At 66.5% G+C, this 57,671-nt stretch carries 54 protein-coding genes and 3 tRNA genes (2 of these 57 running past the window's edge); 41 read left to right on the plus strand and 16 right to left on the minus strand.

The genetic code is table 11. The annotated features are described in order from the left end of the window. Nucleotides 1-820, minus strand: partial view of a DUF8453 domain-containing protein gene (locus tag TL10_RS02620; protein ID WP_043984413.1) — the 5' portion only. 17 nt of this gene lie to the left of the window's left edge; the window shows 820 of its 837 coding nt (coding positions 1-820); its start codon is at nt 818-820; the stop codon falls past the left edge of the window. 121 nt (nt 821-941) lie between these two features. Next, nucleotides 942-1,655, minus strand: coding sequence for an MBL fold metallo-hydrolase (locus TL10_RS02625; RefSeq protein ID WP_043984414.1), 714 nt, complete (start codon nt 1,653-1,655; stop codon nt 942-944). Between the two features lie 203 nt (nt 1,656-1,858). Between TL10_RS02625 and TL10_RS02630 the strand changes: the two genes are divergently transcribed. From TL10_RS02630 to TL10_RS02690, 13 genes are all read left to right on the plus strand, one after another. Next, complete coding sequence (locus TL10_RS02630) at nt 1,859-2,698, plus strand: type IV toxin-antitoxin system AbiEi family antitoxin (RefSeq protein WP_043984415.1); 840 nt, start codon at nt 1,859-1,861, stop codon at nt 2,696-2,698. Nucleotides 2,699-3,004: 306 nt separating this feature from the next. Then, a tRNA-Thr gene (locus TL10_RS02635) sits at nt 3,005-3,077 on the plus strand. A gap of 67 nt (nt 3,078-3,144) precedes the next feature. Further along, nucleotides 3,145-3,221 (plus strand) — tRNA-Met (locus TL10_RS02640). A 37-nt stretch (nt 3,222-3,258) separates the two neighbouring features. Further along, the gene (rpmG, locus tag TL10_RS02645) at nt 3,259-3,426 is read left to right on the plus strand and encodes a 50S ribosomal protein L33 (RefSeq protein ID WP_003881823.1); all 168 of its coding nucleotides are present in this window, start codon (nt 3,259-3,261) and stop codon (nt 3,424-3,426) included. Between the two features lie 9 nt (nt 3,427-3,435). Then, the gene (gene hadA / locus TL10_RS02650) at nt 3,436-3,915 is read left to right on the plus strand and encodes a (3R)-hydroxyacyl-ACP dehydratase subunit HadA (protein ID WP_043401587.1); all 480 of its coding nucleotides are present in this window, start codon (nt 3,436-3,438) and stop codon (nt 3,913-3,915) included. Then, a complete protein-coding gene (gene hadB, locus TL10_RS02655; RefSeq protein WP_043401590.1) occupies nt 3,902-4,330 on the plus strand; it encodes a (3R)-hydroxyacyl-ACP dehydratase subunit HadB in 429 nt (142 codons plus the stop codon). Before hadA ends, hadB begins: the two co-directional genes overlap by 14 nt. A gap of 3 nt (nt 4,331-4,333) precedes the next feature. After that, nucleotides 4,334-4,846 (plus strand): (3R)-hydroxyacyl-ACP dehydratase subunit HadC, encoded by a 513-nt coding sequence (gene hadC / locus TL10_RS02660; RefSeq protein WP_043984416.1) that lies wholly within the window; start codon nt 4,334-4,336, stop codon nt 4,844-4,846. A 144-nt stretch (nt 4,847-4,990) separates the two neighbouring features. Continuing rightward, a tRNA-Trp gene (locus TL10_RS02665) sits at nt 4,991-5,063 on the plus strand. A 63-nt stretch (nt 5,064-5,126) separates the two neighbouring features. Next, entirely contained in the window at nt 5,127-5,588 is a 462-nt protein-coding gene (gene secE / locus TL10_RS02670; protein WP_043401597.1) for a preprotein translocase subunit SecE, read from the plus strand. A 52-nt stretch (nt 5,589-5,640) separates the two neighbouring features. After that, entirely contained in the window at nt 5,641-6,462 is an 822-nt protein-coding gene (gene nusG, locus TL10_RS02675; protein ID WP_043401601.1) for a transcription termination/antitermination protein NusG, read from the plus strand. Nucleotides 6,463-6,533: 71 nt separating this feature from the next. After that, complete coding sequence (gene rplK / locus TL10_RS02680; RefSeq protein WP_043401604.1) at nt 6,534-6,965, plus strand: 50S ribosomal protein L11; 432 nt, start codon at nt 6,534-6,536, stop codon at nt 6,963-6,965. A gap of 85 nt (nt 6,966-7,050) precedes the next feature. Next, the gene (gene rplA, locus TL10_RS02685; protein ID WP_043401608.1) at nt 7,051-7,761 is read left to right on the plus strand and encodes a 50S ribosomal protein L1; all 711 of its coding nucleotides are present in this window, start codon (nt 7,051-7,053) and stop codon (nt 7,759-7,761) included. A gap of 358 nt (nt 7,762-8,119) precedes the next feature. Further along, the gene (locus TL10_RS02690; RefSeq protein WP_377042031.1) at nt 8,120-8,782 is read left to right on the plus strand and encodes a M15 family metallopeptidase; all 663 of its coding nucleotides are present in this window, start codon (nt 8,120-8,122) and stop codon (nt 8,780-8,782) included. Between the two features lies 1 nt (nt 8,783). Here TL10_RS02690 and TL10_RS02695 read toward each other — a convergent pair whose 3' ends face one another. After that, complete coding sequence (locus TL10_RS02695; protein ID WP_043984417.1) at nt 8,784-9,728, minus strand: endonuclease/exonuclease/phosphatase family protein; 945 nt, start codon at nt 9,726-9,728, stop codon at nt 8,784-8,786. 339 nt (nt 9,729-10,067) lie between these two features. Here TL10_RS02695 and TL10_RS02700 point away from each other — a divergent pair, with 339 nt between their 5' ends. Next, entirely contained in the window at nt 10,068-11,798 is a 1,731-nt protein-coding gene (locus TL10_RS02700; protein ID WP_043984418.1) for a cellulase family glycosylhydrolase, read from the plus strand. A 67-nt stretch (nt 11,799-11,865) separates the two neighbouring features. Here the strand turns inward: TL10_RS02700 and TL10_RS02705 are convergent, their stop codons facing one another. The 4 genes from TL10_RS02705 to TL10_RS02720 form a co-directional block, all read right to left on the minus strand. After that, nucleotides 11,866-12,762: a cyclopropane mycolic acid synthase family methyltransferase gene (locus TL10_RS02705; RefSeq protein ID WP_043401616.1), complete on the minus strand. Its 897-nt coding sequence runs from the start codon at nt 12,760-12,762 to the stop codon at nt 11,866-11,868. Nucleotides 12,763-12,973: 211 nt separating this feature from the next. Further along, nucleotides 12,974-13,900 carry an alpha/beta fold hydrolase gene (locus TL10_RS02710; protein ID WP_043984419.1) on the minus strand — a complete coding sequence of 309 codons (927 nt, stop codon included), beginning with the start codon at nt 13,898-13,900 and terminating at the stop codon, nt 12,974-12,976. Nucleotides 13,901-13,987: 87 nt separating this feature from the next. Then, nucleotides 13,988-15,352 (minus strand): ABC1 kinase family protein, encoded by a 1,365-nt coding sequence (locus tag TL10_RS02715; protein WP_043401621.1) that lies wholly within the window; start codon nt 15,350-15,352, stop codon nt 13,988-13,990. Between the two features lie 73 nt (nt 15,353-15,425). Further along, nucleotides 15,426-16,424 (minus strand): oxygenase MpaB family protein, encoded by a 999-nt coding sequence (locus tag TL10_RS02720; RefSeq protein ID WP_043401623.1) that lies wholly within the window; start codon nt 16,422-16,424, stop codon nt 15,426-15,428. A gap of 74 nt (nt 16,425-16,498) precedes the next feature. Between TL10_RS02720 and TL10_RS02725 the strand changes: the two genes are divergently transcribed. Continuing rightward, nucleotides 16,499-17,101 (plus strand): TetR/AcrR family transcriptional regulator, encoded by a 603-nt coding sequence (locus TL10_RS02725; RefSeq protein WP_043401625.1) that lies wholly within the window; start codon nt 16,499-16,501, stop codon nt 17,099-17,101. Nucleotides 17,102-17,127: 26 nt separating this feature from the next. Here TL10_RS02725 and TL10_RS02730 read toward each other — a convergent pair whose 3' ends face one another. Both TL10_RS02730 and TL10_RS02735 read right to left on the minus strand, forming a co-directional pair. Then, nucleotides 17,128-17,727 carry a DinB family protein gene (locus TL10_RS02730; RefSeq protein WP_043984420.1) on the minus strand — a complete coding sequence of 200 codons (600 nt, stop codon included), beginning with the start codon at nt 17,725-17,727 and terminating at the stop codon, nt 17,128-17,130. A gap of 2 nt (nt 17,728-17,729) precedes the next feature. Then, on the minus strand, nt 17,730-18,257 hold the full coding sequence (locus TL10_RS02735; RefSeq protein ID WP_043984421.1) for a DinB family protein: 528 nt from the start codon (nt 18,255-18,257) through the stop codon (nt 17,730-17,732). Nucleotides 18,258-18,318: 61 nt separating this feature from the next. On the opposite strand from TL10_RS02735, the gene TL10_RS02740 reads away from it, so the two are divergent. From TL10_RS02740 to TL10_RS02755, 4 genes are read left to right on the plus strand one after another with little or no spacing between them, the layout of a single operon-like run. After that, entirely contained in the window at nt 18,319-19,278 is a 960-nt protein-coding gene (locus TL10_RS02740) for a helix-turn-helix transcriptional regulator (RefSeq protein WP_043984422.1), read from the plus strand. A 43-nt stretch (nt 19,279-19,321) separates the two neighbouring features. After that, entirely contained in the window at nt 19,322-23,518 is a 4,197-nt protein-coding gene (locus TL10_RS02745) for a glycoside hydrolase family 38 N-terminal domain-containing protein (RefSeq protein WP_043984500.1), read from the plus strand. After that, nucleotides 23,515-24,126, plus strand: a complete 612-nt coding sequence (locus TL10_RS02750) for a DUF7158 domain-containing protein (protein ID WP_043984502.1) — start codon at nt 23,515-23,517, stop codon at nt 24,124-24,126. Before TL10_RS02745 ends, TL10_RS02750 begins: the two co-directional genes overlap by 4 nt. Before the next feature lie 7 nt (nt 24,127-24,133). Further along, the gene (locus TL10_RS02755) at nt 24,134-25,042 is read left to right on the plus strand and encodes an ROK family protein (protein WP_043984503.1); all 909 of its coding nucleotides are present in this window, start codon (nt 24,134-24,136) and stop codon (nt 25,040-25,042) included. Here TL10_RS02755 and TL10_RS29950 read toward each other — a convergent pair. Further along, nucleotides 24,943-25,371: a winged helix-turn-helix transcriptional regulator gene (locus TL10_RS29950; RefSeq protein WP_082067814.1), complete on the minus strand. Its 429-nt coding sequence runs from the start codon at nt 25,369-25,371 to the stop codon at nt 24,943-24,945. The genes TL10_RS02755 and TL10_RS29950 overlap by 100 nt on opposite strands. Nucleotides 25,372-25,449: 78 nt before the next feature. On the opposite strand from TL10_RS29950, the gene TL10_RS02765 reads away from it, so the two are divergent. The 10 genes from TL10_RS02765 (at nt 25,450) to TL10_RS02815 (ending at nt 40,155) form a co-directional block, all read left to right on the plus strand. Further along, nucleotides 25,450-25,887, plus strand: a complete 438-nt coding sequence (locus TL10_RS02765) for an anthrone oxygenase family protein (RefSeq protein ID WP_043984504.1) — start codon at nt 25,450-25,452, stop codon at nt 25,885-25,887. 130 nt (nt 25,888-26,017) lie between these two features. Beyond that, a complete protein-coding gene (locus tag TL10_RS02770; protein WP_043984424.1) occupies nt 26,018-26,956 on the plus strand; it encodes a methionyl-tRNA formyltransferase in 939 nt (312 codons plus the stop codon). Between the two features lie 4 nt (nt 26,957-26,960). Next, nucleotides 26,961-27,872, plus strand: a complete 912-nt coding sequence (locus TL10_RS02775; protein ID WP_043984425.1) for an ATP-grasp fold amidoligase family protein — start codon at nt 26,961-26,963, stop codon at nt 27,870-27,872. Nucleotides 27,873-28,152: 280 nt separating this feature from the next. Then, the gene (gene rplJ / locus TL10_RS02780) at nt 28,153-28,680 is read left to right on the plus strand and encodes a 50S ribosomal protein L10 (protein ID WP_043401643.1); all 528 of its coding nucleotides are present in this window, start codon (nt 28,153-28,155) and stop codon (nt 28,678-28,680) included. A gap of 48 nt (nt 28,681-28,728) precedes the next feature. After that, on the plus strand, nt 28,729-29,115 hold the full coding sequence (gene rplL, locus TL10_RS02785; RefSeq protein ID WP_043401646.1) for a 50S ribosomal protein L7/L12: 387 nt from the start codon (nt 28,729-28,731) through the stop codon (nt 29,113-29,115). Nucleotides 29,116-29,374: 259 nt separating this feature from the next. Further along, the gene (locus TL10_RS02790) at nt 29,375-30,397 is read left to right on the plus strand and encodes an ABC transporter ATP-binding protein (RefSeq protein ID WP_043984426.1); all 1,023 of its coding nucleotides are present in this window, start codon (nt 29,375-29,377) and stop codon (nt 30,395-30,397) included. Nucleotides 30,398-31,004: 607 nt separating this feature from the next. Continuing rightward, nucleotides 31,005-34,508 carry a DNA-directed RNA polymerase subunit beta gene (gene rpoB / locus TL10_RS02795; protein WP_043401648.1) on the plus strand — a complete coding sequence of 1,168 codons (3,504 nt, stop codon included), beginning with the start codon at nt 31,005-31,007 and terminating at the stop codon, nt 34,506-34,508. A 59-nt stretch (nt 34,509-34,567) separates the two neighbouring features. Continuing rightward, on the plus strand, nt 34,568-38,518 hold the full coding sequence (locus TL10_RS02800; protein WP_043401650.1) for a DNA-directed RNA polymerase subunit beta': 3,951 nt from the start codon (nt 34,568-34,570) through the stop codon (nt 38,516-38,518). 168 nt (nt 38,519-38,686) lie between these two features. Beyond that, on the plus strand, nt 38,687-39,445 hold the full coding sequence (locus TL10_RS02810; protein WP_082067815.1) for a sensor domain-containing protein: 759 nt from the start codon (nt 38,687-38,689) through the stop codon (nt 39,443-39,445). Continuing rightward, complete coding sequence (locus tag TL10_RS02815; RefSeq protein WP_082067816.1) at nt 39,442-40,155, plus strand: sensor domain-containing protein; 714 nt, start codon at nt 39,442-39,444, stop codon at nt 40,153-40,155. Before TL10_RS02810 ends, TL10_RS02815 begins: the two co-directional genes overlap by 4 nt. A gap of 16 nt (nt 40,156-40,171) precedes the next feature. On the opposite strand, the gene TL10_RS02820 is transcribed toward TL10_RS02815, so the two are convergent. From TL10_RS02820 to TL10_RS02830, 3 genes are read right to left on the minus strand one after another with little or no spacing between them, the layout of a single operon-like run. After that, nucleotides 40,172-41,188, minus strand: a complete 1,017-nt coding sequence (locus tag TL10_RS02820) for an NAD(P)/FAD-dependent oxidoreductase (protein WP_043984429.1) — start codon at nt 41,186-41,188, stop codon at nt 40,172-40,174. After that, nucleotides 41,185-41,694 (minus strand): isoprenylcysteine carboxyl methyltransferase family protein, encoded by a 510-nt coding sequence (locus tag TL10_RS02825; RefSeq protein WP_043401660.1) that lies wholly within the window; start codon nt 41,692-41,694, stop codon nt 41,185-41,187. The genes TL10_RS02820 and TL10_RS02825 overlap by 4 nt, the downstream gene beginning before the upstream one ends. A gap of 4 nt (nt 41,695-41,698) precedes the next feature. Further along, nucleotides 41,699-42,757, minus strand: coding sequence for a type III polyketide synthase (locus TL10_RS02830; RefSeq protein ID WP_043984430.1), 1,059 nt, complete (start codon nt 42,755-42,757; stop codon nt 41,699-41,701). Nucleotides 42,758-42,830: 73 nt separating this feature from the next. Here TL10_RS02830 and TL10_RS02835 point away from each other — a divergent pair, with 73 nt between their 5' ends. Together TL10_RS02835 and TL10_RS02840 are read left to right on the plus strand one after the other, a co-directional pair. Further along, entirely contained in the window at nt 42,831-43,580 is a 750-nt protein-coding gene (locus TL10_RS02835; RefSeq protein ID WP_043984431.1) for a deoxyribonuclease IV, read from the plus strand. 31 nt (nt 43,581-43,611) lie between these two features. Beyond that, nucleotides 43,612-45,024, plus strand: a complete 1,413-nt coding sequence (locus tag TL10_RS02840; protein ID WP_043984432.1) for an amino acid permease — start codon at nt 43,612-43,614, stop codon at nt 45,022-45,024. Between the two features lie 27 nt (nt 45,025-45,051). On the opposite strand, the gene TL10_RS02845 is transcribed toward TL10_RS02840, so the two are convergent. Beyond that, nucleotides 45,052-45,846: an MBL fold metallo-hydrolase gene (locus tag TL10_RS02845; RefSeq protein WP_043984433.1), complete on the minus strand. Its 795-nt coding sequence runs from the start codon at nt 45,844-45,846 to the stop codon at nt 45,052-45,054. Nucleotides 45,847-46,007: 161 nt separating this feature from the next. Here TL10_RS02845 and TL10_RS02850 point away from each other — a divergent pair, with 161 nt between their 5' ends. The 4 genes from TL10_RS02850 to TL10_RS02865 all read left to right on the plus strand — a co-directional run bounded on the left by TL10_RS02850 (nt 46,008) and on the right by TL10_RS02865 (nt 50,142). Then, entirely contained in the window at nt 46,008-47,630 is a 1,623-nt protein-coding gene (locus TL10_RS02850; protein WP_043984434.1) for an acyl-CoA dehydrogenase family protein, read from the plus strand. 102 nt (nt 47,631-47,732) lie between these two features. Beyond that, complete coding sequence (locus TL10_RS02855; RefSeq protein ID WP_267884318.1) at nt 47,733-48,650, plus strand: crotonase/enoyl-CoA hydratase family protein; 918 nt, start codon at nt 47,733-47,735, stop codon at nt 48,648-48,650. A 14-nt stretch (nt 48,651-48,664) separates the two neighbouring features. After that, a complete protein-coding gene (locus TL10_RS02860) occupies nt 48,665-49,381 on the plus strand; it encodes a PaaX family transcriptional regulator C-terminal domain-containing protein (RefSeq protein WP_110788946.1) in 717 nt (238 codons plus the stop codon). Beyond that, entirely contained in the window at nt 49,378-50,142 is a 765-nt protein-coding gene (locus tag TL10_RS02865; RefSeq protein WP_043984436.1) for a crotonase/enoyl-CoA hydratase family protein, read from the plus strand. The genes TL10_RS02860 and TL10_RS02865 overlap by 4 nt, the downstream gene beginning before the upstream one ends. A 9-nt stretch (nt 50,143-50,151) precedes the next feature. Here the strand turns inward: TL10_RS02865 and TL10_RS02870 are convergent, their stop codons facing one another. Both TL10_RS02870 and TL10_RS02875 read right to left on the minus strand, forming a co-directional pair. Further along, the gene (locus TL10_RS02870; protein ID WP_043984437.1) at nt 50,152-50,586 is read right to left on the minus strand and encodes a DUF3060 domain-containing protein; all 435 of its coding nucleotides are present in this window, start codon (nt 50,584-50,586) and stop codon (nt 50,152-50,154) included. A gap of 48 nt (nt 50,587-50,634) precedes the next feature. Continuing rightward, nucleotides 50,635-51,003 (minus strand): DUF3060 domain-containing protein, encoded by a 369-nt coding sequence (locus tag TL10_RS02875; RefSeq protein ID WP_052506287.1) that lies wholly within the window; start codon nt 51,001-51,003, stop codon nt 50,635-50,637. Between the two features lie 241 nt (nt 51,004-51,244). On the opposite strand from TL10_RS02875, the gene TL10_RS02880 reads away from it, so the two are divergent. The 6 genes from TL10_RS02880 to tuf all read left to right on the plus strand — a co-directional run. Continuing rightward, the gene (locus TL10_RS02880; RefSeq protein ID WP_043984509.1) at nt 51,245-51,886 is read left to right on the plus strand and encodes a TetR/AcrR family transcriptional regulator; all 642 of its coding nucleotides are present in this window, start codon (nt 51,245-51,247) and stop codon (nt 51,884-51,886) included. Between the two features lie 15 nt (nt 51,887-51,901). Then, on the plus strand, nt 51,902-53,077 hold the full coding sequence (locus tag TL10_RS02885) for a SecDF P1 head subdomain-containing protein (RefSeq protein WP_052506288.1): 1,176 nt from the start codon (nt 51,902-51,904) through the stop codon (nt 53,075-53,077). Nucleotides 53,078-53,382: 305 nt separating this feature from the next. Beyond that, complete coding sequence (gene rpsL, locus TL10_RS02890) at nt 53,383-53,757, plus strand: 30S ribosomal protein S12 (protein ID WP_020101371.1); 375 nt, start codon at nt 53,383-53,385, stop codon at nt 53,755-53,757. Next, on the plus strand, nt 53,757-54,227 hold the full coding sequence (rpsG, locus tag TL10_RS02895; protein WP_020101372.1) for a 30S ribosomal protein S7: 471 nt from the start codon (nt 53,757-53,759) through the stop codon (nt 54,225-54,227). Before rpsL ends, rpsG begins: the two co-directional genes overlap by 1 nt. 109 nt (nt 54,228-54,336) lie before the next feature. Continuing rightward, a complete protein-coding gene (gene fusA, locus TL10_RS02900) occupies nt 54,337-56,439 on the plus strand; it encodes an elongation factor G (protein ID WP_043401682.1) in 2,103 nt (700 codons plus the stop codon). A gap of 89 nt (nt 56,440-56,528) precedes the next feature. Further along, nucleotides 56,529-57,671, plus strand: the 5' portion of a protein-coding gene (gene tuf, locus TL10_RS02905) for an elongation factor Tu (protein ID WP_043401684.1). It continues 48 nt past the right edge of the window; only the first 1,143 of its 1,191 coding nucleotides appear in the window; its start codon is at nt 56,529-56,531; its stop codon lies beyond the right edge, outside the window.

Raw genomic sequence — 57,671 nt, forward strand, 5'->3', positions numbered from 1 at the left:
GGTGCCGACCCTTCGGACCCTCGTCGACCCACTGGATTTCCAGTTCGGTGGTCTCGTCGGCCTCGCGGCTGCGCCAGCGGTCCTGGGTTTCTCGGACCGCCCGGTTCATCCGGTCGATCTCCGCGCGGAAGACCTCGGGCTGCGTCTCCTTCGAGGCGTAGTGGAAGTACGTCAGCACGCTGCGGAGCAGCTCGAGCTTCTGCTTCTCCCGCTTGGCGAGGTCGTGCGTCGTCATCAGCTCCAGCCGCTGCACCGGCTGCAGCGCGGCCCAGTCGAGCACCGCCTTCGACTCGTACTCGCGGGGCTTCGGCGCGAATCGGGACTTCTTGCCGGGCGCCGGGGTCGCCAGGTCGTAGTAGGTGAGCGTCCCCTCGAACCGGGACCGGATCGACCCGCCCAGCTCCTCCCGGCTGATCGCCGAGTCCCAGATGGTTCGCCACTCTTGCCCCGGGGCCAGGACCGAGAGTTCGCTGGGCAGCCGCAGCTCAGTGACGTCGAGCTCGCCGTCGTGGTCGGAATCCTCGTAGATCGCGACGGTCGGATGATTGGTGAACTCGAACGAGATGTTGTGCGCCGCGGTCTGCCCGAAATTGCGGACCACCAGCTCGATCAGGTGCCAGTCGGACGCGTGCGGCTCCATGAACATGGTCACCTGCGGCCGAACCTGATCCCGCTTGAGCTGGCGATTCTTGGAGAGCTGGCGATTCACCACGATCAGCACGACGATGCCGAACGCCAGCGCGGCCCAGGCCGCGATGGCCAGCCAGCTGCCCGACCCCAGGCTCGTCAGGTCATTCCAGCGTTGAGATATCCAGTCCACCGCGCCACCCAGTCGTCATTTCACCGATCGGTAATCCGACACCGAGACTAATATTCGCTGGTTGACTTGTACAACGGAGGAAAGTTCGTAGCTGCGCGCTCATGACCAGGCGACTGTGCCGCTAGCCGCCCATGAGCATGCGCCACTGGTCCAGGTTGCTGGCCCGGTAGACGTAGTTGGAGCGACGGACGTCGTCGAGCGGCGCGCTGGGTTCGGCCGAGTACCAGTGCCCGGGGAAGACCGTCGGATCGCCGGGCAGCGCGGCCAGCGCCTGCAGGCTGTGGAACATGTCGTCTACGTTCCCGCCGGGGAAATCGGTGCGGCCGCAGCCCTCCAGGAACAGGGTGTCGCCGGCGACCAACCGGCCGTCGAGCAGGAAGCACTGGCTGCCGGGAGTGTGCCCGGGGGTGTGCAGCAGCTCGATCGGCACGGCCCCGACCTGCACGACGTCGCCGTGCTGGTGCGACGTCAGCTCCGACGGCGCGATGCCGGTGACCCGGGACACCCAGTCGGCCTCGTGGACGTTGACGTGCACCGGCACGCTGACCCGCTCCAGCAGTTCGGCCAGGCCCTTGAGCTCGAAGCCCATCATCGAGCCGCCGACATGGTCGGGGTGGTGGTGGGTGACGAGCACGCCCGACAGGTGCATGCCGTCGGCCTCCAGGGCGTCGACCAGATCGCCCGCGGCGTAAGCCGGGTCGACCACCACGCAGTCGCCGGTCTCCCGGTCGCCGATCAGGTAGGCGAAGTTGCGCATCTGCGCGGCGATCGGATCGGTCGCCGCGAAGTCGCGGCCGGCGAGCAACTGACGGAAATACAGGCGGTCATCAGGCATGCGGACAGCCTAGGAGGGTGGTCGGCCCGCGCTGAAGTGCGTGGCTGCAATCTCTCGGCTCGTATCGCTCCGCGATTGAAGTCAGGTATCCATTTCGAGCTGACGGCGTCCCTGGTTTCAATCGGGAAGGGTGGGCGCGGCTGCTGATTGAAGCCAGGGATTCTCGTGACCGGTTTGTCGGGGGTCCTTGGCAGCATCGCGCCATGGGGGTATTCATCGGCAGCGAGGCATTGGCCGCGGGGAAGGTCACGCGCAATGACCTGCGGCGTCACTACAGGCGCATGTTTCCGGACGTGTACGGACCGCCCGAGCCCACCATCCGCGACCGCGTGCGTGGTGCGTGGTTGTGGTCCGGCCGACGTGGTGTCATCTCGGGAGTGGCGGCATCGGCGCTGCATTGGGCGAAATACGTCGACGACGACGCCCCGATCGAGATGTTGTGGCGGAATGGTCACCCGCCGAACGGCTTGATCGTGCGGAATGAGGCGTATGCCGCCGACGAGGTCACCACGTATGACGGGATTCCGGTCACCACACCGGCGCGGACGATCTTCGACCTGGGCCGACACCTCGACCGCGATGAGGCCGTCGCGCGGATCGACGCACTGCTGTGGGTCGGCCGGGTGGGTATCGGCGACGTTCAGCCGACCATCGGGCGATATCCGTGGGCGCGCGGTCTGGCGCAACTCCGGGTAGCACTGGCGTTGGCTGACGAGGGGGCCGAGTCGCCGAGGGAGACGCGGCTGCGCCTGCTGCTCACCGATGCGGGCATGCGCCCGACCGACACCCAGATCCCGGTCTACGAGGGCAATCGGCTGATCACCAAGTTCGACATGGGTTGGAAGCACCTCCTGGTCGGGGTGCAATACGACGGCGGTCACCATCAGACCGACCGCGCGCAGTACGTGCGCGATCAGAAGGCGCTGCCCAAGCTCGAAGCGCGGAACTGGATCGTCGTCAAGGTGATCAAGGAGGACACCGACGATGACGTCCTGGCCCGGGTAGCGGCTGGCTTGTTCCGCCGTGGCTGGCGGGCGGCGTAGTTGAATCGGTGCCTGGTAGAAGCGGGCAGCGTCCCTGGATTCAATCAGCACGCCTGCCGGGTCGATCGAATTGCACTGAGGGATCGTTCGAACGGCATAGCGGTACCTGGCGTCAATCGGGACGTTTCGAAGCCCGCGATCGTTGAAGCCTGGGACGAGATCGGGCAAACCGGCCACAGGAACCCCCGGGGGAGTCAAAATAGGGCGGTTACGCTGCCGTTTTGGCAGCTGATTCAGCGAGACGGTAACCTCTTTAAGGCCCACGGGGCAGACGGTCGTAACCGACAGTTCGAAACCGAGGGTCAGGCCCCCTTAGCTCAGTCGGTAGAGCGTTTCCATGGTAAGGAAAAGGTCAACGGTTCGATTCCGTTAGGGGGCTCGGTGGACATATGGCGAGCGGAGCGACGGAAGTAAGAATCCGCCGCTGCGCCGCCTGTGTCTGTCGGGGCGGTGTAGCTCAGCTGGTTAGAGCGCACGACTCATAATCGTGAGGTCGGGAGATCGAGCCTCCCCACCGCTACCAGCACAACAGGGATTTACGAAGCGAAAGAGGCAGAGACGTGGCGTCGAGTACCGACGTACGGCCGAAGATCACCTTGGCCTGCGAGGTGTGCAAGCACCGTAACTACATCACCAAGAAGAACCGTCGTAACGACCCGGATCGTCTTGAGATCAAGAAGTTCTGCCCGAACTGCGGTACGCATCAGCCGCACAAAGAGTCGCGTTAGCCACTCGTCGTGGGCCTGTCGGCGGAAATTGTCGGGTATCACTACCGGCATCCTGAGTGCTACGAGGTCGGTCGCGAGAAGATTCGTGAGCACGCGATCGCCGTCCAGAACGATGACGCATGCTTTCACCAGGAGTCGGCTGCAGCTGAACTCGGGCACGACGCGCTGCTGGCGCCTCTGACGTTCATCAGTATCTTCGGCTACCAGGCGCAGTTGGCCATGTTCGAGGACGCTGGTGTCGTCATCTCGGATGCCCAGATCATTCACGTCGATCAGGAGCTGAAGTTCTTCGCGCCGATCAAGGCCGGCGACAAGCTCTTCTACGACGTCTACGTCGACTCGTTTCGGCAGGCGCACGGCACCGACATCATCGTGACCAAGAACATCATCACGAACGATCGTGGTGATGTCGTTCAAGAGGCCTACACGACCCTTGCGGGTCGTTCGGGTGAGGACGGACAGAAGGGATTCTCAGATGGCGCTTCGTGAATTCAGCTCGGTCAAGGTCGGTGACGAGTTGCCCGAGAAGACCATCAAGCTGACCCGGCAGGACCTGGTCAACTACGCCGGTGTTTCCGGCGACCTGAACCCCATCCACTGGGACGACGAGATCGCCAAGCAGGTCGGTCTGGACACCGCCATCGCCCACGGCATGCTGACCATGGGTCTGGGCGGCGGCTTCGTCACCAACTGGGTCGGCGACCCGGCTGCCGTCACCGAATACAACGTCCGTTTCACTTCGGTGGTCCCGGTCCCCAACGACGGCATCGGCGCCGAGCTGATCTTCACCGGCCGCGTCAAGTCGGTCGACGAGGACTCCAAGTCGGTCACCATCGCGCTTTCCGCCACCACCGGCGGCAAGAAGATCTTCGGCCGCGCTGTCGCGACCGCGAAGTTGGCCTAGCCCATGCCGGTGAATCCCGACATCTTGGGGATGGTTCACAAGTACCCCCAGGTGTTCACGGTGGGGCGCGAGCAGGTCCGGCAGTACGCCAAGGCAGTCAAGTCCGACCACCCCGCGTCGATGGATGAAGCCGCCGCGGCCGAATTGGGCCACGACACCCTGATCGCCGGTCCGACCTTCGTGTCGATCGTCGCGCTGCTGGTTCAGCAGGATTTCTTCCGTAGCGTCGATGTCGGCATGGAGACCATGCAGATCATCCAGGTCGACCAGAAATTCGTCTACCACCGCCCGATCAGGGTCGGTGACCGGCTGCACGCGACCGTCGAGATCGCCTCCATCGAGCACCGGTTCGGGGCCGACATCGTGTTGACCCGCAACACCCTCACCGATGATGACGGTGGCGTCATCATGGAGGCCTTCACCACGTTGATGGGCCACGAAGGCGACAATTCGGTGTCGGTGCGCTACGACCGCGAGACCGGGCAGGTGCTCCGCTCGGCCGCCGGAGCGGATTAGTAACTCAGACTGGGGCCGATGTACACTCGGTCCTCGGGGATCCACCCTTTTCAGCGCGCTGTCCGTCGGTTACAGATCGACCGATCGGGGAGCGCGCGAATTGTGTGAGGACCCAGCCGGAAGCGCCGACCTGGTCGGTGCTGAAGGGGCGTAGCTCAATTGGCAGAGCAGCGGTCTCCAAAACCGCAGGTTGCAGGTTCAAGTCCTGTCGCCCCTGCTCAACTGAATACCGATGTGGACACTGGAAATGTGACCACCTGGAACAGACGAAAGGCATGCGGTGAGCGACGAGCGCGATAGTGCCGGCTCCGCAGGCGCCGGTACTGATGCGGGCACCGACGCGGGCGAAGGCGAGTCGCAGGGCCAGACCGCAGTTGTGACGCGCCCGGCGCGTCCGACCGGAAAGCGGGCCCGGCGGGCCGTCGAGGTCGACGAGTCCGAGTCGGACACCGTCGAGGCGGATTCTGACGCCGAGGACAGCGCGGCCGACGCTGACAAGAAATCGAAGAAGCGCGACAAGCCGAAGAAGGCCGCCAAGACCGGCGACTCTCGGAACCCGTTCGTGTACGTCTGGAACTTCCTCAAGCAGGTCGTCGCCGAGCTGCGGAAGGTCATCTGGCCGAACCGCAAGCAGATGATCGGCTACACGACCGTCGTGCTGGTGTTCCTGGTCTTCATGGTGGCGCTGATCGGTGGGGTCGACTTCGGTCTCGCCAAGCTCGTCATGTGGGTGTTCGGCTGACGCCGTCCGCCCGCCGCGACGAGCTCAAGAACGTAAGAGAGGACTGACTACCGTGACTTTCGATGGCGAGACACCTTCGGATGAGTCCGACGTGACCGCCGAGGCAGTCGAGTCGGTGGAGACCTTGGACGACACCGCGGAAACTTCGGAGACCGCGGATGTTGCCGACGCGCCCGAGGCGACCGAAGAGGTTGTCGACGAGACGGTGGAGGCCGTCGCCGAGGAGCCCGAGGAGCCCGAGGACGAGGATCCCGCGGTCGCGCTGAAGAAGCAGCTGCGGCGTCAGGCCGGCGAGTGGTACGTCATCCACTCGTACGCCGGTTACGAGAACAAGGTGAAGGCCAATCTCGAGACCCGCGTCCAGAACCTGGACGTCGGCGACTACATCTTCCAGGTCGAGGTACCGACCGAAGAGGTCACCGAGATCAAGAACGGCCAGCGCAAGCAGGTCAACCGCAAGGTGCTGCCGGGCTACATCCTGGTGCGCATGGATCTGAACGACGAGTCGTGGGGCGCCGTGCGCAACACCCCGGGTGTGACCGGATTCGTCGGTGCGACCTCGAAGCCGTCGGCCCTGTCGCTCGACGACGTCGTCAAGTTCCTGCTGCCGCAGGGTGCCGCGAAGAAGCCCGCCAAGGCGACCTCGGCTTCCGCTGCGTCGGGAGCCGACAGCGAAGCCAGCCTGGCGCGTCCGGAGATTCTGGTCGACTTCGAGGTCGGCGAGTCCGTCACCGTCATGGATGGCCCGTTCGCGACGCTGCCCGCGTCGATCAGCGAGGTCAACGCCGAGCAGCAGAAGCTCAAGGTGCTGGTGTCCATCTTCGGACGTGAGACGCCGGTCGAATTGACCTTCACACAGGTCAGCAAGATTTAATCGCGGACTGCCAACTCGCGATTAGCAGGATGTAGTCGCACCGCGGCTACCTAGAAAGGAACACCACACCAATGGCCCCGAAGAAGAAAAAGGTCGTCGGGCTGATCAAGCTGCAGATCCAGGCCGGCGCGGCCAACCCCGCCCCGCCCGTGGGTCCGGCGCTCGGCCAGCACGGCGTCAACATCATGGAATTCTGCAAGGCGTACAACGCTGCGACAGAAAGCCAGCGCGGAAACGTCATCCCCGTGGAGATCAGCGTCTACGAAGACCGCACCTTCACGTTCGTTCTGAAGACCCCGCCGGCAGCGCGTCTGCTGCTCAAGGCTGCGGGCATCCAGAAGGGTTCGGCCGAGCCGCACAAGACCAAGGTCGCCAAGATCAGCTGGGACCAGGTCCGCGAAATCGCCGAGACCAAGAAGGAAGATCTCAACGCGAACGACATCGACGCCGCTGCCAAGATCATCGCCGGCACTGCCCGGTCGATGGGTATCACGGTCGAGTAATCCCCGGATTCGCGCGGCTGCGTGAATCCACCTGTGGAAGAGCCCGCTTCGGCTCGCTAACCACACCTCTGAACTGGAGATTCAAATGAGCAAGAACAGCAAGGCATACCGCGAAGCTGCCGAGAAGGTGGACCGCGACAACCTGTACACCCCGCTCCAGGCCGTGAAGCTGGCCAAGGAGACGTCCTCGAAGAAGCAGGATGCGACCGTCGAGGTTGCGATCCGGCTGGGTGTTGATCCTCGTAAGGCAGACCAGATGGTGCGTGGCACCGTCAACCTGCCGCACGGCACCGGTAAGACCGCCCGCGTAGTGGTGTTCGCGGTTGGTGAGAAGGCCGAGGCCGCTGTGGCCGCCGGCGCCGATGCCGTCGGTAGCGATGACCTGATCGAGCGTATCCAGGGTGGGTGGACCGACTTCGACGCCGCGATCGCGACGCCGGACCAGATGGCCAAGGTCGGTAAGATCGCCCGCGTCCTCGGCCCGCGTGGTCTGATGCCGAACCCGAAGACCGGCACCGTCACCCCGGACGTGGCCAAGGCCGTGTCCGACATCAAGGGCGGCAAGATCAACTTCCGTGTCGACAAGCAGGCCAACCTGCACCTGATCATCGGCAAGGCGTCGTTCGACGAGGTCAAGCTGGCCGAGAACTACGGTGCCGCGCTGGACGAGGTGCTGCGCGCCAAGCCGTCGTCGTCGAAGGGCCGTTACCTGAAGAAGGTCGTCCTCTCGACGACCACCGGCCCGGGCATCCCGGTCGACCCGTCGGTCACCCGGAACTTCACCGAAGAGGCGTAGGCCCCAGGCCACATCCGCTCTTACTGCGAACCCCCGTACGACTCCGGTCGTGCGGGGGTTCGTTGCATATCTCACAATGACAGCGTTCTCAGATGCGGTTCAGGTTCGTTTAGCGGCTGTCACAGGTGCGTCGCCAACCATCGAATCCATGAGCAACTGTCTGTGCGGCCACGATCGTGCCGCCCACCAGCACTACCGTGCGGGTTCGGACTGCGCGCTCTGCAAGCCAGGGGGTTGCGGGCGCTTTCGCACCGACTCGTCCGTGAGCCAGTGGCAGAGCTGGTTCCGGGCGACCGCACCCCGACCTGCCGATCCGATCCGGTAGTTGTTCGGCGCCAGGATCTGGCAACCTCGACACATGTTCGTGCGAACACTCGCCGTCACCTTGGGCGCTCTGCTGGCCGTCGGAAATTTCGGCTCAGACCTCGGCATGGCCTCGGCGGCACCGCAACCCGCGCCGCCGCCGGTATCGCCGCAGGCCGCGGCGGCCGGACTGATCGACGTCCGGACCGTCGTCCCCGACGCGGTGATCGACCTGCGGTACGCCACTCCCAACAATTTCGTCGGGGTGCCGCTGTACCCGGCCGACGCGCGGTGCCTGATCCACGAATCGATGGCGCCGGGGCTGGCCACCGCCGCCCGGATTCTGCGCGCGCACGGCGAGGTGCTGACGTTCTGGGACTGCTATCGGCCGCATGAGGTGCAGGTCCGGATGTTCCAGGCCGTACCGGACCCGAACTGGGTCGCCAAACCCAGCCAGTTCGCGCGCAGCCACGAGTCCGGTCTGTCGGTGGATGTGACCATCACCGGCGTCGACATGGGAACCGATTTCGATGACTTCAGCCCGCGCGCGACGGCCTACGCGACCACCGGTGTCACCCCTGCGCAGCAGGCCAACCGCGCCCGGCTGCGGGACGCCATGGTCGCCGGTGGCCTGAGCGTGTATCCGGGGGAGTGGTGGCACTTCAACGGCCCTGGGGCGGCAGAGCCGCGCCCGATCCTCGACGTGCCGGTGAACTGAGTCAGCCCGCGACCAATTGGGCCAGCAGCGCCCGGTGATCGGAGCCGGGCACCTGCAGCGTCCGCACCGAGGTGGCCACGTAGCCGCGCGTCAGGATGTGGTCGACGGCGAAGACCGGCGGCGCGACGATGTCGGCCGGATGCGTGCGGACCACCCCGGCACCGGCCTGCGCGCCGGCATCCCGATAGCCCTGCCGCAGCAGCCGCCGGAACTCGCGCATGTCCGGGGTGGCATTCAGGTCGCCGGCCAGCAGCACCGGGCCGGAGCTTGCCTGGGCTGCCTTCAGCAACGTGTCGGCGAGCCGAGCCAGGTCATCGCGCCAGCCCTGCAAGGGGTCCGGCCATGGTGCGGACAGGTGGACGGTCATCACGGTGGTCGCGCTGCCGGCTCCGGGAATCTGGACGGTGACGGCCAGCATGCCGAGCCAGAAGCCGTCGTCGATGCGGATGTCAGTGATCGGGTAGCGGCTCCAGATGCCCACCCCGCCCGGCTCGTCCATCTCACGCAGGGCGCGGTACGGGAACAGGCGGTCCAGGCCGGCGGCCTCCAGTCGTGCCAGCGCGGCAGGTGTAAGTTCTTGCAGCGCAACGATGTCCGCGCTCTCCTCGGCATAGCGGACGACGGGTTCGGCCTCGGCCCGCCCGTAGCGCAGATTGGCCGACAGGAACCTCAGCGCAGTGCCCGACGGTGCCTTCGCGCGCCGGAACAGCGGTATCTGCACGACGGCCGCGGCGACGGTGGTCGCGACGGCGACCGCCGCCAGCGGCCAGTTTCCCACGGTGCCGAACAACACGGCAGCCACCGGAGCGCCGAGAACGAGGTACGGCACGGCGGCCGCCAGCGCCAACAACAACCTGTTGACGATCGGAATCCAGCGCGCTGCGAGACCGACGATGGCTGCGCCCAGCGCGATAGCGCCGGTGTACGTCAGAACTGACTGCCACATCGCGATGATTCGCCCTCCTCAATCTGTGCTGCAGAAAATGTACCGGAAGTATTTATGGTCCCGTCGACGCGATTCCGGCAACGAAAAATCGTATTTGCTGCGCTTACTCTTTTTGTCCGCTAGCCAAAATAGTTGCTAGCGTAAATTGAAGTCATCTGTCAAAATCCTAGAAGTCGGCTGTGAGCCAATTGCCGCATTTAAACAGGTTATTGACCATAGGTATGTTTATTCGGATAACCTTTTTGTAGATTCTTCGAGTCAATTACGGGTAGTGTCTCGGCCATTCGTTGACGCCTATAACAATTCGCCAGGCGGCCGATTTTGAACAAGGGGACACGCATGTACTCGTCGCTGCGCGGATCGCTTCGTGCCTGCACATTTCGCGGCGTTGTCGCGATACTCCCGGTTGCGATGATCTGCGCGTACGCACCGCCGTCGGAACTGCCGTCCAGGCTGGTGACGGCGCAGGTCGAGAACACCGCGGAAATCGTCTCGTCTCCGTCGAGCATCGGGATCGCCGATTCGGGTCTGTACGGGGAAACCCAGGCTCAGATCAATCAGACACTCGACACCCTGCAGTCCATCGGGGTTCAGGATGTCCGGGTCTTCGTCCCATGGATCTACGTCGAACCCGGGAACGGCGTCTACAACTGGTCCAGCATCGACATGGTCATCCAGGCCGCCCAAGCGCGGAACATGGGCGTGATGGCCGAGCTCGCCAGCACTCCGCTGTGGGCCGCGCCGTCCGGCACCATCCCCGGCGCCGGCACCCCCGACCCGGCGACCTTCGCCTCCTTCGCGACTGCGGTGGCCCAGCGATATGGCACGGCCATCTCGGCGTACGAAATCTGGAACGAGCCGAACTACGCGCTGTCCTCGGACCCCATCGATCCCGTCGCCTACGCGGCACTGCTGAAGGCCGCCTATCCGGCGATCAAGGCCGTCGACCCCAGCGCCACCATCGTGGCCGGCGCGCTGGGCAGCGTCATCAGCTTCGGCGGTGTCACGATGGACCCGGTGACGTTCGTCAAGCAGATGCTTGCCGCCGGCGCCGCGAACTATTTCGATGCCTTGTCGTTCCATCCGTACCAGGAGTCGCTGCCCTTCTCGTCGGGCCTCGGTGTCGCGAATTCGCCTCTTTCGCAACTGAACTCGATCTATCAGCTGATGACCCAATACGGCGACGGGCTCAAGAAGATCTGGATCAGTGAGTTCGGCGCCTCGACCAACGACGTCAGTCAGCAGACCCAGGCCGACCTGATCAAGAACCTCATCGACACCTGGCAGACCATCGCCTATGCCGGGCCGGTGTTCATCTACACCGCGCAGGACGGGGTGCCCGGAGCCGACGGCTACGGCATCTACAACGCCGACTGGACGCCGAAGCTCGCGGTCGCCGTCATTCAGCAGGCGATTGCGAAGTACTCGAGCGGACCGCTCGGCGGCGTCGGAACCGTGGTCGGCGGCGTCACCTCGGGCGTCGCCGCGGTGGCGCAGTCGCTTGCCAATCTGCTGCAGTCCATCGGGCAGGCGATTCAGGGTGAATTCCAGCAGCTGGGGAAGGCCATCAACGCCTGGGCCGCCGCGGTCAGTGCCAAGCTGAGCGGAACCCTGCCGACGGCCAGCCCGCTGGCGGCGAAGGTGGCTGCGGTGAAGACCACTGCCGTCACCACCACTGCGGAGGCCTCGACCGGGACCGCGTCCACAGGGGCGTCGACGGGGACGACGCTGAAGGCAACCACGGTGCAGAAGCGCGCGAAGTCGACCAGTGGTGGCAGTGGGTCGACCAGTTCGACGACGCCCGCGAGCACGACGGCGTCGTCCACCGACAAAGTGTCTGATCCGGATGCCGGTGCGGCAGCCGACTCGTCGGGCAAGTCGCGGGACAAGTCCAAGCCTCACAAGGGCGACGGATCGACGTCGCACCTGAAGGGCGCGCACGGCACGGCGGTCACGTCCGGCACGTCGGCCGATGAGACGTCCGGCACGACGCCGGTGGTCGTCGACAAGCGTTCGCACCGTCACAGTGACACGAGTTCGAGCTCGACCTCGTCGGCGTCCGACCACTGACCCGCCGGAAACGCAGTAGCGCCCCCGGCCTCAGGCCGGGGGCGCTACTGACGAAAGCCGATTGGTGTTACGCGGCTTCCTTGGTCTTGGTGTAGGTGACCAGGCTGACGTCGAGGACCTCATCGAGGAAGTAGTACTGGCAACCGGTCAGATACTTCATGTACCGGTCGTAGTTCACCTGACCGGAGATCGCGATGGCCTGTTCCTTGTGGTGCTCCAGGTTGGCAGCCCACACGCCGAGCGTCTTGATGTAGTGGTTGCGCAGCGACACCGGCTCCGGGACGTTGAAGCCGGCCTTCTCGCCATGGTCGATCATCATCTGCGTGCTGGGCAGCCGGCCGCCGGGGAAGATGTCGGTCGCCATGAACTTGATGAACCGGGCCATTTCGAACGTCACCTTTTTACCGCGGGCGGACATGTCGAACGGGTGGTAGCTCACGCTGCTCTGGATGGTCATCCGGCCGTCGGCGGGCATGATCTCGTAGCAGTTCTTGAAGAAGTCGTCGTAGCGCTCGAAACCGAAGTGCTCGAACGCCTCGATGGACACGATGCGGTCCACCGGCTCGTGGAACTCTTCCCAGCCCTTCAGCAGCACCCGGTGCGTGCGCTCCGACTCGGTGCTGCTCAGCAGTTCCGTGCAGAACGCCTGCTGGTTCTTGCTCAGCGTCAGGCCGATGACGTTGACGTCGTACTTCTCCATGGCGCGCTGCATGGTCAGGCCCCAACCGCAGCCGATCTCCAGCAGCGTCATGCCGGGCTTGAGATCGAGCTGTTCGAGGTGCTGATCAACGTTGGCGAGCTGCGCCTGTTCCATCGTGACGGTCGGTCCGGTGAAGTAGGCGCAGCTGTACTTACGGGTGTCGTCTTGGAACAACCCGAAGAAATCGTCAGACAGGTCGTAATGGGCCTGGATGTCCTCGAAATGCGGCCGCATGTCCTTGGCCCCAGTCGAATCCTGAATCATCTCTAACACCTAACTTGACCTTCCTCACTCGCGGGTGATGCCGGTCACTAAATCACAATTGTGACCGCACAATACCTGGCCGCCAACCGGTTCCTTGACGTTGGTGTGACGCGTCGACACGGTCAGCTTCAACAGCAAACGTAGCCGCCGATATGTCGTGTGCCATGTTCATTCCCCCTGCGTGGCGGGGTCTGTGACCGGACCGAGATGTCTAACGCACTTCGGCAAACGTCGTGACCAGTTCGCCGGCGATCTTGTCCCAGAGAGGCGCGGGCAGGTCATGACCCATGCCGTCGAACAACACCAACCGGGCGCGTCGGATGGCCTTGGCTACTGCGCGGCCACCGCTCGGCCTCATCAGTTTATCGGCTCGGCCGTGGATGACGACCGTCGGTGCGGTGATCAACGCGTTGTAGCGCCGCAGGCTGCCGCTGCCCAGGATGGCCCCGAAGTGCCGGGCGACGCCGACGGGGTAGTACGAGCGGTCGTAGCTCTCGGCGGCGTCGGCCTCGGCCTGGTCGAGCGGCGTCGGGTAGCCGGGGCTGCCGATGATGCGGCCGACGTTGACCGCGTTGGCGATGACGCCCGCGCGTGAGGTGTCCTGCGGCCGGGTCGTGATTGCCTTGAGTTGCTTCGGCCCGGGCGGGGGCAGCAGCGGCTGGTTGTTGCTGGAGAAGATGACGCCGAGCGTCTTGGTCCGGTGCTGGTAGCGCGCTGCGAACACCTGCGCGATCATGCCGCCCATCGACCCACCGACGACGTGTGCCTGCTCGATCTTCAGGTGGTCCAGCAGCGCGGCGGCGTCGTCGGCCATGTCCTCCAACGTGTAGACCGCATCGCTACGCAGGCCGGCGTACGACCGGAGCATCCGCGGCAGCAGTCCGGAACCGGAGTGCTTGCCCTCGATCTTGGTGGACAGGCCCACATCGCGGTTGTCGAACCGGATCACCCGGTAGCCCTTCTCGACGAGCTTGTCGCAGAAGCCTTTGCGCCACAACAGCAGCTGCGCCCCGAGGCCCATGATGAGCAGGACGGCCGGATCATCCGGGTTGCCCATGTCCTCGTAGGCGATATCCAGGTCACCGGAGCGGGCGAAGCCGGTCCGGACCTCGGCGGTGGTGTCTCGTTCAGGCTGCATGGCTACTCGTATCTCGGTCGGCGTTCGTGGTCGGAGTCGGCCTGCGGCCTACTCCTCGGATTTGTCTGGTCGGATTCGGCCTGCGGCCTACTCCTCGGATTTCCCGTTGGCGTTCTTGTGGTCGCGGCTGATGTCCACCATGAAGTTGGCGAAGTAACCCTTCAGCTGGGGGTCGCTCATCATCTGCCACTTCGGCGCCAGCAGCTTCATGTACCGCTCCACGTAGAGGAACTGTTTACCGATCAGCACCAGCTCGCGGGGCAGCTTGACGTCATACGCGTCCGCGAGGGTGGAGAGCTGCTTGCCGATCTCGGCGTAGGACAGGTCGCCCAGCGACGTCATGGTGAGCGGCGTGGTGAAGGCCTCCAGGTCCTTGGCCGCCTGGCCCTCCGGTTTGACCGTGCCCACGGCGCCCATCATCACCACGATCCGGCCGGCCGCCGCGTGATCCTTCGAGACCAGCAGCGCATACACCAACTCGCGCAGCAGCCACCGGGTCCGCGGGTCGATGCGGCCCATGATCCCGAAGTCGAAGAAGACGATCTTGCCGTCCTTGTCGACGTGCAGGTTGCCGGCGTGCAGGTCGCCGTGGAACAGGCCGTGCTTGAGGCCACCCTCGAAGACGCTGAACACCAGCGCCTTGACCAGCTCCTCGCCGTCGAACCCGGCCTTGCGGATGGCGGCGGCATCGTCAATGCGGATGCCCTCGACGCGCTCCATGGTCAGCACGCGCTCGCTGGTCAGATCCCAGTAGACCTGGGCCACCCGGATGTTCTGCCCCAGCGGCGAGGAGTGCATGTGTGCCACCCAGGCGTCCATCGACTGCGCCTCGAGCCGGAAGTCGAGTTCCTCGGCGAGGTTGTCGGCGAAGTCAGCGACCACGTCCTGCGCGGACAGCCGCTGGCCCAGCTTGGCCATCTCGGCGACCTGCGCGCCGCGCTTGAGGATCTGCAGGTCGGCGGCCACCCGTCGGCGGATGCCGGGGCGCTGAATCTTGACCACGACCTCTTCGCCGGAGTGCAGCGTCGCGTAGTGCACCTGGGCGATGGAGGCGGAGGCGAAGGGCTCGTCGTCGAAGCTGGCGAAGAGGTCGGCGGGATCGCCACCGAGTTCTTCGCGCAGCAGCTTGTGGACCTGGTCCTTGTCCGCGGGCGGGACCCGGTCCAGCAGGCTGCGGAACTCGCGGCTCAGGGGTTCACCGAAGGCGCCGGGGCTCGACGCGATGATCTGGCCCAGCTTGACGTACGTCGGGCCCAGGTCGGAGAACGTTTTCGGGACTTGTTTGAGCACCTTGTGCTGCAGGCTGCCCTTGGAGAAGGCACCGCCGACGATGCGTACGCCGGTCCGTGCGAGCTGCCAGCCGGTGGCCCCGATGCGGGCGGCTTCGACGGGCAGCGGCACCCGGTCCAGCCGGGCACCCTCGCGATGGGGGGTCTTCCGCGTTGAACTCATTGGTGAAGTGTCTCAAAACCGCGGGTACCGCCAAAAAGGTGTGCCCTGCATCACTCCTTCGGCGGTGCTCGGGTCAGACGAAGACGCTCTCGATATCGGCGCGGCTGCGGGCCGGGTCGCTGCCGGGCACGTACGTCGGGACGGTGTGCGGAGCCAGCTCCGGATCGATGCCGCCTTTGACCCGGGCCTTGGCCTGCCGGAATTCGGGGAACGGTCCGGCGGCGGTGTGCAGGCCGTTGATGATCGACCACACCACCGCGCGGCGGGCGGTGCGCTCGATGGGATTCGGGTCGGTGTGCCCCAGCAGCTGCTTGGCCCATTTGGGCATGGTGTCGCGGACCGCCCAGTCGACCGCGCTCTGCGGCATCGGCAGGTTCGGGCCGGTGGCCATCGCCGCGCCGTAGGTCAGTGCCAGCCTGGGGAGGTAGGACTGCAGGCAGTCCAGGGTCTCAGCCTTCGTCGTCGGCAGATCGGTGCCGCCGAGAGCGTGACCGACCCGGATGAACTCGCCGTAGTAGCGGTCGAGTTTCTTGCCGCGCAACGGGTTTGGATGGTAGAGCTCATGCGCCGTGGCCAGGCCCCAGACGACCGTCGCGTAGTTCCACCGCAGCCAGTCCGGGTCGTCGGCGTCGTAGGCGGCGCCGTCCGGCCGGACGCCCTTGATGGTGTGGTGCATGGCGCGCACGGTCCGGGCCAGGTTCTCGGCGGTCTCGGTGCTGCCATACGCGGTGCCGATGAAGAACGCGATGGAATGACCCAGGCGGACGGCCGCGCCCTTCGGATCGATCACCGGGCTGGCGACTCCGTTCTCGTCGCGCTGGACCAGGCGGGAATGGTGCATGCCCATCCAGTAGATGGACGGGTCGAGGCGCTCGATGAACGCGGCGCACTGCAGGCCGAAGACCAGGGCCTCGGTGTGTGAGTGCACATGCCAGACGGCACTGCCGGGGCCGAACCAGCCCGGGTCGCCGGCGGGGCCCGCGAAGTCCATGCCGCGGAAATAGTTCCGTCGGATGGTCTCGTCGAATCGGTGCTGAAGCTGGTGCTCGATGAACTGGTGCGGCAGGTACACGTCAACCCCTTCTGGTCACGGTCGTAACCAGAATAGTATTTGGTGACGGGTGTGACCAGACCTAGGCTGTAGGGATGTCGACACCGACCAGGTGGGCGGGTATCCCGCTCGACGACCGCCGCGCCGAGCGGCGCGGGCTCCTGGTCGACGCCGCATTCGAATTGTTCGGCTCTGGCGGCGAGACGGCCTTGTCGGTCCGCTCGGTGTGCCGCGAGTGCGGGCTCAACACCCGGTACTTCTACGAGAGCTTCGACGGCATCGACGACCTGTTGGGCGCCGTCTACGACAAGGTGAGCATCGAGCTGGCCACGGTGGTCGACGCGGCGATCACCGTCGCCGGCGACTCGGTGCGGGAGCGGACCCGCGCCGGTACCGCCGCGGTACTGGGTTTCGGTTCCGCCGATCCGCGGCGCGGGCGGGTGCTGTTCACCGAAGCACGCGCCAACCCCGTGCTGGCCGCGCGCCGGGCCGTCACCCAGGACCTGCTGCTCGATGCCGTCCTGGCCGAGGGCGGCCGACTGCATCCCGGTTCGGATCCCGTCGCCGCACGCGTCGGTGCGGCCATGTACACCGGCGCGATGGCCGAACTGGCCCAGCAGTGGCTGTCCGGTTCGCTGGGCACGGACCTGGATGTGGTGGTCGACGCGGCCCTGACGTTGGTGCTGCCCCGAGAGTGACGAAATGGCTGCCCCGGTGAGGGCGGTTACTGGGCGACGGGTCGCCAGCGCTTGAGGTAATCCGTCTCCGGCCATTCCTCTGCCGCGGCCAGCAGTTCGTACATGGTGGCGCGGTCGATGGACTCGCGGATGATGTCGGCGTGGCCGGCGTGCCGGGACAGCTCTTCGATGATGTGCATCCCGACCCAGCGCACCGTCCAGTGGTCGATATCGGCCGGGAACCACGGCACCTCATGCGGGACCGGCACCAGAGTGCCGAGGTCGAGCTCGGCGAACGCCTTCAAGGTCGCCGTGTTCTGCTCGCGCAATGCGGCCAGCAAGTCGTCGAGGGTTTCGTCGTCGCCCACGACGTACTGGTCGGCGTACTCGGCCATGATTTCCGCCATCGGCCGCGGGTCCGGCGGCGGGAAGTCGGGGGCGGCCACCGCCCGCTCGACCCAGCCGGCCTGCATGGCGGTGACGTGCTTGATCAGGCCGCCGACCGACAGCGCACTGACCGACGGGGTGGAGCGGGCCTGCTCGTCGGTGAGTCCGTAGGCGACGGCCGCGAAGGCATCCTGCTGGAATGCGATGAAATTGATCAGGGTCTGGCGTTCGTCGGCGGCGGGTGCGGGCAGTCCGGGCATGCTCAGTTCTCTTTCTCGGTGTGGATGTAAAGGTCACGGATGCAGGCGATTTCCGCTCCGTGGTGAATGACTTCGCGATTGATGTGCAGCACCAGGGTGGCCATTGAGAAGTCAGCGTAGGGGCCTTCTGCCGGCCCGCACGGCTGGGCCAGTGCGGCGTCGTCGAGCCCGCGGACCCCGGCGATCCAGTTCGCGTAGGCGGCGTCGAGCTGCTCCAGCGCGGTGTGCGCATCGAGGGCGTAGGGCCACGACTGGTAGTCGGCCGGCGGCCCGCCGAAATGCGAATGGTTCCGCATGGCCAGGACGCCGACGATGACGTGCGCCAATCGCCAGGCGATGGTGGTGAACGGCTCGGGTTGCGGTGGGGGATAGCTGAAGTCGATGGCTCCGTCGGGGTGGAGGGTCCAGCAGCCGGGGACCGGCTGCCAGAAGTATTCGTCGTCGGTCAGTCCCTCGAGTCGGGGACGCAGCTGGTGTTGCCAGTGCCAGTCGAGTTGGTCGGCCAGTTCTTCGGTCCGTTCTTCAGTCACCGGGCAAGCCTGTCACCGAAATAGGACTGTTTCTGTCCTATGAGTGCGGCAGAGTGTTGTCATGTCCGAAACGACGAGCCGGGTCCTCCAACTGCTGGGCCTGTTGCAGGCGCGCCGGGTGTGGACCGGGCAGGAGCTGGCGGATCGGCTCGGCGTCACCGGGCGCAGCGTCCGGCGCGATATCGAGCGGCTGCGCGACCTCGGCTATCCGGTACACGCCAGCAAGGGGCGCGACGGCGGCTATCAGCTGGGTGCCGGTGCCGCGTTGCCTCCGCTGCTGCTCGATCCAGAGGAGGCCGTCGCGATGGCGGTATGTCTGCGGCTGGCGGCCGGTGGCAGCGTCGCGGGCGTCGGTGAGTCGGCGCTGCGGGCACTGTCCAAACTCGACCAGGTGATGCCGTCCCGGCTCCGGTCGCAGGTGTCCGCGGTGCACGACGCGACGGTGACGTTGACCGGCGGCAGCTCTGTGGAAGCGGTATCGCCCGACGACCTGATGACGCTGGCCCGCGCCTGCCGGGATCACGAACACATCAGGCTCGGCTACACCGATATCCGCGGCAACAGCACCGAACGGCGGCTGGAGCCCTATCAACTCGTCACCACCGGACGCCGCTGGTACCTGCTGACCTACGACCGCGACAAGGCGGACTGGCGCACGCTACGGCTGGACCGGATGGTCGACGTCAGAGCCGCGGGTACGACGTTCGCTCCGCGCCCGGCGCCCGACGCGGCCGACTACGTGCGCCGGGCCATCACCGCGTCGCCGTACCGCTACGTCGCGCGGGTCCGCTTCGAGGCGTCAGAAAGTCAACTGGCACAGATGTTTTCCGCGTCCTCGGCGCAGATCGAGGCAGATGGTCCGGACCGCTGCATCGTGACCGCCGGGGGCGACGACCCGGAGCGCATCGTGCTGCATCTGGCGATGCCGGGCTACCGGTTCGAGGTGCTCGAGCCGCCCGAGGTGATTGCCGCGACGCGCGCGGTCGCCGACCGGCTGCGTGCCGCAATGCCGCCCGGCTGAAGGGGATTGACCGTATGGTGCAGGGGTGTCGACGGGACGACTCCTGCAGGTGACGGCGGTAGTTTCCACCGAGTTGTTCGTCGGCCCGGCCGATGAGCCGTGGCAGATCGTGCGGGTGGACTACACCGGATGCGCACAGCCCACCGAGGTCAGGGTCGTCGGGGATGGCTTGACCGGCCAGGCCGTGGCGCAGCAGGGCGACGGCACGGTGGAGATTCCGGTGGTGGTGCAGGACGGGCAGCCGGGTCAGCTCCGGCCCGCGCATCTGGAGATCGACGGCGCGCGGACCGCGTTCGAGTTCGTCGTCGCCGAGCCCGGCTGGACCATGCACATGATCAGCCACTTCCACTACGACCCGGTGTGGTGGAACACCCAGGCCGCGTACACCAGCGTCTGGACCGAGGACCCGCCCGGCCGGTGCCGGCAGATCAACGGCTTCGAGCTCGTCACCGCACACCTCGAAATGGCAAGGCGGGAACCGGAATACAAGTTCGTGCTGGCCGAGGTCGACTACCTCAAACCCTATTGGGACACCCACCCGGAGCAACGCGCCCAGCTGCGTGCGTTGCTGGCCGAGGGTCGGGTCGAGATCATGGGCGGCACCTACAACGAGCCGAACACCAACCTGACCAGTCCCGAGACCGCGATCCGGAACTTCGTGCACGGCATCGGTTTTCAGCGTGATGTGATGGGCGCAGACCCGGCGACGGCCTGGCAACTGGACGTCTTCGGCCACGATCCGCAGTTCCCGGGAATGGCGGCCGACGCCGGGCTGACCTCCAGTTCGTGGGCCCGCGGACCGCATCACCAGTGGGGGCCGATGCACCGTGACGGCGATCCCGAGCGCATGCAGTTCGCCAGCGAATTCGACTGGATCGCACCGTCGGGCCGTGGGCTGCTGACCCACTACATGCCGGCGCATTACGCCGCCGGGTGGTGGATGGATTCGTCGGCGTCGTTGCAAGAGGCCGAGAACGCCACCTACGAGACGTTCACCAAACTGAAAAAGGTTGCGCTGACCCGCAATGTGCTCCTGCCGGTCGGCACCGACTACACGCCGCCGAACAAATGGGTGACCGAGATTCACCGCGACTGGGCCGCCCGCTACACCTGGCCCCGCTTCGTGTGTGCGCTGCCGCGGGAGTTCTTCGCCGCGGTGCGTGACGAACTCGCGGCCGATGGCACCCAGCCGTCGCCGCAGACCCGCGACATGAACCCGATCTACACGGGCAAAGATGTGTCGTACATCGACACCAAACAGGCCAACCGCGCCGCCGAGAACGTCGTGCTGGCAGCCGAACGGTTCGCGGTGTTCGCCGGATTGCTCACCGGCGCCACCTACCCACAAGCGGCTCTGGCCAAAGCATGGGTTCAGCTGGCCTACGGCGCACACCACGACGCCATCACCGGATCGGAATCCGACCAGGTGTACCTCGACCTGCTCACCGGCTGGCGCGACGCCTGGGAACTCGGCCGGACCGCGCGCGACAACGCGGTGGCGCTGCTGTCGCGCGCCGTCGACGGCGACATCGTGGTGTGGAACCCATTGGCGCACAGCCGAACCGACATCGTCACCGTCCACCTCGACGAACCGCTGGCAGGCTCGGTCTTCGACGCGGACGGCACGCCGGTCCCGGTCCTGATCGAAGACGACGGCCACACCGCCACCTGGCTGGCCCGCGACGTGCCGTCCCTCGGCTGGCGGGGATACACACTCGGCGGAGACACGCTGCGATCGGTGCGGAAACCGGCCTCGTGGGAACCCAAGTCCGGTACCACCATCAGCAACGACCGCTACGGCTGCACCGTCGATCCCGGCCGCGGTGGGGCAGTGTCGTCGCTGTTCCGTGAGGGCGTCGAACTGATCGGCACCGGCCAGGTCGGCAACGAGATCGCCGTCTACGACGAACATTCCGCACACCCCACCGAACACGAAGGGCCCTGGCACCTGCTGCCCAAGGGGCCGGTGGTGGGCTCGGCCGAACGTCCTGCCGATTCAGTGCAGGCTTATCGCAGCGCGCTGGGGGAGCGGTTGGTGGTCACCGGCCGGATCGGCGACGTGCTGCGCTACACCCAGACCATCACCCTGTGGCAGGGCGTGGACCGCGTCGACTGCCGCACCGTGATCGACGAATTCACCGGCGCCGACAAGCTGCTGCGGCTGCGCTGGCCCTGCCCGGTGCCGGGCGCGATGCCGGTCAGTGAGGTCGGCGACGCGGTGATCGGGCGCGGCTTCGGGCTGCTGCACCAACGGGATTCGCACGAGGCCGTCGACACCGCGGACCACCCCTACACGTTGGACAATCCCGCCTACGGGTGGTTCGGACTGTCATCGGCGGTGCAGGTCCGGGTACGCGACGCGCACGATGTACACGTACGGGCGGTGTCGGTCGCCGAGGTCGTGGTGCCGAACGCCGCCGACCCGCAGACACCGACCCGGGAGCTGATGGTCGCTTTGGTCCGGGCCGGGGTGACGGCCACCTGCAGCAGCGCCGACAAGCCGCGCTACGGCGACCTCGCCGTCGACTCCAACCTGCCCGACGCCCGCATCGCGCTCGGTGGGCCCGACGAGAACCGTTTCACCGCAGCGGTATTGGCGGCAGCCGACCCGTGCTACGGCGCGGAACTGCAGCGCCGTCTCGCCGCCGGTGACGCCCTGCTCTGGGTGCCTGCCGACGCAGACCTCGTGCAGCGCTGGATTCCCGGCGCCGACCTGACGGGGGTGCGGGCGCTGCCGGTGCTGATCGTCGCCGGACCCGGCGCCACCGAGGACCTGATCGCCGCCCTCGCCGACGCCGAGATCGCGGTCGAGCAGGACGCCACGGCCGGCATCGGGCCCTTCGACGCCCGGACCGTGGCCGTATTGAACCGGGGCGTACCGGGTTTCGCCGTCGAACCGGACGGCGTCCTGCACACCTCGTTGATGCGGTCGTGCACCGGCTGGCCATCGGGCACCTGGATCGACCCGCCCCGCCGCACCGCACCCGATGGCTCGAACTTCCAGCTCCAGCACTGGACCCACACTTTCGACTACGCCGTCGCGGCCGGTGACGGTGACTGGCGCGCCGCGGGCATCGCGGCGCGCAGTGCCGAGTACTCCGAGCCGTTGCTCGCGGTGCACACCGATCATCCGGCCGTAGCCGGCGGATTGCCCAGCACCGGTTCACTGTTGGGCGTCGAACCCGCGTCCGACGTGGCGCTCGCCGTGCTGAAGGCCACCGGCAACCCGATCGCCACCGGCAGCAGCGCGCCCGTCGACCCGAGGTCGGGCATCACCCTGCGCCTGGTGCAGACCTCGGGACGGCCGACCGAGGTCAGCATCACCTCGGGACTCCGGCACCTCGAGGACGTGGCACGACTGGACCTCCTCGAACAACCCGTGGCCGGCGACGGCAAAGGCCTCCGGCTGCACGGTTTCGAGATCGCCTCCGTGCGGGCACGGCTCGAGCTGCCCCATGTGCTCAATGGCGACCATGCCACCTTGGCGCCGGATGCCGAAGTGGCCCAACCGGTTTACGCCCGGTACTGGCTGCACAACCGCGGCCCGGCGCCGTTGGGCGGTTTGCCGGCGGTGGCACATGTGCACCCCACTGAGATATCCGGTGAACCAGGTGCACCCGTGCAATTGCGCGTCACCGCCGCCAGCGACTGCACCGATGCCGCGCTGCATGGCCGGGTGCGGGTGCTGTGTCCCGACGGCTGGTCGGCAACCCCGGACGAGCTGCCCTTCGTGCTGCCGCCGGGCGGTTACCTGGAAACCGAAGTGCAGCTGGAACTTCCGATCGCGGTCCCCGTCGGCCGGTACCCGGTACGAGTCGAACTCGCGGTCACCGGCGGCGCCAAGCACACCCAGATTCCGGCAGCCTGGCGCCAGACGGTGGAGGACGTCTGTGTCGTCACCGTCGGTGAACCCGTTGACACACCACTGCTCACGCTGGTCGCCGAGCCCGAACCGGTCGACGTCGTCGCGGGTGGACACGCGGACCTGAGCGTCATCGTCGGCTCCGCCGCCGGCGCGCCGCTGAGCCTGGAGGCGCACTTGATCAGCCCGTGGGGCACCTGGGAATGGCTGGGGCCGGGCGTGCTCGGCGCCGACGTCCCCGCCGGCGGCACCGTCGCGCTGGACTTCGATGTGGCACCGCCGCTGTGGGTCGGCCCGGGGCAGTGGTGGGCACTGATCCGGATCGCGGCCGCCGGGCGGGTGCTGTACACCCCGGCGGTATCGGTGCGGGTCCGATGAACCACGTCGCCACCGTCGCCGGGCGGGCCATTCCGGTGGGCGACCTCGACGACCGTGAATCACGTTTGCGGGCAAGCGCATTGGCGCCATCGCTACCGGTGCCCGGGACCAGTGAAGGCCGCCAGCTGCGGCGCTGGCTGGCCCAGTTGCTGGTCACCGACGAGCTGGTGCGCGTGGCAGCCGGCGAACTCGGTGTCGACGACCGCGATGCGCCTACCGAAGCTGATCTGCTGCCCGACGCCGCCGCCCGGATGGAGCTCGGCAGCGTCGCCGCGGCTGCCCTCGAACAGCCGCTGGCGCGCGCGCTGTTCGTCCGCGTGACCGCCGACGTTCGGCTCGCGGGTGACGAGGTCGAGCGCTACCACGCCCGCAACCCCCTGCGGTTCGCCCCGCCCGTCCCTGATCTCGGCGGCTGGTCCACCGCGGCGACCGTCGCCCCGCCACTGGATCAGGTGCGGCCGCAGATCACCGCACATCTGCTGGGGTCGGCACGCCGACGCACCTTCCGGCATTGGCTCGACGCCCGCCGGGCCGAGTCGGTGCACCTGGCACCTGGATATGAACACCCCGGCGACCCGCGCCAGCCCGACCACGTCCACCGGCATTGAGGCCACGATGCCCGAACTGACCCTCGCTCTCGACATCGGTGGCACCAAGATCGCCGCGGCGCTCGTCGACCCGGACGGCGTGCTCGTGCACCGCGCGCAGCTGCCTACGCCGCACGCGGACCGCGAGCAGGTGTGGGCAACCGTCGACACCCTGGTCGGCGCCGCTCTCGGCGCGGCCGGCGGGCGCCCGCTGCGGGGTGTGGGCGTCGGCTCCGCCGGTCCCATCGACGTCTCGGCGGGCACTGTGAGCCCGCTGAATATCGCTGTCTGGCAACAGTTTCCGTTGGTGCAGCGACTTGCCGAGCGTACCGGCCTGCCGGTACGGCTGGCCGGTGACGTCGTATGCCTGGCCATGGGTGAGCAATGGCGCGGGGCCGGTCAGGGGGCGCAGTTCCTGCTCGGCATGGTGGTGTCGACCGGTATCGGTGGCGGGTTGGTGCTCGATGGCGCGCCGTACCTCGGTCGCACCGGTAATGCCGGGCACATCGGGCACGTCGTGGTGGACCCCGACGGTCCGCGCTGCGCGTGCGGTGGTCAGGGCTGCGTGGAGGCGGTGGCCTCGGGTCCGCACCTGGCGCGCTGGGCGCACGAGCACGGCTGGGGCGCGCCGGCCGATGCCGACGCGAAGGCGCTGGCCGACGCTGCCGGCCGCGGGGATCCGGTTGCGGTGCAGGCGTTCGCGCGCGGTGCCGATGCGATCGCCGTCGCCATCGCGTCGGCGGCGGCGGTCTGCGATCTGGATCTGGTGGTGCTCGGCGGAGGTGTGGCGAACGCGGGGGAGGTGTTGTTCGCCCCGTTGCGGGCGGCGCTGCCCCGTTATGCGGGGTTGAGCTTCTTGCGCGGCCTGCGGGTGGTGCCCGCCGCACTCGGCGGCGATGCCGGCCTGGTCGGCGCGGCCGCGCTGTTCCGTTCTTGAGAAGCGTTGCGCTCCATATGCTTTCGGCCCCAATCGCACAGGGACCACAGCACGGGACCCAGCGTCTTGCCGTATTCGGAGATCGAGTAGTGCACGCACGGCGGCACCGTGCCGGCGTCGTGGCGGTCGATGATGCCGTCGGCCACCAGCTCGTGCAGGTGCCGGATGAGCATGCGCTCGGTGATGTCGGGGATGCTGCGCCGGAGTTCGGCGGTGCGCATCGGACCGTCCGAGAGCCGCCACAGGATGGTGCCCTTCCAGCGGCCGTCGACGACGGAGAGGGCGGCGTCGATCGGGCACTCGCCGATCTCTTTCTTCGATACCGCCACGGTGCACCTCCTGGTCATCATGCTGAATAATTTGTCAGTACCTTGTTATTTGTCAGCATAGTGACCAGGCTCGATGTCATGGAACACATTGCGCAACTACTCACCGTGATCGTTGTCGGCACGCTGGTCGGTGTCGAGTTCGGCGTGGCCGCGTTCATGAATCCGATCCTGGAACGGCTGCCCGACGACGCCTACCGCCAAGCGCGCGCAACCGGCAGCCGGCTCCTCGGGACGGTGATGCCGTTCTGGTACATCGCCGCGGCCGCACTGCTGGTCGGGGATGCGGTGCTCGGGCGGGCGCCGCTGGCCATCGCCGCCGTGGTGGTGATGGGGGCGGTGATGGTCCTGACCCTGACCACGCTGGTGCCGATCAACAACCGGGTCGCGGCGTGGGCGGGCGCCGGTCCTGACGAGGCGCCGACGAACCGGGCGCTGGCCCACCGCTGGGACCGGCTGCACTGGCTCCGTGTGGCGCTCCTGCTCGTGGCGTTCGTCCTGGTGGCGCTGCCCCGGTGAAGCCGGTGTCCGCTGGCCGGACATGAGGTAGGCCTGTGATTTAGGTAAGACTAAGCTAAGTTGATCTTGTTAACGGTGCGTGACCATCTCTTCACACGCCGATCTGAATCAGACTTAGTGAGGTAGTGGCATGCGCGTCGTCTTCTTCGGTTTCCAGACGTGGGGGGTCAAGACGCTGCAGGCGTTGATCGATCTGGGACACGACGTGCCGATGGTGGTCACGCATCCGACCAGCACAGACTCGTACAAGGCGATCTTCTCGGATTCGGTCGAGGAACTCGCCCAGGCGCACGGCATCCCGGTGCACCTGACCATGCGGGCCGACCACGAGACCATCGACCTCGTCAAGCGCTCAGAACCCGACGTCATCGTCGTCAACAGCTGGTATACGCGGATGACGGACGAGCTGTACGACCTGCCGCCGTACGGGACGCTGAACCTGCACGACTCCCTGCTGCCGAAGGGGACCGGCTTCTCCCCGGTCATCTGGTCGCTGATCAGCGGCGAGGCCCAGATCGGCCTGACGGTGCACCGGATGGACGAGGACCTCGACACCGGGGACATCCTCGTGCAGCATTCGCTGCCCATCGGCCCGCACGACACCGGCACCGAACTGGTCGAGCGCGGCATCGCCCTGATTCCCGGCGCGCTGAAGGAAGCGTTTGCGGCCCTCGAATCCGGCAACCCGCAGTGGCGGCCGCAGAACAAGGCGACCCGCACCTACTTCCACAAGCGGTCCGAACGCGACAGCCTCATCGACTGGACTTGGCCGGCCGAAGACCTGGAACGACTGGTGCGCGCGCTGTCGGCGCCGTACCCGCCCGCATTCACCCTCTACAACGGTGAACGGATCGAGGTGCTGGCGGCGAAGGTCTCCGAAATCCGCTACGGCGGCACCCCGGGACGCGTGATCGTGCAGGAGGGCGGCGGCGCCGTGGTCTGCGGCCCGAATGCCTACCGCGGTGGGAACCTCGGCCTCGTCATCACCCGACTCCGCACGGCCGATGGTGTGGAACACAGCGGAGCGGAGTTCTTCCGCCGCGGCGGTTACCTGACCAGCGAGGCCTGAACCCGTGCCGCTGCTGACATACATCGCGACGCCGTCGTGGCTCAGGTCCATCCGCCGCCGGATGCTCGCGCTGATTCCGGTCCGGTTCCTGCGGCACGTCCTCTATCTCTTGATGATCCGCAAGCGGGGCAACTTCGACGAGCCGCAGACCTTCAACGAGAAGGTGAACTGGCGCATCTTCAACGATCGCCGGGAACGGATCGTCAAGGCCTGCGACAAGACGTGGATGAAAGAGATGGCCCGGGCGGCGTATCCGGGCGCCGATCTCCGCATCCCCGCCACGTACTGGTCGGGTACCGATCTGCAGGACGCGGGGGATCTGACGACACTGCCGCCCTGGGTGCTCAAGCCCAACGCCAGCAGTGGCCAGGCGCTGTTCGGTCCTGATCCGCAGACCGATCTGGCCCGCCTGCAGGACCAGACCAGCAGCTGGTTCCAGGAGACGCCGCTGGAGCTCGGCGAGTGGGGCTACAGCGAAGCCCGCCCGCTGCTCCTGATCGAGGAACGTATCCCCACGCCGGATGGTCAGCCGCCGGTCGACTACAAGTTCTTCGTGTTCGACGGCCGCGTGGAGCTCATCCAGGTGAATCGGGGCCGGTTCGGCCAGAACCAGACCACGACATTCCTGGACGCGGACTGGCGCCGGCTGCCCGTGCGCTGGCGCATCCACCCGGTGGCCGCCGAAGAGCGGCCGGTGGAGCTGGACAAGATGCTCGAAATCGCCCGCACTTTGGGTGCGGACTGGGACTTCATCCGCGTCGACCTCTATGCCGTCGACGGCGACGTGTGGTTCGGGGAGTACACCCCGTACCCGGGCACCGGCATGCTGCGCTACGAGCCGATGAGCTTCGACCTCGAGCAGGGCCGGCAGTGGCGGCTGCCGACAGCCGACCAGGTGCGCCGCGGGCAGCCATAGCCGGCTGAGTCCGCGGCACTGCCGTCTCGGGCCGTTTTGGCTGATCGGCAGGCCATCGGCTACTCTGATCCCGTTCCACCGAAGACCGTCGGTCACCGAGCAATCGGTTGAAGGCCCAGGCACTGCCTGGCGGCCCACGCAGGAGGACGAGGTTTTCAGAGTTTTTATTCTGCGCGCCCCGACCTTTCTGTGTCGGGGCGCTTTGCATTTCTGGCCTCGATCAAAGCCGAATCCCCGGCAGTCTCCAGTGGGCCGATGAATACACCACAAGGAGGCATGTATGGCCAAGGCTGACAAAGCCACTGCGGTCGCAGACATTGCCGAACAGTTCAAGGCCTCGACGGCCACTGTCGTGACCGAGTACCGCGGTCTGACGGTTGCCAATCTCGCCGAGCTGCGTCGCTCCCTTGGTGCCTCGACGACCTACACGGTCGCCAAGAACACCCTGGTCAAGCGCGCTGCCTCGGAGGCTGGGATCGAAGGCCTCGACGACCTGTTCGCAGGTCCGACCGCCATCGCGTTCATCACCGGCGAGCCGGTCGATGCCGCGAAGGCAATCAAGAAGTTCGCGAAGGATCACAAGCAGCTCGTCATCAAGGGCGGCTACATGGACGGCGCTGCGCTGTCTGTGGCCCAGGTCGAGAAGATCGCCGACCTCGAGTCGCGCGAAGTGCTGCTGTCCAAGCTGGCCGGCGCCCTCAAGGCGAAGCAGTCCCAGGCCGCGGCGCTGTTCGTTGCGCCCGCGTCCCAGGTTGCCCGCCTGGCCGCCGCTCTGCAGGACAAGAAGGCCGCCGAGTCGGCTGCCTGATCCATCTAGACCAACCAAAACAAGAAAAACCAAGGAAGGACCATTCACATGGCCAAGCTGTCCACCGAAGAACTGCTCGACGCGTTCAAGGAAATGACCCTGCTGGAGCTCTCGGAGTTCGTGAAGCAGTTCGAGGAGACCTTCGACGTCACCGCCGCTGCTCCGGTCGCCGTTGCCGCCGCTGGTGGCGCTGCTGCTCCCGCCGAGGCTGCTGAGGAGCAGTCCGAGTTCGACGTCATCCTCGAGGGTGCCGGCGACAAGAAGATCGGCGTCATCAAGGTCGTCCGCGAGATCGTTTCCGGCCTGGGCCTGAAGGAAGCCAAGGACCTGGTCGACGGCGCCCCCAAGCCGCTGCTGGAGAAGGTCTCGAAGGAGGCCGCCGAGGACGCCAAGGCCAAGCTCGAGGCCGCCGGCGCTTCGGTGTCCGTCAAGTAAGTTCGCCAGAACTGACGTTTTCCCCCGGAGTCCATTGCGGACTCCGGGGGATTTCGCTTTTCAGGGGTTATAAATCGGGGCATTTCTGACCCTGTCGGGGACCATGGGGTAGTTGGCTCAGTGCCCATCAGAGTGACTTCTGGGCGGGCCGTCCGATAGTTGGAACAAGGTGCATCAGCTCGCGATCGATGCGCTACAGTGACTCAAGCCACAGGCAGGGCAGCAAATGGCGCGCGAGCGCTGGCGGAAGGGATCTCACATGGGCGTCCAAATCGACGTGACAGGACTGAGTAAGTCCTTTGGGTCGTCGAAGATCTGGGAAGACGTCACTTTGACCATCCCCGCCGGTGAGGTCAGCGTCATGCTGGGCCCGTCCGGTACCGGTAAGTCGGTGTTCCTGAAGTCGCTGATCGGCCTGCTGCGCCCCGAGCGTGGCTCCATCGTCATCGATGGCACCAACATCATCGAGTGCTCGGCCAAGGAGCTCTACGAGATCCGCACCCTGTTCGGTGTGCTGTTCCAGGACGGCGCGCTGTTCGGCTCGATGAACATCTACGACAACACGGCCTTCCCGCTACGCGAGCACACCAAGAAGTCCGAGTCCGAGATCCGCAAGATCGTCATGGAGAAGCTGGACGTCGTGGGTATGCCCAACGACGGTCACAAGTTCCCGGGCGAAATCTCCGGTGGTATGCGCAAGCGTGCCGGCCTGGCCCGCGCTCTGGTGCTCGACCCCAAGATCATCCTGGTCGACGAGCCGGACTCCGGTCTGGACCCCGTGCGTACCGCCTACCTGTCGCAGCTGCTGATCGACATCAACGCGCAGATCGACGCCACGGTGCTGATCGTGACGCACAACATCAACATCGTGCGTACGGTGCCGGACAACATCGGCATGCTCTACCGCAAGCACCTGGTCATGTTCGGCCCCCGCGAGGTGCTGCTGACCAGTGAGGAGCCGGCGGTCAAGCAGTTCCTCAACGGTCGTCGTATCGGCCCCATCGGTATGTCCGAGGAGAAGGACGCCGCCACTGCCGCTGCTGAGCAGGCCGCGATCGATGCCGGTCACTCCGATGGTGGTGTCGAGGAGATCGAGGGCGTGCCGCCGCAGATCGAGGTGACCCCGGGTATGCCGGTCCGCCAGGCGGTGGCTCGTCGTCAGGCTCGGGTGCGCTCGATCCTGCACACCCTGCCGCCGGCCGCGCAGGCCGCCATCCTCGAAGACCTCAACAGGACCGGTCGCTCCGACGACCCGGTGACGGCTCAGATTCCGCGGGCCTGATCCGCGGAACGTCGAAAATCGCGCCCGGGCTGCATCAGTCCGGGCGCGATTTCTGTCGACGAGGGTGCAGACAGATCGCGAAATCTCCCCCCGGGGTGCGCTGAGCGCATGCCCGAGCGTGTTGCGAGGGCGGCAACGCCGGTGATCTTGGTCACGGCAGGTCCGTCGGCGGCGACGTGCGAGTGGCGCCGCGGGGCCCGCTGGGTCACGATGGCAGCGGCCCGGATCGCAATTTGCCGGTAAAACTCCACACCAAACACCGTGGCAACTCTTGACTGAGGCCCGCAAACGGGCCAATCTGTTGGGCAGCATGTATTCAAGGGTTTTGTTGATGGGTCCAGACGCCAGCCAGCGTTATCCGTTAAAACCCTCTCCAAGCATGCCGTGGTTGAGGAATGCGCCGTCCTACGCTAATGTTGGACGTTGCGCTGGCTGCATCCTGCCCACCTCACCCGCACCTGACACCTTCTAGCCTGAGCCCTGCTCAGTGATCTAGTTGCGTGCCCTGTGTCTTGTAAGGCCCGGACTGTGAGAACGCCAGCCGGACCGACACAGATAGAGCGGCACTTCGGACCGGTTTCGACCGGCACCGGAACAGTCGCATCAGGTGCTGGAAGGACGCATCTTGGCAGTCTCTCGCGAGAGCAAGTCAGTAGATTCCAACAACTCCGTCCCAGGAGCGCCGAACCGAGTCTCGTTCGCCAAGCTGCGCGAACCGCTCGAGGTTCCGGGCTTGCTCGACGTGCAGACGGATTCTTTCGAGTGGCTGATCGGTTCCGACCGCTGGCGCGCGAAGGCAGTCGATCGCGGCGACATCAACCCCGTCGGTGGCCTCGAAGAGGTCCTCGCCGAGCTGTCGCCCATCGAGGACTTCGCCGGCACTCTGTCGCTGAGCTTCTCCGACCCGCGCTTCGACGAGGTCAAGGCCCCGGTCGACGAGTGCAAGGAAAAGGACCAGACGTACGCGGCCCCGCTGTTCGTCACGGCTGAGTTCATCAACAACACCACTGGTGAGATCAAGAGCCAGACGGTCTTCATGGGCGACTTCCCGATGATGACCGAAAAGGGCACCTTCATCATCAACGGCACCGAGCGTGTCGTCGTCTCGCAGCTCGTCCGTTCGCCCGGTGTGTACTTCGATGAGTCCATCGACAAGGCCACCGAGAAGACCCTGCACAGCGTCAAGGTCATCCCGGGCCGTGGCGCCTGGCTGGAGTTCGACATCGACAAGCGCGACACCGTCGGTGTCCGCATCGACCGCAAGCGTCGCCAGCCGGTCACCGTGCTGCTGAAGGCGCTCGGCTGGACCAGCGAGCAGATCCGCGAGCGCTTCGGCTTCTCCGAGATCATGATGGGCACCCTCGAGAAGGACCCGACCGCCGGTCCCGACGAGGCCCTGCTGGATATCTACCGGAAGCTGCGCCCGGGCGAGCCGCCGACCAAGGAGTCGGCGCAGACCCTGCTGGAGAACCTGTTCTTCAAGGAGAAGCGTTATGACCTGGCCCGCGTGGGCCGGTACAAGGTCAACAAGAAGCTGGGTCTGCACGACGGCAACCCGGCTCAGGTGACCGCGACGACGCTGACCGAAGAGGACATCGTCGCCACCATCGAGTACCTGGTGCGCCTGCACGACGGTGACACCAAGATGACCGCCCCCGGCGGCGTCGAGGTCCCCGTCGAGGTCGACGACATCGACCACTTCGGCAACCGTCGTCTGCGTACCGTGGGCGAGCTGATCCAGAACCAGATCCGGGTCGGCCTGTCGCGTATGGAGCGCGTCGTGCGTGAGCGCATGACCACCCAGGACGTCGAGGCGATCACCCCGCAGACCCTGATCAACATCCGTCCCGTCGTGGCGGCGATCAAGGAGTTCTTCGGAACCAGCCAGCTGTCGCAGTTCATGGACCAGAACAACCCGCTGTCGGGTCTGACCCACAAGCGTCGTCTGTCGGCGCTGGGCCCCGGTGGTCTGTCCCGTGAGCGTGCCGGCCTCGAGGTCCGCGACGTCCACTCGTCGCACTACGGCCGCATGTGCCCGATCGAGACCCCTGAAGGCCCGAACATCGGTCTGATCGGCTCGCTGTCGGTGTACGCACGGGTCAACCCGTTCGGCTTCATCGAGACCCCGTACCGCAAGGTCGTCGACGGCATCGTCACCGATCAGATCGACTACCTGACCGCCGACGAGGAGGACCGCCACGTCGTGGCGCAGGCCAACTCGCCGCTGGACGATGCCGGCCGCTTCACCGAGGACAAGATCCTCGTCCGCCGTAAGGGTGGCGAGGTCGAGTTCGTGACGGCCAACGACGTCGACTACATGGACGTCTCGCCGCGCCAGATGGTGTCCGTCGCAACCGCGATGATCCCGTTCCTGGAGCACGACGACGCCAACCGCGCCCTGATGGGTGCCAACATGCAGCGCCAGGCGGTTCCGCTGGTGCGCAGCGAGGCCCCGCTGGTCGGTACCGGTATGGAGCTGCGTGCCGCCATCGACGCCGGTGACGTCGTCGTCGCCGACAAGTCGGGTGTCATCGAAGAGGTCTCCGCCGACTACGTCACCGTCATGGCTGACGACGGCTCGCGGCACACCTACCGGATGCGCAAGTTCAACCGCTCCAACCACGGCACGTGCGCCAACCAGCGCCCGATCGTGGACTCGGGGCAGCGCGTCGAGGCCGGCCAGGTCATCGCCGACGGTCCTTGCACCGAGAACGGTGAGATGGCCCTCGGTAAGAACCTGCTCGTGGCGATCATGCCGTGGGAAGGCCACAACTACGAGGACGCCATCATCCTGAGCCAGCGGCTCGTGGAGCAGGACGTGCTCACCTCGATCCACATCGAGGAGCACGAGATCGATGCCCGCGACACCAAGCTGGGCGCCGAGGAGATCACCCGGGACATCCCGAACGTCTCCGACGAGGTGCTGGCTGACCTCGACGAGCGCGGCATCGTCCGCATCGGCGCCGAGGTCCGCGACGGCGACATCCTGGTCGGCAAGGTCACTCCGAAGGGTGAGACCGAGCTGACCCCGGAAGAGCGTCTGCTGCGTGCCATCTTCGGTGAGAAGGCCCGTGAGGTCCGCGACACCTCGCTGAAGGTGCCGCACGGTGAGTCCGGAAAGGTCATCGGCGTCCGCGTGTTCTCGCGCGAGGACGACGACGATCTGCCCGCCGGTGTCAACGAGCTGGTCCGCGTCTACGTGGCCCAGAAGCGCAAGATCTCCGACGGTGACAAGCTCGCCGGCCGCCACGGCAACAAGGGCGTCATCGGCAAGATCCTCCCGCAGGAGGACATGCCGTTCATGCCTGACGGCACCCCGGTGGACATCATCCTGAACACCCACGGTGTGCCGCGTCGTATGAACATCGGCCAGATCTTGGAAACCCACCTCGGGTGGGTCGCCAAGGCCGGCTGGAACATCGAAGGCGAGCCGGAGTGGGCAGCGAACCTGCCCGAAGGCATGCACAGCGCCCCGCGCGACAGCATCGTCGCCACCCCGGTGTTCGATGGTGCCCGCGAGGGCGAGTTGGAGGGCCTGCTGGGCTCGACGCTGCCGAACCGTGACGGCGACGTCATGGTCAACGCCGAGGGCAAGTCGATGCTGTTCGACGGTCGGTCGGGTGAGCCGTTCCCGTACCCGGTGACGGTCGGCTACATGTACATCCTGAAGCTGCACCACTTGGTCGACGACAAGATTCACGCGCGTTCGACCGGCCCGTACTCGATGATCACCCAGCAGCCGCTCGGTGGTAAGGCGCAGTTCGGTGGCCAGCGGTTCGGTGAGATGGAGTGCTGGGCCATGCAGGCCTACGGTGCGGCCTACACGCTGCAGGAGCTGCTGACCATCAAGTCCGACGACACCGTCGGGCGTGTGAAGGTCTACGAGGCGATCGTCAAGGGCGAGAACATCCCGGAGCCGGGTATCCCGGAGTCGTTCAAGGTTCTGCTCAAGGAACTCCAGTCGCTGTGCCTCAACGTCGAGGTGCTGTCTTCGGACGGCGCCGCGATCGAGATGCGCGACAGCGATGACGAGGACCTGGAGCGCACCGCCGCGAATTTGGGTATCAACTTGTCGCGGAACGAGTCCGCGTCTGTTGAAGACCTCGCCTAGTCAACCGTCCGTAGTCAGCTTTTTCTGATTCATACACCCGCAAGGGGAAAGGGAGTTACGTGCTAGACGTCAACTTCTTCGATGAACTCCGCATCGGCCTGGCCACCGCGGAAGACATCCGTAATTGGTCCTTCGGCGAGGTCAAGAAGCCGGAGACCATCAACTACCGCACGCTCAAGCCCGAAAAGGACGGCCTGTTCTGCGAGAAGATCTTCGGACCGACTCGCGACTGGGAGTGCTACTGCGGTAAGTACAAGCGCGTCCGCTTCAAGGGCATCGTCTGCGAGCGCTGTGGCGTCGAGGTGACTCGCGCCAAGGTGCGTCGTGAGCGCATGGGCCACATCGAGCTGGCGGCTCCGGTCACGCACATCTGGTACTTCAAGGGCGTTCCGTCGCGCTTGGGCTACCTGCTGGACCTGGCCCCGAAGGATCTGGAAAAGATCATCTACTTCGCGGCCTACGTGATCACCGCGGTCGACACCGAGATGCGGCACAACGAGCTGTCCACGCTCGAGGCCGAGATGGTCGTCGAGAAGAAGGCTGTGGAAGATCAGCGGGACCTCGATCTCGCCGAGCGTTCGCAGAAGCTCGAGGCCGACCTCGCCGAGCTGGAGCGCGATGGCGCCAAGTCCGACGTGCGCCGCAAGGTGCGCGACGGTGGCGAGCGCGAGATGCGTCAGCTCCGTGACCGGGCCCAGCGTGAGCTGGACCGGCTCGACGAGATCTGGACCACCTTCAGCAAGCTGGCGCCGAAGCAGCTCATCGTCGACGAGGTGCTCTACCGCGAGCTGCAGGACCGCTACGGCGAGTACTTCCAGGGCGCCATGGGTGCCGAGTCGATCAAGAAGCTCATCGAGACCTTCGACATCGACGCCGAGGCTGAGTCGCTGCGCGACACCATCAAGAACGGCAAGGGCCAGAAGAAGCTTCGCGCCCTCAAGCGTCTGAAGGTTGTCGCCGCGTTCCAGACGAACCGCAACTCGCCCATGGGCATGGTGCTGGACGCCGTTCCGGTGATCCCGCCGGAGCTGCGCCCGATGGTTCAGCTCGACGGTGGCCGCTTCGCGACCTCCGACCTGAACGACCTGTACCGCCGCGTCATCAACCGCAACAACCGGTTGAAGCGACTGATCGACCTCGGCGCGCCCGAGATCATCGTCAACAACGAGAAGCGCATGCTGCAGGAGTCTGTGGACGCGCTGTTCGACAACGGCCGTCGTGGCCGGCCGGTCACCGGTCCGGGCAACCGTCCGCTCAAGTCGCTGTCCGACCTGCTCAAGGGCAAGCAGGGCCGCTTCCGCCAGAACCTGCTGGGCAAGCGCGTCGACTACTCGGGCCGTTCGGTCATCGTGGTTGGCCCGCAGCTCAAGCTGCACCAGTGTGGTCTGCCGAAGCTGATGGCCCTCGAGCTGTTCAAGCCGTTCGTGATGAAGCGTCTGGTCGACCTGAACCACGCGCAGAACATCAAGAGCGCCAAGCGCATGGTCGAGCGTCAGCGTCCCCAGGTGTGGGATGTCCTCGAAGAGGTCATCGCCGAGCACCCGGTGCTGCTGAACCGTGCACCTACGCTGCACCGCCTGGGTATCCAGGCCTTCGAGCCGCAGCTGGTGGAAGGCAAGGCCATCCAGCTGCACCCGCTGGTGTGTGAGGCGTTCAACGCCGACTTCGACGGTGACCAGATGGCAGTCCACCTGCCGCTGTCCGCCGAGGCGCAGGCCGAGGCACGCATCCTGATGCTGTCGTCGAACAACATCCTGTCTCCCGCGTCGGGCCGCCCGCTGGCCATGCCGCGTCTGGACATGGTGACCGGTCTGTACTTCCTGACCACCCTCATCGAGGGTGACACCGGCGAGTTCGTGCCGGCCAGCAAGGACGGTGCCGAGCAGGGCGTCTACAGCAGCCCGGCCGAGGCCATCATGGCCATGGACCGCGGTGCGCTGTCGGTGCGCGCGAAGATCAAGATTCGGTTGACGCACCTGCGTCCGCCGGCCGAGATCGAGGCTCAGCTGTTCGAGAACGGCTGGAAGCCGGGCGACGCCTGGACCGCGGAGACCACCCTGGGCCGCGTGCTGTTCAACGAGCTGCTGCCGAAGGGCTACGCGTTCGTCGACAAGCAGATGCACAAGAAGGTGCAGGCGGCGATCATCAACGATCTCGCTGAGCGGTACCCGATGATCGTCGTGGCGCAGACCGTCGACAAGCTGAAGGATGCCGGCTTCCACTGGGCGACCCGCTCGGGCGTGACGGTCTCGATGGCCGACGTTCTGGTGCCGCCGCAGAAGGCGGAGATCCTGGAGCGCTACGAGGGCCAGGCCGACGCGATCGAGAAGAAGTACCAGCGCGGTGGTCTGAACCACGACGAGCGCAACGGTGAACTGGTCAAGATCTGGCAGCAGGCCACGGAAGAGGTCGGTAAGGCCCTGGAGGCCTACTACCCGGAGGACAACCCGATCATCACGATCGTGAAGTCGGGCGCCACCGGTAACCTCACCCAGACCCGCACCCTGGCGGGCATGAAGGGTCTGGTGACGAACCCGAAGGGTGAGTTCATCCCGCGGCCCATCAAGTCCTCGTTCCGCGAGGGCCTGACGGTGTTGGAGTACTTCATCAACACCCACGGTGCTCGTAAGGGTCTGGCCGATACCGCTCTGCGTACCGCCGACTCGGGTTACCTGACCCGTCGTCTGGTCGACGTGTCGCAGGACGTCATCGTCCGCGAGACCGACTGTGAGACCGAACGCGGCGTGATGGTGACGCTGGCCGAGGCTCAGGCCGACGGATCGCTGGTGCGTGACGCCCACATCGAGACCTCCGCGTACGCGCGGACCCTGGCCACCGATGCGGTCGACGCCAACGGCAACGTTGTCGTCGAGCGTGGCCACGATCTCGGTGACCCGGCGATCGAGGCACTGCTGGCTGCGGGTATCTCGCAGGTCAAGGTGCGTTCGGTGCTGACCTGTGCCACCGGCACCGGTGTTTGCGCCAAGTGCTACGGCCGCTCGATGGCCACCGGCAAGCTGGTCGACATCGGCGAGGCCGTCGGCATCGTCGCCGCCCAGTCCATCGGTGAGCCCGGTACCCAGCTGACCATGCGTACCTTCCACCAGGGTGGCGTCGGTGACGACATCACCGGTGGTCTGCCGCGCGTCCAGGAGCTGTTCGAGGCCCGCGTGCCCCGCAACGTCGCTCCGATCGCCGACGTGGCCGGCCGGATTCGCCTGGAAGAAGACGACAAGTTCTACAAGATCACCATCGTTCCCGACGATGGTGGCGAGGAAGTCGTCTACGACAAGCTGCCCCGCCGTAACCGTCGCCTGCGTGTGTTCAAGCACGACGACGGCACCGAGCGCCTGTTGGCCGATGGTGACCACGTCGAGGTCGGCCAGCAGCTCATGGAGGGTTCGGCGAACCCCCACGAGGTGCTCCGCGTCCAGGGCCCCCGCGAGGTGCAGATTCACCTCGTCAAGGAGGTCCAGGAGGTCTACCGCGCACAGGGTGTGTCGATCCACGACAAGCACATCGAGGTCATCGTCCGGCAGATGCTGCGTCGCGTCACGATCATCGACTCGGGTTCGACGGAGTTCCTGCCCGGCTCGCTGACCGAGCGCAGCGAGTTCGAGTCGGAGAACCGCCGCGTCGTGGCCGAGGGCAACGAGCCCGCGGCCGGACGTCCGGTGCTGATGGGTATCACGAAGGCATCGCTGGCCACGGACTCGTGGCTGTCGGCGGCGTCGTTCCAGGAGACCACTCGCGTGCTGACCGATGCGGCAATCAACTGCCGTAGCGACAAGCTGCAGGGTCTGAAGGAGAACGTGATCATCGGTAAGTTGATCCCGGCTGGTACGGGCATCAACCGGTACCGCAACATCCAGGTCCAGCCGACCGAGGAAGCCCGCGCTGCGGCGTACACGATCCCGTCCTACGAGGATCAGTACTACAGCCCGGACTTCGGTCAGGCCACTGGTGCTGCCGTGCCGCTGGATGACTACGGCTACAGCGACTACCGCTAGTCAGTCAAGGAAGAGGCCCCCGCGCTCTGCGCGGGGGCCTTTTTCATGCGCCGAATGGCTGGTTGTCGCACGGATGTCGGGAATTCCGTGGCACAAGGGGCCTCTCGGTGTTTTTTGTGTGTCCTGATCGCCGAATGACGTGTCAGGATCATTCTGGGGGAGGATCACATGCGAACACGCACCATCACGGCGGTCAGTGCTGCCGTCTTCATCGTGGCGACCAGTGCGGGCTGCCAATCCGACGACGCCGGTGGACCGGCCACAACGTCGGCCACGTCGTCGACCTCGGTGTCCAGTGCGCCGCCACCACCAGCGCCACCGCCACCGCCGGCCGGACCGCTCGTGCAGGTGCCGCAGCTCAAGGGGCTGATGCCGGACCCCGGCCAGGTGAGCTCGGCCGTCAACGTCCCGAACCTCGGGATCAGTGAGAGCCACGACTCGCTCGACCTGTTGCCCGACGACTACGCCTCGGACATGACCTGCGTGAGTGCGCTGTCCGATGCTGCCATCCAGCCGTACGCGGAGACACCCGTCGTGCTGGTGCGCACCCAGGACTACGCGCCGGCCGACGGCTCGGGCACCTTCCTGGCCACCGTGTCTGTCGTCCTCTATGAGGCGGTGCAGGACGCGCAGGACCAGGCGGCGGCGACCGTCAACGCGTGGCATGGCTGCGCCGGCAAGCAGATTCAGGTCAAGATGGCCTCGCCCGCGACCTTCACGGTCGGTACGGCATCGGTCGCGGGCGCCGTCAACACCGTCGTCAACAACCGCACCGCACCGCCGGGACCTGCCTGGGCCTGCGGACGGGGCATCACGGCCCGGAACAACGTCGTGATCGATCTGACGGTGTGCGGCAGTGACCCGGCGGCCGTCGGTGCCAGTGCCGTCGCGCTGGTCAACCAGGTCGTCGCGAAGGTGCCGGCATGATGGCGAACTCCCGCGTGAAGCATTGGCCGTCAACGGTTTTCGTTCTTGCCTCCGCCATGGCGCTGACGTCGTGCACCAACGCCGTCGACGGCAGTCCCACCGCCGCGCCGCAGTCCGCGACGTCGTCGACCCCGAGTCCGACGGCAGCGCCGCCACCCGGGGCGAACCTGCAACCGCTCGTGTTACCGGTCGAGGATCTGCGGCGGGTCATGAACGACCCGACGATGGTCAAGATCTCCACCTGGCGCCGCGGCAGCGACGGCCTCAGTGTCGTTTTCACGCCCCCGCGGTGCAGCGTGGTTGCGGCGCCCGGTATGCGTGCGGCCCTCGATGGCAGCGGCAACACCGGCGTCTACTACGTGACCTACACCAGCATCGCGTCGGCGATGGTGCAGGTGACCCAGGGCGTCGTCGGTTTCGCCGACCCGGCCGCCGCGCATGCCATGGTCGCGGCGCAGCAGCCGGTCTGGCAGCAGTGCGCCAACATCGACGTGGGGATAACGATCGGCGACCAGAGCGGTACCCAACATGACAATGCGCTGCAGGCGGGCGGAGATTCGTTGTCGTTGTCGTACGCGTTCGGGCCCATGCAGTGCGTGCGCACGCTGGCTGCCAAGAACACGGTCGTCGTCGACAACGTGGTGTGTTCGCCGGATCCGGCAGGTCCGGCGACGGCGATCCTGAACGGCATCCTGGACAAGGTGCACTGAGGACGGCGGCCGCCGCTCAGCGGGCGAGTTGATCGACCGCTCCCGCGAATATCCGGGGCAGAGCGGCGGCGGCCGGGACTATGCGGGACCGGACCGCCGGCACCGAGCCGGCGCGCACCAGCGCCTCGGTCAGCAGCCGGTAGCGTCGGGTCAGGGTGCGCCAGCGGTGGTCGTACTCATCGACGCGGTCCCGAACGACGCAGTCGACCAGCGCCTCGGCTGCGCTGAACGACAACCCGAGCCCTTCGCCGGTCAGCGCGTCGACGTACCCCGCGGCGTCGCCGACCAGCAGCACGCGGCCCGCAACCCGTGACCGCACGCGCTGCCGCAACGGCCCGGCCGCCAGATCCGGCCCGTGCTCGTGTCCCTCGACGCGTTGACGCAGCTCGTCGAACGCCGCGAACTTCGCTTCGAAGCCGCCGCGGCCCGCGGACAGGATCGCGATGCCGACGCAATCGTCGGCCACCGGTGTCACGTAGGCCTCGGCGTCACGGCTCCAGTGCACCTCGACGTTGTCGGTCCACGGTGCCAGCTGCACGTGCCGCCGGATGCCCCAGCGGCGCGGGCCGGCGGCCGGCCGCGCCAGCCCGAGGTCGCGGCGGATCGCCGAGTGCAGACCGTCCGCCGCCACGAGATAGCGGGCGCGCATTCCGGCTGCCCGCACACCGTCCGCGTCCTGCGCGATGTCGCCGGCCGCAGCCTGGACGACCTTCACCCCGGCGGCGCGGGCAGCGTCGGACATCGCCGCGTGCAGCGTGGTCCGGCGCACCCCGCGGCCCATGCCGCCCCGGAACTGGGCCTCGACCCGGGTCGCGCCGGCGTGATAGCTGATACCGCGCAGCGTCCGGCCCGGCGCCGCCACACCCAGCCGGTCCAGCTGCGCGAGCGAGTGCGGCATCAGGCCTTCGCCGCAGGCCTTGTCCAGCGTGCCGGGCCGGCGCTCGACGATGACCGTCTCCAGTCCGGCGCGCGCCGCGTGCAGCGAGGTCGCCAGCCCTGCCGGACCGCCGCCGATCACCAGCAGGTCGATCACGACAGGCTCGCCAGCGCGGTGTTCTCGACGCGCAGCCGAGTGCGCAGCAGCAGTGCGTTGAGCAGGGTGAACACCGTGGCCGTCAGCCACGCGGTGTGCACGAGGGGCAGCGCGAACCCCTCGACGACCACCGCCACGTAGTTGGGGTGCGGCAGCCACCGGTACGGGCCGGCGACCACCCGCGACGCGCCTGGGATGACGATGACGCGCGTATTCCACTGCGGCCCGAGCGTGCCGATGCACCACCACCGCAGCGCCTGCGCCGCGAGCACCGCGGCCAGCATCGGCCAGCCCAGCGCGGGGATGAACGGCCGATCGAGCAGCAGCGGTTCGAGCACGCACGCCACCAGCAACCCGATGTGCAGCACGACCATGAACGGGTAGTGGCCGAAGCCGTACTCGGTGCCGCCACGTGCCAGCGACCAGGCGAGGTTGCGCTTGGAGACCACCAACTCGACGAGCCGTTCGACTGCGACGGCCGCGATCAGCGTCAGGTACCAAGCCACTGGATCAGCGCCACCGCAGCAGGACCAGCTCGGAGCAGAAGCCCGGGCCCATCGCCATCATCAGGCCGAGGCTGCCCGCGGGCGGGCACTTGGCGATGGTGTCGTGCAGGACGTGCAGTACCGACGCCGACGACAGGTTGCCCACCTCGGCCAGCGAGCGCCACGTCAGCTCGAGCGCGTCGTCGGGGAGGCCCAGTGTCGCGGTGATCGCCTCGATCACCTTCGGCCCACCGGGGTGGCTGACCCAGGTGCGGATGTCCGCGGTCTCGAGGCCGTGTGCGGCAAGGAAACCCGTGACGTCGTCGCCCAGATACGTCTCGACGACCTTCGGCACGTCGGGGGAGAGCACCAGGCGGAAGCCGCTCGAGTCGATGTCCCAGCCCATCGTGCGTTCGGAGTCGGGGTAGAGATGGCTGCGGGAATCGAGCACTTCCGGTCCGGCGGTGTCGACGGTCGTGGCGCGCCGGTCGCCGACCATGACGACGGCTGCGGCCCCGTCACCGAACAGGCTGGAGCCGACGACGGTCGCTATCGACGGTTCCGCCTTGGGCATCAGGGAACACAGTTCGACGGCCAGCAGCACCGCGACGTCGTCGGGTGCGCCGCGCAGGTAGTCGTTGACCCGGGCGATGCCCGCAGCGCCGGCGACACAACCGAGACCGAACAGCGGTACCCGTCGGACGTCGGGACGGAGACCGATGCGGCCGGCGATGCGGGCATCGAGGGTCGGCACGGCCACGCCGGTGACGGTGGTGGTGTAGATGATGTCGACGTCGGCGGGCGTCAGCCCGGCGTCGTCGAGGGCGCCGAGGATCGCGGCACAGCCGAGCGTCACCGCGTGTTCGATGAAGACGTCGTTGGCGGCGCCGAAGTCTGTGAGCCCTGGATAGTCCGCGAGTGGGAGCACCGTATGTCGGGTCTCGACCCGCGCGCTGCGATGCAGTTTGCGGATGGCATCCTCGTGCTCCGCGTAGCCGGGAAGCTCCAGCAGTGCATCGGTGATTTCCTTCTGCGTATGCCGATGGGGCGGCAGTTCGCTACGGACACTTGCGATTACGCTCATCGTCCCTCCTATACCCAGACCACGAGATCCAGGCCCGGAGGGTTCACGTCCGCCGCGCAACTAGGCTGGCTACATGCTGATTGGTTCGCACGTCGACAACACCGATCCTCTGGCCGCGGCCGCTGCCGACGGCGCCGACGTGGTGCAGTTCTTCCTGGGGAACCCGCAGAGCTGGAAGAAGCCCGCGCCTCGCGAAGACGCAGAAGTGCTGCGGGCATCCACAGTGCCGCTGTACGTCCACGCGCCGTACCTGATCAACGTCGCGTCGGCCAACAACAAGGTGCGCATCCCGTCGCGCAAGATTTTGCAGGACACCTGCGACGCCGCGAGCGAGATCGGCGCGACGGCCGTGATCGTGCACGGCGGGCACGCCGACGACAACGACATGGACGCCGGCTTCGAGCGCTGGGTGAAGGCGCTCGACGCGCTCAAGACCGACATGCCGGTGTACCTGGAGAACACCGCCGGTGGTGAGCACGCCATGGCGCGGCACTTCGACACCATCGCCCGGCTGTGGGACCGCATCGGGGACAAGGGCATCGGTTTCTGTCTGGATACCTGCCATGCCTGGGCGGCGGGGGAGGCGTTGGTCGACGCCGTCGAGCGCATCAAGACCATCACCGGCCGCATCGATCTGGTGCACTGCAACGACTCTCGTGACGCCGCAGGCTCGGGGGCCGACCGGCACGCCAATTTCGGCATGGGCCAGATCGATCCGCAGTTGCTGGCGGCCGTGGTGCGCGCCGCGGCTGCTCCGGTCATCTGCGAGACGTCGGAGGACGGCCGCAAAGACGACATCGCGTTCCTCCGCGAGAACGTTTAGTCGGCACCGCTAATTGTGATAAACCCTTCGGGTGCGAGACGCCAACACTGAGGTAGCAGAGACACCCGACGCCGGTTACGAGCGCGGCCTATCTGCGCGAACTGTGCAGATGATCGCGATCGGCGGGGCCATCGGCACCGGCCTGTTCTACGGAGCGGGCGGCGCCATCGAGAAGGCCGGCCCGGCGCTGATCCTGGCCTACCTCACCGCGGGTCTGGCCGTGTTCGTCATCATGCGGGCGCTCGGTGAGTTGCTGGTGTACCGCCCGGTGTCGGGCAGCATCTCGGAGTACGCCGAGGAGTTCATGGGCCGCTTCGCCGGCTTCGCGAACGGGTGGACGTACTGGGCGGTGTGGGCCACGACGTGCATGGCCGAGATCACCGTCGCCGGGAAGTACGTGCAGTACTGGCCGTGGGGACACGACATCCCGCAGTGGGTGACGGCGCTGGTCGTCCTGCTGGTGCTGTTCACGGCGAACCTGATCTCGGTGAAGATCTTCGGCGAGGCCGAGTTCTGGTTCTCGATGATCAAGGTGACCGCGATCATCGGCATGATCCTCATCGGCATCGGGGTGCTGCTGCCCATCGCCGGTTTCGGCCCGGTCACCGGCCCGAGCCTGGGCAACCTGTGGAACGACGGCGGCTTCTTCCCGACGGGCTTCAGCTCGGCGTTGCTGAGCCTGCAGATCGTGGTGTTCGCCTACGTGGGTGTGGAGCTGGTCGGTGTCACCGCAGGCGAGGCCGAGAACCCGAAGGTGACGCTGCGCAAGGCCATCAACACGCTGCCGTTCCGCATCGGCCTGTTCTACGTCGGCGCGCTGATCGTCATCCTGTCGGTGCAGGGCTGGCGGAACTACCACGCCGGGCAGAGCCCGTTCGTCGCGGTGTTCCAGTACCTGAACATCCCGGCGGCCGCGGGCATCGTGAACTTCATCCTGCTGACGGCGGCGCTGTCGTCGTGCAACTCGGGTATCTATTCGACGGGCCGCATGGTGCGCAGCCTGGCCCAGCGCGGTGACGCGCCCGCCGGTCTGCAGGCGCTGAGCAGCCGGCATGTGCCGATGCTGGCCATCTGCTTCTCGGTCCTCACCATGGGCGTCGGCGTCCTGGTGAACTACCTGTCGCCGGACAAGGCGTTCGCCTACATCACCTCGGTGTCGACCATCGGCATCATCTTCGTGTGGGGCTCGATCCTGGTGTCGCACTTCATCTATCGCCAGCGGGTGGCCGCCGGCGTGCTGCCGGCGTCGGACTACCGCCTGCCGGGAGCGCCGTACACGACGTTCCTGGCACTCGGGTTCCTGGCGCTCGTCGTCGTGTTGCTGTTCTTCACCGACGACGGACGCACGGCGATTCTCGTGGGTGCCATCTGGTTCGTCATCGTGACGCTGGGTTACTTCGTGCACCGCGGCGACCGTGCCACCGAGGTCGTGACGCGGCACTAGCGAATCGCAGCCCCGACGCGGCACCGCCTACGGCTGCAACGACAGCCAGGTGCCGTGGTTGGCGATGCGCAGGGCGGCGGTGATACCGGCGTCGTCGAAGGCGCGTGCGATGTCGTCGCGGCCTTCGGTGAAGTGTGCCCAACCGTCGTAGTGGACCGGGATGTTCACCGGGGCGCCCAGAACCGCGGCGGCGGCCGCGGTTCGGATGCTGTCGAGACTGACCGCTCGATGCCGGAACTTTCCGGGCACGCGGGCGGCGCCGGCGTGCAGGATGGCTGCGTCGATGGTGCCGACGCGACGGGCGATCTCGGCGACAGTGCGAAGGGAGGCGTTGTCGCCGCTGATGTAGACGGTGGGCACTGTGCTGCCGGAAAGCACGAACCCGATGACTTCGCAGTTGACGTACCCGTCGGGGTCCCGGTCACCGTCTTCGGGACCGTGGACGGCAGGGACGGCGGTGACGTTGAACTCGCCGGTATCGGGCCGGGTGAGGGTGTAGGTGCTCCACGGTCGCAATCCAACGGCTGGGCTGCCTAGGCGTCTGGCTCCGCCCACGGTGGTGAGCAGCAACGGCGCGTTCTTGGCGAAGGCGCGGCCGCGCTCGTCGAAGTTGTCAGCGTGGTTGTCGTGGCTGACGAGGACGACGTCGACGGCGCCGATTTGTTCCTCTGTGACGGCCGGGCCTTGGGTTTTCGTCAAGTACCCCTGTGGCCCGGGGGCGTCGAAGGTCGGGTCGCTGACGATGCGTAGTCCGCCGAGATCGAGCACGGTGGTCGGGCCGCCGACAACCAATGCAGCACAACCTTGTTGGGCCAGAGGCATGGTGGGGCTCCTGGGAGTTGCGTGTCTGCTGACCGCCGGCACTCATCGGTCAGCTCCGTCGCGAGTGTATTGAGATTTTTTCCAGTTGATCGCCCGACCGCGTTCCGCCATTCATATATACAGTTCTTGTGCGACTGTCGGGAAAGTGTAATAGTGGGGACATGGCTGATACGCATGTCGTCACCAATCAGGTTCCCCCTCTGGAGGACTACAACCCCGCCACCTTCCCGGCGCTGGCCGAGGCCCTGATCCGCGAGGGCGGGGAGTGGGGCGTCGACGAGGTGCACGCCGTCGGCGAACTCGGCGGCAGTCGCAAAGCGCAGCGCTGGGGTGAACTCGCGGACCGCAACGTCCCGATCCTGCACACGCACGATCGGTACGGGCACCGCGTCGACGAGGTCGAATACGACCCCGCCTACCACCAGCTGATGACCGCCGCGGTGAAGCACGGCCTGCACGGGGCCCCGTGGGCCGACGACCGTCCCGGCGCACACGTCGTCCGCGCGGCGAAGATGTCGGCCTGGACCCCCGAGCCCGGCCACGTCTGTCCGATCTCGATGACCTACGCCGTCGTCCCGGCGCTGCGGTTCAACCCTGAACTGTCCAAGGTCTACGAACCGCTGCTGACCAGCCGCGTGTACGACCCCGAGCTGAAAGTGCCTGCCACCAAAGCCGGTATCACCGCGGGCATGTCGATGACCGAGAAGCAGGGCGGCTCTGACGTCCGTGCAGGCACCACCCAGGCCACCCCCAACGGCGACGGCACCTACTCGCTGCGCGGTCACAAGTGGTTCACCTCGGCGCCGATGGGCGACATGTTCCTGGTGCTGGCCCAGGCGCCCGGCGGGCTGTCCTGTTTCTTCCTGCCCCGGGTGCTGCCCGATGGCACGCGCAACCGCATGTTCATCCAGCGGCTCAAGGACAAGCTCGGCAACCACGCCAATGCCTCCAGCGAGATCGAGTACGACGGTGCGACGGTCTGGCTGGTCGGCGAGGAGGGCCGCGGCGTCCCGACCATCATCGAGATGGTCAACCTGACCCGCTTGGACTGCACCCTGGGCAGCGCCACCAGCATGCGCACGGGCCTGACCCAGGCCGTGCACCACGCCCAGCACCGCAAGGCCTTCGGCGCCTACCTGATCGATCAGCCGCTGATGCGCAACGTGCTGGCCGACATGGCGGTCGAAGCCGAGGCCGCCACCATGCTGGCGATGCGGATGGCCGGCGCCACCGACCGGGCCGTCCGCGGTGACGAGCGCGAAAGCCTGTTCCGCCGAATCGGTTTGGCCGCGGCCAAGTACTGGGTGTGCAAGCGCGCGACGCCGCACGCCGCGGAGGCCATGGAGTGCTTCGGTGGCAACGGCTACGCCGAGGAATCCGGCATGCCGCGGCTCTACCGCGAGGCCCCGCTGATGGGCATCTGGGAAGGTTCGGGCAACGTCAGCGCGCTGGACACCCTCCGCGCCATGGTGACCAAGCCCGAGTGCGTCGAGGTGCTGTTCGACGAGTTGTCGCAGGCGCAGGACCCCCGCCTGGACGCGCATGTCAGCGCGCTCAAGGCGCAGCTCAGCGATCCGCAGACCATGGAATACCGCGGACGTAAAGTGGCCGAGGACATTTCGCTGGCCCTGCAGGGCGCGCTGCTGGTGCGCCACGGTCACCCCGCGGTGGCCGAGGCATTCCTGGTCAGCCGCCTCGACCGCCAGTGGGGTGGCGCCTTCGGCACGCTGCCCACCGGCCTCGACCTGGCGCCGATCATCGAACGGGCCCTGGTCAAGGGCTGAATTTCTACTGCCGAGCAGTCCCCCAGAGGGAGGTACCCCCAACAAAACTGTCCCAAAACGCGCGTTTTGGACAGTTTTGCGTCTGCTCGCGGGAAGGCTGAGCTGGTGGATTTCGACAACCTGAAGACCATGACCTACGAGGTCGCCGACCGGGTCGCCCGGATCACGTTCAATCGTCCCGAGAAGGGCAACTCGATCGTCGCGGACACCCCGCTGGAATTGGCCGCCTGTGTCGAGCGGGCCGACCTCGATCCGAACGTGCACGTGATCCTGGTGTCCGGCCGGGGCGAAGGGTTTTGTGCCGGTTTCGACTTGAGCGCCTACGCCGACGGCACGGGAGCCGCCGGCGGTTCGGAACACCAGGGCACCGTGCTCGACGGCCACACCCAGGCCGTCAACCATCTGCCGAATCAGCCCTGGGATCCGATGATCGACTACCAGATGATGAGCCGGTTCGTGCGTGGCTTCTCCAGCCTGATGCACTGCGACAAGCCGACCGTGGTGAAGATTCACGGCTACTGCGTGGCCGGCGGCACCGACATCGCGCTGCACGCCGACCAGGTGATCGCGGCGTCCGACGCCAAGATCGGCTACCCGCCGATGCGCGTCTGGGGTGTGCCGGCGGCCGGGTTGTGGGCGCATCGCCTGGGTGACCAGCGCGCGAAACGCCTGCTGTTCACCGGGGATTGCATCACCGGGGCGCAGGCCGCCGAGTGGGGCTTGGCCGTTGAGGCGCCGGAGCCCGAAGAACTCGACGAACGCACCGAGCGCCTCGTCGCACGCATCGCGGCCATGCCGGTCAACCAGCTGATCATGGCGAAGCTGGCGTGCAACACCTCATTGCTGCAGCAGGGGATTGCGACCAGCCGGATGGTCAGCACGGTGTTCGACGGCATCGCCCGGCACACGCCCGAGGGGCACGCGTTCGTCGCCGACGCCGTCGAGCACGGGTTCCGGCAGGCGGTGCGGCACCGCGATGATCCGTTCGGGGATGCAGGCCGGGTTGCCTCCGGGGTCTGACATCGATGGCTGATCTGAAGCGGATGACCGCGCGGTCGGTGGTGCTCAGCGTGCTGCTGGGTGCGCATCCGGCGTGGGCATCTGCCGCTGAGTTGGTCCGGCTCACTTCGGATTTCGACATCAAGGAGCAGACGCTGCGGGTGGCGCTGACCAGGATGGTCAGCGCGGGCGACCTGGTGCGCTCGGCCGACGGCTACCGGCTCGCCGACCGCCTGCTGGCGCGGCAACGACGGCAGGACGCCGCCATCGACCCCAAGACCCGCCCATGGCATGGCGACTGGGTGACCGTCGTCATCACCACGGTCGGGGCTGATGCCCGGACTCGCGCCGACCTGCGAAACGACCTGTTGCAGAACAGGTTCGCCGAACTCCGCGAGGGCGTGTGGCTGCGCCCGGCCAATCTCGCCGGTGACCTCCCGGAAGAGGTCACGGCGAATGCCCGGGTGCTGACCAGCCGGGACGACGACCCAGCGGGGCTGGCCGCCGTGCTGTGGGATCTGCCCGCCTGGATCATCACCGCACGCCAACTGCTCGGCGAAATCGGCTCGGCACCAGATGTACCCGGCCGGTTCGTGGCGGCGGCCGCGATCGTGCGGCACCTGCTGGCCGACCCGGTACTGCCCGCCGAACTGCTCCCGGACGGCTGGCCGGGCACGCAGCTGCGGCAGGCCTACTCAGACTTCGCCGCCGAACTGACCGGGCGGCGCGACGAACCGATGGAGGCAATATGACCGAACCAGTGCGGGTCGAGAAGAACGGGCCGGTGACGACGGTCATCATCGACCGGCCCGGCGCCCGCAACGCTGTCAACGGGCCGACGGCGGCGGCGCTCCATCAGGCGTTCGACGATTTCGACCGCGACGATGCCGCGGCGGTCGCGGTGCTGTGGGGAGACCACGGAACCTTCTGCGCTGGAGCCGATCTCAAGGCGTTCGGTACCCCGGAGATGAACCAGACGCACCGGACGGGGCCGGGGCCGATGGGCCCGAGCCGGATGATGCTGTCCAAGCCGGTGATCGCCGCGGTCAGCGGCTATGCCGTCGCCGGCGGACTGGAGCTGGCGGTGTGGTGCGACCTGCGCGTCGTCGAGGAGGACGCCACCTTCGGCGTGTTCTGCCGGCGCTGGGGTGTCCCGCTCATCGACGGTGGCACGGTCCGGTTGCCGCGGCTGATCGGGCACAGCCGCGCCATGGATTTGATCCTCACCGGCCGCGCCGTGGACGCCGCCGAGGCGCTGCAGATCGGTCTGGCCAACCGGGTCGTGCCGCACGGGCAGGCCCGTGAGAAGGCCGAAGAGTTGGCCCACCAGTTGGCCGCGCTGCCGCAGTTGTGTCTGCGCGCCGATCGGCTGTCCGCGTTGCGGCAGTGGGGCGAATCCGAGGAATCCGCAATGGAATTCGAGTTCGCCAGCCTGGCGCAGGTGGCCGAGGAGTCGCTCGCGGGCGCGCAGCGGTTCGCCGGGGGAGCGGGCCGGCACGGCGCCACAGCGTGAGGGCTGTCGTTAGCCCTTGCTGACGGTGTTGCCGGTCCCGGTGTTGTTGACCTTCGGTGCCCCGTCCTTGTAGGTGACGGTGGCGTGCATGCCGACGACGTCGAGCTCCTGGTCGACCTTTTCGAAGGTCACCTTGTTGTCGGTGCCGCCGATGTTCGCCTTCGCGCAGGTGCCCTTGACGGTCAGCGTGTTGTTGGCGCCGCCCACGGTCAGCGATTTGCCGGTGCCGCAATCGATTTCCCGGGTGGTGCCCACCGCGCTGTAGTTGATGGTGTTGCCGACCTCGACCTGCGCCGTGGTCGGCGCCGCCGCCGAGGTGCCTGCCGTGCCGGCGGCGCTCGAGCCGGTGCCACCGGTCTTGTTGTCCTGCGATCCGCAGCCGGTCAGCACCAGCGCGGCAGCGGCGACGACGCCCGCCGCGATTGCGATTCGGTTGGGGTTCATGGGGTATCCCTCCCTGTCGGCGTTACCGGCACCTGGTGCGGGCCCCGGTCAGGGAATCTTGTTCAGCCGATTTCCCAAACCGAGTTGGCGCCCGATGTCGATGAGTGCCGGATCCCCATTGTGGAATATGACCGTCTGATTGAACCCGTAAGCGGTGACGTCATTGACGATCGTGTCGGCGATGATCGTGTTGGACGAGCCCTGGACGGTCACCGCCCAGCAGGTGCCGAAAGCGTTGATGGTGTTGCCGCTGCCATTGACGAAGAGGGTCCCACCGTGGCAGTCGATGGTCTGGTTGATGCCCTGGCCGACGATGTGGGTGTCGTCGTTGACCGCAGCGGCGTTCGGTGCGCCGACCGTGAACGGGACCGTCAGCAGTCCGGCAACCAATGCGGTTCCCCACGCTTTGCGACTCACGATGGTTCCCTTCGTTCTGGGCTGGCGATGGTGTGCGCCGTTGTTCGGCATCTGGGAGCCTACGTTGCGGAGTACGTGCTGCGGAGTAGGTTCGTCCGTTCTGTGGGACTCCCAATGAGACGCGGTTACAAGATTCGCCGAATTGGCGACGTATCTGCAGCGTCTAGAGGTTAGAGTCATTAGTTAACTGGCCGCGCCGCGGTCGATGGAACCCAAGATCGAACACCGGAGGATCGGGCAGATGGCACCTCGGCCAGAGTCGCAAGCGGTTGGGGATGCCCGACCGGCTGCGCCGACACGGTCGCGGGCGACTGCACGCACCACCAAGCTCAGCCGGGACTCGATCGTGGCCGCGGCCCTGACGTTCCTCGACCGTGAGGGCTGGGATTCGCTGACCATCAATGCCCTGGCCAACCAGCTGGGCACCAAGGGCCCGTCGCTATATAACCACGTGCAGAGCCTCGATGACCTGCGCCGCACGGTCCGGATGCGCGTCATCGACGACATCATCGGCATGCTCAACACCGTCGGCGAGGGCCGCAGCCGCGACGACGCGGTGATGGCGATGGCCAGTGCCTACCGCAGCTATGCCCATCACCATCCGGGCCGGTACTCGGCGTTCACCCGGATGCCGCTGGGCGGCGACGACCCGGAGTACACCGCGGCGACGCACGCGGCGGCCGGGCCGGTGATCGCGGTCCTGGCGTCATACGGACTCGACGGCGAGAACGCCTTCTATGCGGCGCTGGAGTTCTGGTCGGCACTGCACGGTTTCGTGCTGCTGGAGATGACGGGTGTGATGGACGGCGTCGACACCGACGCGGTGTTCACCGACATGGTGGTGCGACTGGCGCGAGGGATGAACGAGCGCGACTCGGCTTGATCAGGGGAGCGCGTGATGTCTGACGACCACAGCGGGTGGCAGCCACCGCAACCGCCTCAGTCACCGGAAACGACGCCGGGTTTCCTGCCGCCGCCCGCACCCCCGCCGGGCTACCTGCCGCCGGAGATGGTGCCCGCATGGCCGCCGCAACCCGTCGCCGCGCAGTCCGGCGTACCCCGCTGGCTGGTCGCCCTGGTCTTGGCGGTGCTGGTACTGAGTTATGGCGCGACGGTGTTCTTCACCAAGGACATCTGGCGCGCCGGCGAACCCCGGCCCGTCGTCCAGGCGTCGTTGCAGATTCAGCAGCAGCCAGGAACGGCACCGACGCCGGACGCGCTGGCACAGACGCGCAAGGTCGTCGAATCGCGGCTCGGGCACCTCGGCGGGCACGACGTCGCCGTCGGGCTGGACGGGAACACCCTCAAGGTCACCGCGACCGACGTAACCGAAGCCCAGCTACGGGGCGTCACCGCCACGGGCCGCCTCTATATACGGCCGGTGATCCACGCGATCCCCGCGCAGCCCGACCCGACGCACCCATCGCCGTCGCCGCAGACCCCGCAGGTGGCCGACAGCCAGCGCATCGCTGACGAGAAGGCACTGCGGCAGAGTGCGCAACCACAGATCCAGCTGCTGGCGCTGCAGTTCCAGGCGACCCGTTGCGATCAGCCGGATCAGCTGGCCGACCACGACGACCCGAATCTGCCGCTGATCACCTGCTCCGACGACCACAAACAGGTGTATCTGCTGGACAAGTCGATCATCGGCGGCGACCAGATCAAGGACGCCTCGGCCCGCCAAGGTGGGCAGCGCGGCGACTACGTCGTCTTCGTGACCTTCGACGACAAGGCCGCCGATATCTGGTCGACGTTCACCAGCGCCAACATCGGTGCCAGGGCCGCCTTCGCCGTCGACACCCAGGTGGTCAGCGCGCCGGCGCTGCTGGAGCCCATGACGACCGGACGCACCCAGATCCATGGGCAGTTCACCGCTGATTCGGCGAAGTCGTTCGCCGCGGTGGTGGCCGTCGGTGCCCTGCCGTTGCCGGTATCGGTGCGGTCGGTGCAGGCGAAACAGATCGCCCCATCGTTCTGGTCGGTGCCTCGGATCGCGGTTCTCGGCGGCGGGGTGGTGGTGATCTTCGCGGTCATCCTCGGAGTCGTTCTGATGAGCCGACGGGCGTTCCGCTAGCGATAAGGTGTTGGTCACCGTCCTGGCCGAACCGCCCTGACCTGCGGTTTGAGTCCTCTGGGCGAGTTTGGATCGTGGCGGTCCGTACTGGTATCGTGGTGGTTCGTGCCTGGCCGACTGGGCGCTTGCATTCATTGTGTTTGTAGGCAAGCCTGCACGCCGGGCCAATTCGCATGTCCGTGGTGCACCGCAAGGTATGTACCTGGCCTCGTGCGACACGCCCGGACGCGGGGTATGCGATCGGACGAAAACAGCAGTACAGAGTCTTAAACCGCAGTACGACACGCAATAGAGAAAGCCGATAGATGCCAACCATCAACCAGCTGGTCCGCAAGGGTCGCCACGACAAGACCGCCAAGGTCAAGACCGCGGCGCTCAAGGGCAGCCCGCAGCGCCGTGGTGTGTGCACCCGCGTGTACACCACCACCCCCAAGAAGCCGAACTCGGCTCTGCGCAAGGTCGCCCGCGTGAAGCTGACGAGCCAGGTTGAGGTCACGGCCTACATCCCGGGTGAAGGCCACAACCTGCAGGAGCACTCGATGGTGCTCGTGCGTGGCGGTCGTGTGAAGGACCTCCCCGGTGTGCGTTACAAGATCATCCGCGGCTCGCTGGACACCCAGGGTGTGAAGAACCGCAAGCAAGCACGCAGCCGCTACGGCGCCAAGAAGGAGAAGAGCTAATGCCACGCAAGGGCCCCGCGCCGAAGCGGCCGCTGGTCAACGACCCGGTCTACGGTTCGCAGCTGGTTACCCAGCTCGTCAACAAGGTGCTGCTGGACGGCAAGAAGTCGCTGGCCGAGCGCATCGTCTACGGCGCCCTTGAGCAGGCTCGCGAGAAGACCGGCACCGACCCCGTCGTGACGCTGAAGCGCGCCATGGACAACGTCAAGCCGTCCCTCGAGGTCCGCAGCCGCCGCGTCGGTGGCGCGACCTACCAGGTGCCGGTTGAGGTCCGTCCGGACCGTTCGACCACCCTGGCGCTGCGCTGGCTGGTCAGCTTCTCGAAGGCTCGCCGCGAGAAGACCATGGTCGAGCGTCTGGCCAACGAAATCCTGGACGCCAGCAATGGCCTGGGTGCCGCCGTCAAGCGACGTGAGGACACCCACAAGATGGCCGAGGCGAACCGGGCCTTCGCGCACTACCGCTGGTGACTCAATCGCCGGCCGCCAATGCCGGCGGCCGGCGCATCTGATTCACAACTGACCGCCCTCCCGGGCGACGCGGATTCACCAAAGCAACTGAAAGAGTGGGAACCTAGCCGTGGCACAGGACGTGCTGACCGATCTGAACAAGGTCCGCAACATCGGCATCATGGCGCACATCGACGCCGGTAAGACGACGACGACCGAGCGCATCCTCTTCTACACCGGTATCTCGTACAAGATCGGTGAGGTCCACGACGGCGCCGCCACGATGGACTGGATGGAGCAGGAGCAGGAACGTGGTATCACCATCACGTCCGCTGCCACCACCTGCTTCTGGAACGACAACCAGATCAACATCATCGACACCCCGGGCCACGTCGACTTCACCGTCGAGGTGGAGCGTTCGCTGCGCGTGCTCGACGGTGCCGTTGCCGTGTTCGACGGCAAAGAAGGTGTGGAGCCGCAGTCCGAGCAGGTGTGGCGCCAGGCCGACAAGTACGACGTCCCCCGCATCTGTTTCGTCAACAAGATGGACAAGCTGGGCGCGGACTTCTACTTCTCGGTCCAGACCATGAAGGACCGCCTGGGCGCGAACGTCATCCCGATCCAGCTGCCGATCGGCTCCGAGGGCGACTTCGAGGGCATCGTCGACCTGGTCGAGATGAAGGCCAAGGTCTGGCGCGGCGAGACCAAGCTCGGTGAGAAGTACGAGACCATCGACATCCCGGCCGATCTTCAGGAGAAGGCCGACGAGTACCGTCTCGCCATGATCGAGGCCGTCGCCGAGACCGACGACGAGCTCATGGAGAAGTACCTGGGCGGCGAAGAGCTGACGATCGATGAGATCAAGGCCGGTCTGCGCAAGCTGACCGTCACCAGCGCCGCCTACCCGGTGCTGTGTGGTTCTGCGTTCAAGAACAAGGGTGTGCAGCCCATGCTCGACGCGGTCATCGACTACCTGCCGACCCCGCTGGACGTCGCGGCCGCCGAAGGCCACGTCCCGGGCAAGGAAGACGAGATCATCTCGCGCAAGCCGTCCGCCGACGAGCCGTTCTCCGGCCTGGCGTTCAAGGTTGCGACGCACCCGTTCTTCGGCAAGCTGACCTACGTCCGCGTCTACTCGGGCAAGGTCGACTCCGGTGCTCAGGTCATCAACTCGACCAAGGGCAAGAAGGAGCGTCTGGGCAAGCTGTTCCAGATGCACTCCAACAAGGAGAACCCGGTCGACTCGGCTGCCGCCGGCCACATCTACGCGGTCATCGGCCTCAAGGACACCACCACCGGTGACACCCTGTGCGACCCGAGCAACCAGATCGTCCTGGAGTCCATGACCTTCCCGGACCCGGTTATCGAGGTGGCCATCGAGCCCAAGACCAAGAGCGACCAGGAGAAGTTGGGTACGGCGATCCAGAAGCTCGCCGAAGAAGACCCGACCTTCAAGGTGCACCTGGACCAGGAGACCGGCCAGACCGTCATCGGCGGCATGGGCGAGCTCCACCTGGACATCCTGGTGGACCGCATGCGTCGCGAGTTCAAGGTCGAGGCCAACGTCGGCAAGCCGCAGGTCGCCTACCGTGAGACCATCCGCAAGGCCGTGCAGAACGTGGAATTCACCCACAAGAAGCAGACCGGTGGATCGGGCCAGTTCGCGAAGGTCATCATCAGCATCGAGCCGTTCGTCGGCGAAGATGGTGCGACCTACGAGTTCGAGAACAAGGTCACCGGTGGCCGCATCCCGCGTGAGTACATCCCGTCGGTGGATGCCGGTGCGCAGGACGCCATGCAGTACGGCATCTTGGCCGGCTACCCGCTGGTGAACCTGAAGCTGACGCTGCTCGACGGTGCCTACCACGACGTCGACTCGTCGGAAATGGCCTTCAAGGTCGCCGGTTCGCAGGCGCTGAAGAAGGCTGCGTCTGCGGCGCAGCCCGTCATCCTGGAGCCGATCATGGCGGTCGAGGTCACCACGCCCGAGGACTACATGGGCGACGTGATCGGCGACCTGAACTCCCGCCGTGGCCAGATCCAGGCCATGGAGGAGCGCAGCGGCGCACGTGTCGTCAAGGCACAGGTTCCGCTGTCCGAAATGTTCGGCTACGTCGGCGACCTCCGGTCGAAGACCCAGGGCCGGGCAAACTACTCCATGGTGTTCGACTCGTACGCCGAAGTTCCGGCGAACGTGTCGAAGGAGATCATCGCCAAGGCGACGGGCCAGTAGTCTCTGACCCGTTCCGCTGCGGCGGACGACACAACTGAACACATCAACACTGCTTAACCAAGCACCAACAAGTCCAGGAGGACACCACAGTGGCGAAGGCGAAGTTCGAGCGGACGAAGCCGCACGTCAACATCGGGACCATCGGTCACGTTGACCACGGCAAGACCACGCTGACTGCAGCAATCACCAAGGTTCTGCACGACAAGTACCCCGATTTGAACGAATCGCGTGCGTTCGACCAGATCGACAATGCGCCCGAGGAGCGTCAGCGCGGTATCACCATCAACATCTCGCATGTTGAGTACCAGACCGAGAAGCGCCACTACGCCCACGTGGACGCCCCCGGTCACGCTGACTACATCAAGAACATGATCACCGGTGCTGCTCAGATGGACGGCGCAATCCTCGTGGTCGCCGCCACCGACGGCCCGATGCCGCAGACCCGTGAGCACGTGCTGCTCGCTCGCCAGGTCGGCGTGCCCTACATCCTGGTCGCACTGAACAAGTCCGACATGGTCGAGGACGAGGAGCTCCTGGAGCTCGTCGAGCTCGAGGTCCGCGAACTGCTGGCCGCTCAGGACTTCGACGAGGACGCCCCCGTGGTCCGCGTCTCGGCGCTGAAGGCGCTCGAGGGCGACGCCACCTGGGTGAAGTCGGTCGAGGAGCTCATGGAGGCCGTCGACGAGTCCATCCCGGACCCGGTTCGCGAGACCGACAAGCCGTTCCTGATGCCCGTTGAGGACGTCTTCACCATCACCGGTCGTGGCACCGTGGTGACCGGTCGTGTCGAGCGTGGCGTGATCAACGTCAACGAAGAGGTCGAGATCGTCGGCATCCGCCCGACCACGACCAAGACCACCGTCACCGGTGTGGAAATGTTCCGCAAGCTGCTCGACCAGGGCCAGGCCGGCGACAACGTCGGTCTGCTGGTTCGTGGCATCAAGCGCGAGGACGTCGAGCGTGGCCAGGTTGTGGTCAAGCCCGGCACCACCACCCCGCACACCGAGTTCGAGGGCAGCGTCTACATCCTGTCCAAGGACGAGGGCGGCCGCCACACGCCGTTCTTCAACAACTACCGCCCGCAGTTCTACTTCCGTACCACGGACGTGACCGGCGTGGTTACCCTGCCCGAGGGCACCGAGATGGTTATGCCCGGTGACAACACCGACATCTCCGTCGTGCTGATCCAGCCGGTCGCCATGGACGAGGGTCTGCGTTTCGCCATCCGTGAG

The organism is Mycolicibacterium llatzerense, assembly GCF_000878195.1.
Lineage (GTDB): Bacteria > Actinomycetota > Actinomycetes > Mycobacteriales > Mycobacteriaceae > Mycobacterium > Mycobacterium llatzerense.

Bases quoted from the DNA above. Each gene is read 5' to 3' on its own strand.
- TL10_RS02625 (WP_043984414.1), bottom strand. From the start codon at position 1,655: ATGCCTGATGACCGCCTGTATTTCCGTCAGTTGCTCGCCGGCCGCGAC.
- TL10_RS02630 (WP_043984415.1), top strand. From the start codon at position 1,859: ATGGGGGTATTCATCGGCAGCGAGGCATTGGCCGCGGGGAAGGTCACG.
- hadB (WP_043401590.1), top strand. From the start codon at position 3,902: ATGGCGCTTCGTGAATTCAGCTCGGTCAAGGTCGGTGACGAGTTGCCC.
- hadC (WP_043984416.1), top strand. From the start codon at position 4,334: ATGCCGGTGAATCCCGACATCTTGGGGATGGTTCACAAGTACCCCCAG.
- rplK (WP_043401604.1), top strand. From the start codon at position 6,534: ATGGCCCCGAAGAAGAAAAAGGTCGTCGGGCTGATCAAGCTGCAGATC.
- rplA (WP_043401608.1), top strand. From the start codon at position 7,051: ATGAGCAAGAACAGCAAGGCATACCGCGAAGCTGCCGAGAAGGTGGAC.
- TL10_RS02690 (WP_377042031.1), top strand. From the start codon at position 8,120: ATGTTCGTGCGAACACTCGCCGTCACCTTGGGCGCTCTGCTGGCCGTC.
- TL10_RS02695 (WP_043984417.1), bottom strand. From the start codon at position 9,728: ATGTGGCAGTCAGTTCTGACGTACACCGGCGCTATCGCGCTGGGCGCA.
- TL10_RS02700 (WP_043984418.1), top strand. From the start codon at position 10,068: ATGTACTCGTCGCTGCGCGGATCGCTTCGTGCCTGCACATTTCGCGGC.
- TL10_RS02705 (WP_043401616.1), bottom strand. From the start codon at position 12,762: ATGATTCAGGATTCGACTGGGGCCAAGGACATGCGGCCGCATTTCGAG.
- TL10_RS02710 (WP_043984419.1), bottom strand. From the start codon at position 13,900: ATGCAGCCTGAACGAGACACCACCGCCGAGGTCCGGACCGGCTTCGCC.
- TL10_RS02715 (WP_043401621.1), bottom strand. From the start codon at position 15,352: ATGAGTTCAACGCGGAAGACCCCCCATCGCGAGGGTGCCCGGCTGGAC.
- TL10_RS02725 (WP_043401625.1), top strand. From the start codon at position 16,499: ATGTCGACACCGACCAGGTGGGCGGGTATCCCGCTCGACGACCGCCGC.
- TL10_RS02730 (WP_043984420.1), bottom strand. From the start codon at position 17,727: ATGCCCGGACTGCCCGCACCCGCCGCCGACGAACGCCAGACCCTGATC.
- TL10_RS02740 (WP_043984422.1), top strand. From the start codon at position 18,319: ATGTCCGAAACGACGAGCCGGGTCCTCCAACTGCTGGGCCTGTTGCAG.
- TL10_RS02750 (WP_043984502.1), top strand. From the start codon at position 23,515: ATGAACCACGTCGCCACCGTCGCCGGGCGGGCCATTCCGGTGGGCGAC.
- TL10_RS02755 (WP_043984503.1), top strand. From the start codon at position 24,134: ATGCCCGAACTGACCCTCGCTCTCGACATCGGTGGCACCAAGATCGCC.
- TL10_RS02765 (WP_043984504.1), top strand. From the start codon at position 25,450: ATGGAACACATTGCGCAACTACTCACCGTGATCGTTGTCGGCACGCTG.
- TL10_RS02770 (WP_043984424.1), top strand. From the start codon at position 26,018: ATGCGCGTCGTCTTCTTCGGTTTCCAGACGTGGGGGGTCAAGACGCTG.
- rplJ (WP_043401643.1), top strand. From the start codon at position 28,153: ATGGCCAAGGCTGACAAAGCCACTGCGGTCGCAGACATTGCCGAACAG.
- rplL (WP_043401646.1), top strand. From the start codon at position 28,729: ATGGCCAAGCTGTCCACCGAAGAACTGCTCGACGCGTTCAAGGAAATG.
- TL10_RS02790 (WP_043984426.1), top strand. From the start codon at position 29,375: ATGGGCGTCCAAATCGACGTGACAGGACTGAGTAAGTCCTTTGGGTCG.
- TL10_RS02810 (WP_082067815.1), top strand. From the start codon at position 38,687: ATGCGAACACGCACCATCACGGCGGTCAGTGCTGCCGTCTTCATCGTG.
- TL10_RS02815 (WP_082067816.1), top strand. From the start codon at position 39,442: ATGATGGCGAACTCCCGCGTGAAGCATTGGCCGTCAACGGTTTTCGTT.
- TL10_RS02830 (WP_043984430.1), bottom strand. From the start codon at position 42,757: ATGAGCGTAATCGCAAGTGTCCGTAGCGAACTGCCGCCCCATCGGCAT.
- TL10_RS02835 (WP_043984431.1), top strand. From the start codon at position 42,831: ATGCTGATTGGTTCGCACGTCGACAACACCGATCCTCTGGCCGCGGCC.
- TL10_RS02845 (WP_043984433.1), bottom strand. From the start codon at position 45,846: ATGCCTCTGGCCCAACAAGGTTGTGCTGCATTGGTTGTCGGCGGCCCG.
- TL10_RS02850 (WP_043984434.1), top strand. From the start codon at position 46,008: ATGGCTGATACGCATGTCGTCACCAATCAGGTTCCCCCTCTGGAGGAC.
- TL10_RS02865 (WP_043984436.1), top strand. From the start codon at position 49,378: ATGACCGAACCAGTGCGGGTCGAGAAGAACGGGCCGGTGACGACGGTC.
- TL10_RS02870 (WP_043984437.1), bottom strand. From the start codon at position 50,586: ATGAACCCCAACCGAATCGCAATCGCGGCGGGCGTCGTCGCCGCTGCC.
- TL10_RS02880 (WP_043984509.1), top strand. From the start codon at position 51,245: ATGGCACCTCGGCCAGAGTCGCAAGCGGTTGGGGATGCCCGACCGGCT.
- TL10_RS02885 (WP_052506288.1), top strand. From the start codon at position 51,902: ATGTCTGACGACCACAGCGGGTGGCAGCCACCGCAACCGCCTCAGTCA.
- rpsL (WP_020101371.1), top strand. From the start codon at position 53,383: ATGCCAACCATCAACCAGCTGGTCCGCAAGGGTCGCCACGACAAGACC.
- rpsG (WP_020101372.1), top strand. From the start codon at position 53,757: ATGCCACGCAAGGGCCCCGCGCCGAAGCGGCCGCTGGTCAACGACCCG.